Annotated in this window: 51 protein-coding genes (2 of these 51 running past the window's edge); 15 read left to right on the forward strand and 36 right to left on the reverse strand. The window is 65.3% G+C overall.

The genetic code is table 11. The features are described from left to right. The 4 genes from glpK to XH92_RS40050 form a co-directional block, all read right to left on the reverse strand. A protein-coding gene (gene glpK / locus XH92_RS40035) for a glycerol kinase GlpK (protein ID WP_194456940.1) crosses the window boundary here: on the reverse strand, positions 1–1,220 show its 5' portion. 283 nt of this gene lie to the left of the window's left edge; only the first 1,220 of its 1,503 coding nucleotides appear in the window; its start codon is at positions 1,218–1,220; its stop codon lies off the left edge, out of view. 292 nt (positions 1,221–1,512) lie between these two features. After that, positions 1,513–2,526, reverse strand: coding sequence for an SGNH/GDSL hydrolase family protein (locus XH92_RS40040; protein WP_194456941.1), 1,014 nt, complete (start codon positions 2,524–2,526; stop codon positions 1,513–1,515). Positions 2,527–2,540: 14 nt separating this feature from the next. Continuing rightward, a complete protein-coding gene (locus XH92_RS40045; protein WP_194456942.1) occupies positions 2,541–3,314 on the reverse strand; it encodes an SGNH/GDSL hydrolase family protein in 774 nt (257 codons plus the stop codon). Beyond that, positions 3,311–4,576: an OpgC domain-containing protein gene (locus tag XH92_RS40050; RefSeq protein ID WP_194456943.1), complete on the reverse strand. Its 1,266-nt coding sequence runs from the start codon at positions 4,574–4,576 to the stop codon at positions 3,311–3,313. Before XH92_RS40050 ends, XH92_RS40045 begins: the two co-directional genes overlap by 4 nt. Positions 4,577–4,849: 273 nt before the next feature. Between XH92_RS40050 and apaG the strand changes: the two genes are divergently transcribed. Then, positions 4,850–5,248, forward strand: coding sequence for a Co2+/Mg2+ efflux protein ApaG (apaG, locus tag XH92_RS40055; protein WP_194461661.1), 399 nt, complete (start codon positions 4,850–4,852; stop codon positions 5,246–5,248). Positions 5,249–5,355: 107 nt separating this feature from the next. Here the strand turns inward: apaG and XH92_RS40060 are convergent, their stop codons facing one another. The 3 genes from XH92_RS40060 to XH92_RS40070 form a co-directional block, all read right to left on the reverse strand. Then, positions 5,356–6,357 (reverse strand): Hsp33 family molecular chaperone, encoded by a 1,002-nt coding sequence (locus XH92_RS40060; RefSeq protein WP_194456944.1) that lies wholly within the window; start codon positions 6,355–6,357, stop codon positions 5,356–5,358. Positions 6,358–6,568: 211 nt separating this feature from the next. After that, complete coding sequence (argF, locus tag XH92_RS40065) at positions 6,569–7,495, reverse strand: ornithine carbamoyltransferase (RefSeq protein WP_194456945.1); 927 nt, start codon at positions 7,493–7,495, stop codon at positions 6,569–6,571. After that, positions 7,495–8,703 (reverse strand): aspartate aminotransferase family protein, encoded by a 1,209-nt coding sequence (locus XH92_RS40070; protein ID WP_194456946.1) that lies wholly within the window; start codon positions 8,701–8,703, stop codon positions 7,495–7,497. Before XH92_RS40070 ends, argF begins: the two co-directional genes overlap by 1 nt. Before the next feature lie 487 nt (positions 8,704–9,190). Here XH92_RS40070 and XH92_RS40075 point away from each other — a divergent pair, with 487 nt between their 5' ends. After that, a complete protein-coding gene (locus XH92_RS40075) occupies positions 9,191–9,703 on the forward strand; it encodes a GcrA family cell cycle regulator (protein ID WP_021076557.1) in 513 nt (170 codons plus the stop codon). Positions 9,704–9,940: 237 nt separating this feature from the next. Here the strand turns inward: XH92_RS40075 and phoB are convergent, their stop codons facing one another. The 13 genes from phoB to XH92_RS40140 all read right to left on the reverse strand — a co-directional run bounded on the left by phoB (position 9,941) and on the right by XH92_RS40140 (position 21,869). Then, on the reverse strand, positions 9,941–10,651 hold the full coding sequence (phoB, locus tag XH92_RS40080; RefSeq protein WP_016844067.1) for a phosphate regulon transcriptional regulator PhoB: 711 nt from the start codon (positions 10,649–10,651) through the stop codon (positions 9,941–9,943). 106 nt (positions 10,652–10,757) lie between these two features. After that, on the reverse strand, positions 10,758–11,474 hold the full coding sequence (gene phoU, locus XH92_RS40085) for a phosphate signaling complex protein PhoU (RefSeq protein WP_024578984.1): 717 nt from the start codon (positions 11,472–11,474) through the stop codon (positions 10,758–10,760). 11 nt (positions 11,475–11,485) lie between these two features. Beyond that, complete coding sequence (gene pstB / locus XH92_RS40090; protein ID WP_016844065.1) at positions 11,486–12,304, reverse strand: phosphate ABC transporter ATP-binding protein PstB; 819 nt, start codon at positions 12,302–12,304, stop codon at positions 11,486–11,488. Next, positions 12,301–13,146, reverse strand: a complete 846-nt coding sequence (gene pstA, locus XH92_RS40095) for a phosphate ABC transporter permease PstA (protein WP_194456947.1) — start codon at positions 13,144–13,146, stop codon at positions 12,301–12,303. Before pstA ends, pstB begins: the two co-directional genes overlap by 4 nt. A gap of 4 nt (positions 13,147–13,150) precedes the next feature. Further along, a complete protein-coding gene (gene pstC / locus XH92_RS40100) occupies positions 13,151–14,140 on the reverse strand; it encodes a phosphate ABC transporter permease subunit PstC (RefSeq protein ID WP_194456948.1) in 990 nt (329 codons plus the stop codon). A gap of 230 nt (positions 14,141–14,370) precedes the next feature. Next, positions 14,371–15,381 (reverse strand): phosphate ABC transporter substrate-binding protein PstS, encoded by a 1,011-nt coding sequence (gene pstS, locus XH92_RS40105; protein WP_194456949.1) that lies wholly within the window; start codon positions 15,379–15,381, stop codon positions 14,371–14,373. Positions 15,382–15,517: 136 nt separating this feature from the next. Beyond that, the gene (locus tag XH92_RS40110) at positions 15,518–16,831 is read right to left on the reverse strand and encodes an ATP-binding protein (protein ID WP_194456950.1); all 1,314 of its coding nucleotides are present in this window, start codon (positions 16,829–16,831) and stop codon (positions 15,518–15,520) included. A gap of 84 nt (positions 16,832–16,915) precedes the next feature. After that, positions 16,916–17,971: a lysylphosphatidylglycerol synthase domain-containing protein gene (locus XH92_RS40115; RefSeq protein ID WP_245452840.1), complete on the reverse strand. Its 1,056-nt coding sequence runs from the start codon at positions 17,969–17,971 to the stop codon at positions 16,916–16,918. A gap of 353 nt (positions 17,972–18,324) precedes the next feature. Beyond that, positions 18,325–18,552, reverse strand: coding sequence for an Rdx family protein (locus XH92_RS40120; RefSeq protein ID WP_194456951.1), 228 nt, complete (start codon positions 18,550–18,552; stop codon positions 18,325–18,327). 19 nt (positions 18,553–18,571) lie between these two features. Then, positions 18,572–19,480, reverse strand: a complete 909-nt coding sequence (locus XH92_RS40125) for a haloalkane dehalogenase (protein WP_194456952.1) — start codon at positions 19,478–19,480, stop codon at positions 18,572–18,574. Next, positions 19,477–20,067, reverse strand: a complete 591-nt coding sequence (locus tag XH92_RS40130; protein WP_194456953.1) for a TetR/AcrR family transcriptional regulator — start codon at positions 20,065–20,067, stop codon at positions 19,477–19,479. Before XH92_RS40130 ends, XH92_RS40125 begins: the two co-directional genes overlap by 4 nt. A 108-nt stretch (positions 20,068–20,175) precedes the next feature. Next, complete coding sequence (locus tag XH92_RS40135) at positions 20,176–20,472, reverse strand: hypothetical protein (RefSeq protein WP_194456954.1); 297 nt, start codon at positions 20,470–20,472, stop codon at positions 20,176–20,178. A gap of 2 nt (positions 20,473–20,474) precedes the next feature. After that, positions 20,475–21,869 carry an OmpA family protein gene (locus XH92_RS40140; protein WP_194456955.1) on the reverse strand — a complete coding sequence of 465 codons (1,395 nt, stop codon included), beginning with the start codon at positions 21,867–21,869 and terminating at the stop codon, positions 20,475–20,477. 170 nt (positions 21,870–22,039) lie between these two features. On the opposite strand from XH92_RS40140, the gene XH92_RS40145 reads away from it, so the two are divergent. Together XH92_RS40145 and XH92_RS40150 are read left to right on the forward strand one after the other, a co-directional pair. Beyond that, entirely contained in the window at positions 22,040–23,098 is a 1,059-nt protein-coding gene (locus XH92_RS40145; RefSeq protein WP_194456956.1) for a polysaccharide deacetylase family protein, read from the forward strand. A gap of 168 nt (positions 23,099–23,266) precedes the next feature. After that, positions 23,267–24,067: an SDR family oxidoreductase gene (locus XH92_RS40150; RefSeq protein ID WP_194456957.1), complete on the forward strand. Its 801-nt coding sequence runs from the start codon at positions 23,267–23,269 to the stop codon at positions 24,065–24,067. 352 nt (positions 24,068–24,419) lie between these two features. Here XH92_RS40150 and boxB read toward each other — a convergent pair whose 3' ends face one another. From boxB to XH92_RS40170, 4 genes are all read right to left on the reverse strand, one after another. Continuing rightward, a complete protein-coding gene (boxB, locus tag XH92_RS40155) occupies positions 24,420–25,871 on the reverse strand; it encodes a benzoyl-CoA 2,3-epoxidase subunit BoxB (RefSeq protein WP_194456958.1) in 1,452 nt (483 codons plus the stop codon). A 158-nt stretch (positions 25,872–26,029) separates the two neighbouring features. Continuing rightward, positions 26,030–27,718 (reverse strand): 2,3-epoxybenzoyl-CoA dihydrolase, encoded by a 1,689-nt coding sequence (gene boxC / locus XH92_RS40160; RefSeq protein ID WP_194456959.1) that lies wholly within the window; start codon positions 27,716–27,718, stop codon positions 26,030–26,032. A gap of 176 nt (positions 27,719–27,894) precedes the next feature. Continuing rightward, complete coding sequence (locus XH92_RS40165) at positions 27,895–28,701, reverse strand: alpha/beta fold hydrolase (RefSeq protein WP_194456960.1); 807 nt, start codon at positions 28,699–28,701, stop codon at positions 27,895–27,897. Between the two features lie 292 nt (positions 28,702–28,993). Further along, positions 28,994–30,547 (reverse strand): benzoate-CoA ligase family protein, encoded by a 1,554-nt coding sequence (locus XH92_RS40170; RefSeq protein ID WP_194456961.1) that lies wholly within the window; start codon positions 30,545–30,547, stop codon positions 28,994–28,996. A gap of 169 nt (positions 30,548–30,716) precedes the next feature. Between XH92_RS40170 and XH92_RS40175 the strand changes: the two genes are divergently transcribed. Further along, a complete protein-coding gene (locus tag XH92_RS40175; protein ID WP_194456962.1) occupies positions 30,717–31,625 on the forward strand; it encodes a helix-turn-helix transcriptional regulator in 909 nt (302 codons plus the stop codon). A gap of 5 nt (positions 31,626–31,630) precedes the next feature. Here the strand turns inward: XH92_RS40175 and XH92_RS40180 are convergent, their stop codons facing one another. Continuing rightward, positions 31,631–32,416 (reverse strand): IclR family transcriptional regulator C-terminal domain-containing protein, encoded by a 786-nt coding sequence (locus tag XH92_RS40180; RefSeq protein ID WP_194456963.1) that lies wholly within the window; start codon positions 32,414–32,416, stop codon positions 31,631–31,633. A 112-nt stretch (positions 32,417–32,528) separates the two neighbouring features. Here XH92_RS40180 and XH92_RS40185 point away from each other — a divergent pair, with 112 nt between their 5' ends. Beyond that, positions 32,529–33,887, forward strand: a complete 1,359-nt coding sequence (locus XH92_RS40185) for an aromatic ring-hydroxylating dioxygenase subunit alpha (protein ID WP_194456964.1) — start codon at positions 32,529–32,531, stop codon at positions 33,885–33,887. A gap of 187 nt (positions 33,888–34,074) precedes the next feature. Beyond that, the gene (locus XH92_RS40190; protein WP_194456965.1) at positions 34,075–35,511 is read left to right on the forward strand and encodes a glutamine synthetase family protein; all 1,437 of its coding nucleotides are present in this window, start codon (positions 34,075–34,077) and stop codon (positions 35,509–35,511) included. Between the two features lie 160 nt (positions 35,512–35,671). Here XH92_RS40190 and XH92_RS40195 read toward each other — a convergent pair whose 3' ends face one another. The 5 genes from XH92_RS40195 to XH92_RS40215 all read right to left on the reverse strand — a co-directional run bounded on the left by XH92_RS40195 (position 35,672) and on the right by XH92_RS40215 (position 40,438). Further along, positions 35,672–36,397: an ABC transporter ATP-binding protein gene (locus XH92_RS40195; RefSeq protein WP_194456966.1), complete on the reverse strand. Its 726-nt coding sequence runs from the start codon at positions 36,395–36,397 to the stop codon at positions 35,672–35,674. Continuing rightward, positions 36,390–37,157 (reverse strand): ABC transporter ATP-binding protein, encoded by a 768-nt coding sequence (locus XH92_RS40200; protein WP_194461662.1) that lies wholly within the window; start codon positions 37,155–37,157, stop codon positions 36,390–36,392. Before XH92_RS40200 ends, XH92_RS40195 begins: the two co-directional genes overlap by 8 nt. A gap of 4 nt (positions 37,158–37,161) precedes the next feature. Next, positions 37,162–38,109: a branched-chain amino acid ABC transporter permease gene (locus XH92_RS40205; protein WP_194456967.1), complete on the reverse strand. Its 948-nt coding sequence runs from the start codon at positions 38,107–38,109 to the stop codon at positions 37,162–37,164. Continuing rightward, positions 38,106–39,023, reverse strand: a complete 918-nt coding sequence (locus XH92_RS40210; RefSeq protein WP_194456968.1) for a branched-chain amino acid ABC transporter permease — start codon at positions 39,021–39,023, stop codon at positions 38,106–38,108. Before XH92_RS40210 ends, XH92_RS40205 begins: the two co-directional genes overlap by 4 nt. A 230-nt stretch (positions 39,024–39,253) precedes the next feature. Further along, positions 39,254–40,438, reverse strand: a complete 1,185-nt coding sequence (locus XH92_RS40215; protein WP_194456969.1) for an ABC transporter substrate-binding protein — start codon at positions 40,436–40,438, stop codon at positions 39,254–39,256. A gap of 383 nt (positions 40,439–40,821) precedes the next feature. On the opposite strand from XH92_RS40215, the gene XH92_RS40220 reads away from it, so the two are divergent. Beyond that, positions 40,822–41,370: a hypothetical protein gene (locus tag XH92_RS40220; protein ID WP_210345524.1), complete on the forward strand. Its 549-nt coding sequence runs from the start codon at positions 40,822–40,824 to the stop codon at positions 41,368–41,370. Between the two features lie 217 nt (positions 41,371–41,587). On the opposite strand, the gene XH92_RS40225 is transcribed toward XH92_RS40220, so the two are convergent. Both XH92_RS40225 and XH92_RS40230 read right to left on the reverse strand, forming a co-directional pair. Beyond that, positions 41,588–42,484: a sigma-70 family RNA polymerase sigma factor gene (locus XH92_RS40225; RefSeq protein WP_194456971.1), complete on the reverse strand. Its 897-nt coding sequence runs from the start codon at positions 42,482–42,484 to the stop codon at positions 41,588–41,590. A gap of 29 nt (positions 42,485–42,513) precedes the next feature. After that, complete coding sequence (locus tag XH92_RS40230) at positions 42,514–42,822, reverse strand: hypothetical protein (protein ID WP_194456972.1); 309 nt, start codon at positions 42,820–42,822, stop codon at positions 42,514–42,516. A gap of 192 nt (positions 42,823–43,014) precedes the next feature. On the opposite strand from XH92_RS40230, the gene XH92_RS40235 reads away from it, so the two are divergent. The 3 genes from XH92_RS40235 to XH92_RS40245 all read left to right on the forward strand — a co-directional run bounded on the left by XH92_RS40235 (position 43,015) and on the right by XH92_RS40245 (position 46,852). Further along, the gene (locus tag XH92_RS40235) at positions 43,015–44,421 is read left to right on the forward strand and encodes a DHA2 family efflux MFS transporter permease subunit (protein WP_194456973.1); all 1,407 of its coding nucleotides are present in this window, start codon (positions 43,015–43,017) and stop codon (positions 44,419–44,421) included. 115 nt (positions 44,422–44,536) lie between these two features. Beyond that, positions 44,537–45,811: an NAD(P)/FAD-dependent oxidoreductase gene (locus tag XH92_RS40240; RefSeq protein ID WP_194456974.1), complete on the forward strand. Its 1,275-nt coding sequence runs from the start codon at positions 44,537–44,539 to the stop codon at positions 45,809–45,811. Positions 45,812–46,399: 588 nt separating this feature from the next. Further along, entirely contained in the window at positions 46,400–46,852 is a 453-nt protein-coding gene (locus XH92_RS40245) for a DUF4440 domain-containing protein (protein ID WP_246788073.1), read from the forward strand. Between the two features lie 157 nt (positions 46,853–47,009). On the opposite strand, the gene XH92_RS40250 is transcribed toward XH92_RS40245, so the two are convergent. Beyond that, complete coding sequence (locus XH92_RS40250) at positions 47,010–47,960, reverse strand: helix-turn-helix domain-containing protein (RefSeq protein ID WP_194456975.1); 951 nt, start codon at positions 47,958–47,960, stop codon at positions 47,010–47,012. A gap of 148 nt (positions 47,961–48,108) precedes the next feature. Between XH92_RS40250 and XH92_RS40255 the strand changes: the two genes are divergently transcribed. Next, positions 48,109–48,768 carry an isochorismatase family protein gene (locus XH92_RS40255; RefSeq protein ID WP_194456976.1) on the forward strand — a complete coding sequence of 220 codons (660 nt, stop codon included), beginning with the start codon at positions 48,109–48,111 and terminating at the stop codon, positions 48,766–48,768. Positions 48,769–48,975: 207 nt separating this feature from the next. On the opposite strand, the gene XH92_RS40260 is transcribed toward XH92_RS40255, so the two are convergent. Together XH92_RS40260 and XH92_RS40265 are read right to left on the reverse strand one after the other, a co-directional pair. After that, a complete protein-coding gene (locus XH92_RS40260; RefSeq protein ID WP_246788075.1) occupies positions 48,976–50,202 on the reverse strand; it encodes an ABC transporter substrate-binding protein in 1,227 nt (408 codons plus the stop codon). A 43-nt stretch (positions 50,203–50,245) separates the two neighbouring features. Continuing rightward, entirely contained in the window at positions 50,246–51,448 is a 1,203-nt protein-coding gene (locus XH92_RS40265) for a cytochrome P450 (RefSeq protein ID WP_194456977.1), read from the reverse strand. A gap of 82 nt (positions 51,449–51,530) precedes the next feature. Between XH92_RS40265 and XH92_RS40270 the strand changes: the two genes are divergently transcribed. Beyond that, on the forward strand, positions 51,531–52,055 hold the full coding sequence (locus XH92_RS40270; RefSeq protein WP_246788077.1) for a MarR family winged helix-turn-helix transcriptional regulator: 525 nt from the start codon (positions 51,531–51,533) through the stop codon (positions 52,053–52,055). Between the two features lie 481 nt (positions 52,056–52,536). Here XH92_RS40270 and XH92_RS40275 read toward each other — a convergent pair whose 3' ends face one another. Continuing rightward, positions 52,537–54,393, reverse strand: coding sequence for a feruloyl-CoA synthase (locus XH92_RS40275; protein WP_194456978.1), 1,857 nt, complete (start codon positions 54,391–54,393; stop codon positions 52,537–52,539). A gap of 154 nt (positions 54,394–54,547) precedes the next feature. Between XH92_RS40275 and XH92_RS40280 the strand changes: the two genes are divergently transcribed. Beyond that, a complete protein-coding gene (locus tag XH92_RS40280; protein ID WP_194456979.1) occupies positions 54,548–55,075 on the forward strand; it encodes a MarR family winged helix-turn-helix transcriptional regulator in 528 nt (175 codons plus the stop codon). 192 nt (positions 55,076–55,267) lie between these two features. After that, a protein-coding gene (gene atzF / locus XH92_RS40285) for an allophanate hydrolase (protein ID WP_194456980.1) crosses the window boundary here: on the forward strand, positions 55,268–56,330 show its 5' portion. The gene runs 755 nt beyond the window's last position; only the first 1,063 of its 1,818 coding nucleotides appear in the window; its start codon is at positions 55,268–55,270; its stop codon lies off the right edge, out of view.

Below are 56,330 nucleotides of genomic sequence, written 5' to 3' on the forward strand. Positions count from 1 at the left end.
CGCAGCACGGTGTTGGCGGCGTTGGCCTCCGGCCAGTCGGTGCGCATCGCGGCCCACAGATCGAAGGTCTGGTAGCAAACGCTCTCCAGCGTCGCATGCGCGAGCTCGGCCGGGCCGGTGTTGCGGGTCAGGCCGAACAGTGCACCGCGCACCCGCGGATTCCAGTAGGGCGCGCCCATGCCGACGAAGGCCGGCACCAAATAGACGCTCTGCATCGAGTCGGATTTGTCGGCAAGCGGCCCGGTCTCGGCGGCGTGCTTGATGATGCCGAGCCCGTCGCGCAGCCACTGCACCGCTGAGCCGGCGACGAAGATCGAGCCTTCGAGCGCGTAAGTGCGCTGGCCATTGAGCTGGTAGGCGATCGTGGTGAGCAGCTTGTTCTTCGAGACCACCGGCGTGGTGCCGGTGTTGAGCAGTGCGAAGCAGCCGGTGCCATAGGTCGATTTCATCATGCCGGGTTCGAAGCAGGCCTGGCCGATGGTCGCGGCCTGCTGGTCGCCGGCGATGCCTGATATCGCGATCGGGCCGCCGAATAGGTCGGCGGTGCTCTCACCGAACCGGGCGGAGGAATCCTTGACCTCAGGGAGCATCGAACGCGGCACGCGCAACAGGTTGATCAGGTCGTCGTCCCACGCACCGGTATGGATGTTGAACAGCAGCGTGCGCGAGGCGTTGGTGGCGTCGGTGGCGTGCACCCGGCCGCCGGTGAGCCGCCACAGCAGATAACAGTCGACGGTGCCGAACAAGAGCTCACCGCGTTCGGCACGCTCGCGCGCGCCCGGCACGTGATCGAGGATCCAGGCGACCTTCGTGCCCGAGAAATAGGGATCGATAATGAGGCCGGTCTTGGCCGAGATCGCCGGCTCATGGCCTTCGCTCTTCAATTTGGCGCAGATGTCGGCGGTGCGGCGATCCTGCCAGACGATGGCGCGGTGCACGGCCTGTCCGGTGGCGCGGTCCCACACCACGGTGGTCTCGCGCTGGTTGGTGATGCCGATCGCGGCGATGTCCTTTGCCTTCAGCCCGGCCTTCTCCAGTGCCTCGCGGCACACCATCACGGTCGAGGTCCAGATGTCCTCCGGCTCGTGTTCGACCCAGCCGGAGGCCGGAAAATGCTGCGGAAACTCCTGCTGCGCGACTGCGGCGATGGAAATGTCGCTGCGAAACACCATGGCGCGCGACGATGTGGTGCCCTGATCGATGGCCAGCACGAAAGACATGAGCGTTTCCCTTGAGGCTTGGTAGAGGCGCCAAGGGAGCGGATTACCGCGGCGAGGTCAAGATTGCTGGTGGTGTGGCGGGGGTGGTCGAAGCAAGCCCCCGCTACGGTATCAATCCCGTCATCCTGAGGCGCGCCAACGGGTCCGCGCGAAGCGCGGCCCGATGACAGGCTCCGCGCGTCTCGAAGGATGCACGGCCACAGTCGGGCCGTCGACCCTTCGAGACGGCCGCTCCGCGGCCTCCTCAGGGTGACGGTGACAGATTAGATGCCGGGAAAGAAGCAGCCGCCGATCACATCGGCCGGTAGGTCCGCACATCCGCGGGGACGTTGACGCCGATCTTGATCGCGCCGACCGAGCGGATGATGTCGTCGCCGAGCAGCTGCGCGAAGCAGGCGTAGCCCCAGTCATTCATGTGCAGGCCGTCGGCGATGACGAAATCGTCGATCGGGATCGCCTGCTTCTCGTGCCAGTCGCGCATCACCTCGAAGCGCGGGAAGATGCCGACATGGCGCAGCGCGGCGATGCGGCCGAGCAGCTTCACCATGCCGCGCGCGCTCTCGGGGCGCTCGGTGACGCGCGGCGAGTATTGCGGATCGACCAGCACGACATCGGCGCCGTCGGCCTGAATGCGCGCGACGCCGTCCTCGACCTGTTTGGCAGTCTCCGACGGATCGAGGTTGCGCAGCACCGCGTTGGTGCCGACCTGCCAGATCACCATGTCGGGATGCACGTCGAGCACTTCGGTCTGCAGCCGCTTCACCATTTCGGGCGCATCCTCGCCGCCCTTGCCGCGATTGAGCACGGTGATGTCGGCGGACGGATACTGCCGGCGCAGCTGCGCGGCGAGCCGGCTCGGATAGGTGAATTCCGGCGCCGACGATCCATAGCCCTGGGTCGAGGACGACCCGAACGCGATGATCACGACCGGCTTGCCGGCGGCGAGCTTGGCCGCGACATGCGGCAGCGAGCCGGTGCTGTTCGGCACGCCGGTCGGCTGATGACAGGGCACGCGGTGGAAGATGTCGCTGGCGGATTTCGCCACCTGCTTCACCTTGTCGAGCGCCTTGGCAGCGACGCCCGGTTGCGGCTGCGGGTTGGCCGCGTCGGCTTCGACCCTGGCGGGCTTCGTCGCATCAGTCTTGGTTGTTTCAGTCTTTGCTCCAGCCGACAACGCCGCATGCTGGTCGGCCTGGCCCGTCTGCGCGCGCGACGGCGCGACCGAGAGTGGTGCAAGCAGCGCCAGCGCCGCAACGGCGCACAGGCTCCGCCCTGCTACGAGGCGAAAAGGGAAGGCAAAACGCATTTACTCTGCTTCCTCTAATTCTGCTGCACCGGGCCCAGATGGGCCGCATCGATCACGAATTTCGCCAGTGCGCGGCCGAGACAGGCATGAACCTTCTTGGCCAGATCGACACCGTGCGAGGTGCTGAACAGGTCAAAATATCCGGCGTCGCTCCACTGCTTCATAATCGCGAACCGGTCGAACAGCGGAACGTCGTGCTGCTGCGCCACCACCTTGATATTGTCGAGATATGGCGGCGCAGAGATCATCGTCTCCGTACGCGGGCTGTATTGCAGATTGACCAGCACCACGTCGGTCCCGGCGGCCCGCAACGCAACAACGCCGTCGTTGATGGCGGTACGGAAATCGTCGGGATCGACTGCTCGCATAGCATCGACTGTTCCGGTCTGCCAGATAACCAAAGTAGGCTTTTTTGCCTCGATAAGCTTAACAAGGGTTCCTGCGGTCTCCTCGGCGGTGCTTTTTGCCTGTAATTCTACGGAGAAATCGATCTTGGCCGCCGGAAATGCCTCCTTCAGGGCGGCCTGCATCGTGGCCGGGTAGGCGCTCGCCTCGTTACCTTGAATGGTCGAGGAGCGGCTTCCCACCACCAGCACGTTGAGCGGCTGATTGGCCTTCACCGCGTCGGTGACCTTCGGCAGCGAACTCTCGCTCGAAAGCAGATAGGCCGGCACGTCGCAGGGCGGCGCCGGTGCAGGCTGCTCGGGGGTGTCGCCGGCGCGTGCAGGCGCTGCCGCCAAACAGGCGGCCAGCAGCATCAGGCCCAGCATCGTCCGCGCGGACTTCATGCTCCCCCTCCCGCCAGATCGGCGTTGCCGGCGGCACCTTTTTTCGAGGCGCCTTTGTCGGCGGAGTGCTTGTACCACGAAATAATCCACGCCATGCCGCACATGATGAGGATGCCGCAAACGCTGATCAAAGCGTGCAGCGCAGCACCGCCCGACACTTCGGCAAGCACGAAGTGGCCGGCAAAGGCGAGGAAGACCCCGAGACAGAATATCTCAAGCGAGTGCTGGCCGCACAGGATCAATGGTCGCAGCCAGGGTGACCTCAGCCCCGGCCAGTCCCGCGGCAGGAAGCGCACCGTGAGCGCGGCGAGCGCCAGGAAATGCGCGAACCGCAACACGTCCAGGTCGGTCTTGTTGATCGGATACATCCATTGCTCGACCACCTTCGGCATGATGTGGCCGAGCTGCGGCACGTACCAGGTCAGCGTCACGAAGAACGCCGCGACCAGATAGGCGATGCAGATCCACATCGTGATGTTCGACGACAGAATCCGCGACATCCGCCGCGCGCCGCCGAGCGCGCACCAGGCGCCGAACACGAACAGCAATTGCCAGGCGAACGGATTGAACGCCCAGAAGCCGTTCGGATAGGCCGAGAGATAGAGATCGAACTGCCAAGTCAGCGCGTACAGCAGCACCGACAGGCCGAGCGTGACGTCGGGCTTCCACTTCATCAGCCACAGGATCAGCGGCAGGAACAGCATCAGCACGATGTAGAGCGGCAGCACGTCCATGTTCACGGGGCGGAAGCGCAGCAGCAGCGCCTGCACGATGGTGACGTCCGGCTGCTTGAGGAAGTCCATGATCCCCATTTCCTCGCTGTAGAGCGGGTTCTCGAACGAGGTCGCGACATAGGAGATCTCGGCGAGGAAGATCGTGAACAGGAAGACATGCGCGACATAGATCTGCCAGACCCGGCGCAGGATGCGCGCGGTCGCGATCACGAAGCCACCCTCCAGCATCGCACGGCCATAGACGAAGGCCGCGGTGTAGCCGGAGATGAAGATGAAGATCTCGGTGGCGTCGGAGAAGCCGTAATTGCGGATCGTCAGCCAGGTCAAAAGATTGGTCGGCAGGTGATCGATGAAGATCAGCCACAGCGCGAGCCCGCGGAACAGATCGAGCCTGAGCTCGCGCTCGCCGGTCGCCGGCAGCGTGATCGCGGGCGCCGCAGCTTTCGCCTTCACCTCGGCATCGGCCTTGGCGTCGGTTTTGGCGTCAGCCACCGGCGAACCGGCTATGGGATCGGCAATCGAGCTCATCAAGCACCGTGTCGGCCGCGGACGCCCCGCATCCCCAGCTGAAAAGATAATATCGGTCCACGACTTGCCGACAAAGCACAGACTGCGGCGACATGCGGCCGCGCTTTAGAGCGGAACTATGTTGAAACCGCGATGAACGGACCGCCGCAGGACCGGCTTTTCACGGCCCGGCTGGCGATTGGTTCCGGCTGGCCAATTGGCTATGATGGCGCACTGTTTGAGCGTGATCCGGTCGAAAACGGATCACGCAGCAAGACCATCGGATTGAGCCGAATGTACCGTGCCGTTACCCGCCAGATCGAAGTCACCGTCGAGCCGAACTTCATGCCGGAGCGCTCGTCGGTCGACCGGCGCGAGTATTTCTGGTCGTACAAGATCGTGATCGTCAATTCGGGCCCGGAAACGGTGCAGCTGCGGACACGGCACTGGATCATCACCGACGCCACCGGCCGCCGCCAGGAGGTGCGTGGCGAGGGCGTGGTCGGCGAGCAGCCGGTGCTCGCGCCCGGCGAGCGCTTCGAATACACCTCGGGCGTGCCGCTGCCGACCGCCTCCGGCTTCATGACCGGCAGCTACCAGATGGTCACCGAAGCCGGCGAACGCTTCGATATCGACGTGCCGACTTTTTCGCTGGATAGCCCAAGCCCGGACGGGAAAAGGGTGTTGAACTGACGCACGGCCATGCGCGTCATCGCCGGGCTCGACCCGGCGATCCATCGCTTCAGTAAACGCTTTTGCTATGATGGATGGCCGGGTCGAGCCCGGCCATGACAGACTTGTTACTCGACGCCCGCTTCCAGCGGCGTGAACTCATAGACCGACGAGCAGAACTCGCAGGTCACGACGACCTTGCCGTCCTTGACCATCTCGGCGCGATCGTTCGGCGCGAAGCTCTTCAGCATCGACGACACCGCATCGCGCGAGCAGGAGCACTGCGCGCGCAGCGGCTGCGGGTTGAAGACGCGCACGCCACGCTCGTGGAACAGGCGGTACAGCAGCCGCTCGCCGGAGAGATCGGGATCGATCAGCTCGACGTCCTCGACGGTCGAGATCAGCGACTGTCCCTCGACCCAGGCATCGTCATCCGGCACGCTGTGCGTGGCCGTGCCTTCCGGCGCATCGCCGGGATGCAGATCGGCCTGCTTGGCGCGCTCGGGCGCCTTGGGCAGGAATTGCAGCAGGATGCCGCCGGCGCGCCAGCGCAGCTTGCCGCCTTCGCCGCCGCGCATCTCCTCGCCGACCGCGAGCCGCACCCGGGTCGGGATCTGCTCGGAGCGAAGGAAATATTCGTGGGCCGCCTCTTCCAGGCCGCCGCCGTCGAGCGCGACCAGTCCCTGGTAGCGGCTGGTGTTCGAGCCCTGATCGATGGTCATCGCAAGGTGGCCCTTGCCGAGCAGCTCGCCCGAGCTCTGGCCTTCCTTGAGGCGTGCCGCATCGTAGCGCGCATAGGCACGCAGCCTGTCGGGCGCCTGGAAATCGACGATCAGCAGCGAGACCGGACCTTCGGTCCGGGTCTGCAGGATGAAGCGGCCCTCGAACTTGACCGACGAGCCGAGCAGCGTGGTCAGCACGATGGCCTCGCCGAGCAGCTTGCCGACCGCCGGCGGATAATCGTGCTTGTGCAGGATCTCGTCGAGCGCGGGGCCGAGCCGGGTCAGCCGGCCGCGCAGGTCCAGCGCGCCGACCTCGAAGGCCAGCACGGCATCGTCGACAGGAACCGAAGACGGCGCGCGAATGGGCGTCTCGGGCTGGATTTTGATGTCGGGGGATTGTGAAACCATGGCGCTCTATCTGGGGTCTCGGACGGCAAAACGAAAGGGGTTCACCGGATCGGATCTATCCGTCGTCCCTGCGAAAGCAGTGACCCATAACCACCAATGTGAGTTGCTGCATCAAGCTGGGGCCCCAGCCTTCACAACAATTGACAGCGATGGTTATGGGTCCCGGGTCGCGCTGCGCTTGCCCGGGACGACAACGCTTACTGATCTACGACTACGCGACCTCGTCAAAACACCAGGCCAGAATGCCCTTCTGCGCATGCAGGCGGTTTTCCGCCTCGTCGAACACCACGGATTGCGGCCCGTCGATCACCTCGTCGGTGACCTCCTCGCCGCGATGCGCGGGCAGGCAGTGCATGAACAGGGCGTCCGGCTTGGCGAGCGACATCAGCTTGGCATTGACCTGGTAAGGCCGCAGCACGTTGTGGCGGTGCTCGCCCTCCTTGTCGCCCATCGACACCCAGGTGTCGGTGACGACGCAGTCGGCGCCGCGCACGGCGGCTTCCGGATCGGTGCCGAGCATGATCGGCGCACCGGTCGCCTTGATCCAGTCCCGCATCGGCTTCTTCGGCGAGAGCTCCGGCGGCGTCGCGATATTGAGGTTGAACTTGAAGCGCTCGGCGGCGTGGGCCCAGGAGGCCAGCACGTTGTTGTCGTCGCCGGTCCAGGCCACCGTCTTGCCCTCGATCGAGCCGCGATTTTCCTCATAGGTCATGAGGTCGGCCATCACCTGGCAGGGATGCGAACGCCGGGTCAGGCCGTTGATGACGGGCACGGTGGCGTGCGCGGCGAGCTCGAGCAGCGCGTCATGGTTGAGGATGCGGATCATGATCGCATCGACATAGCGCGACAGCACGCGCGCGGTGTCGGCGATGGTCTCGCCGCGGCCGAGCTGCATCTCGGCGCCGGTCAGCATGATGGATTCGCCGCCGAGCTGGCGCATGCCGACGTCGAACGACACCCTTGTGCGGGTCGACGGGCGCTCGAAGATCATCGCCAGCGTCTTGCCTTCGAGCGGCTTCCTGCCCTTCTCATGCGCCTTCAGCTTCGCCTTCATGGCGGCTCCGGCCGAGAGCATGTTGCGCAGCTCGCCGAGCGGCAACTCGTTGATGTCGAGGAAGTGACGGACCGGCTTGCTCATTATCCGGCCGCCTTCTTCGGCTGCGCCGCCGATAGCACAGAGCAGGCGCGCTCGAGCGAGGTGATCGACTGGTCGATCTCGGCCTCGGTCACGATCAGGGGCGCGAGGAACCGCACCACATTGTCGCCGGCGCCGACGGTGAGCAGCTTCTCGTTGCGCAGCGCGGCGATCAGATCGCCCGACGGCACCACGGCCTTGACGCCGATCAACAGGCCCTCGCCGCGCACCTCCGACAGCACGCCCGGATAGCGGTCGACCACGGAGGCAAGCTTCTGCTTGAGCAGCAGTGACATCTTCTGCACGTGCTCGAAGAAGCCGGGCCTCAGCATGACGTCGAGCACGGCATTGGCGGCGGCGACCGCGAGCGGATTGCCGCCGAAGGTCGAGCCGTGCGAGCCCGGCGCCATGCCGGCCGCAGCCTGTGCGGTCGCCAGCACCGCGCCGATTGGGAAGCCGCCGCCGAGCGCCTTCGCCAGCGACATCACGTCCGGCGTGACGCCGGTGCGTTTGTAGGCGAACAGGTCGCCGGTGCGGCCCATGCCGGTCTGCACCTCGTCGAATGCCAGCAGCAGGCCGTGCTCGTCGCACAGCGCGCGCAGCGTCTTGAAGAACGCCTGCGGCGCGGAACGGACGCCGCCCTCGCCCTGCACCGGCTCGATCAGGATGCCGGCGGTGTGCGGGCCGATCGCCTTCTTCACCGCCTCGATGTCGCCATGCGGCACCTGATCGAAGCCATCCATCGGCGGGCCGAAGCCCTCGAGGTATTTCGCCGAGCCGGTCGCAGCCAGCGTCCCCAGCGTGCGGCCATGGAAGGCGCCTTCGAAAGTGATGATGCGATAGCGCTCGCCATGCCCCTTCGAGAAGTGATGGTGGCGGACCAGCTTGATCACGCCCTCCATCGCTTCCGCGCCGGAATTGCAGAAGAACACGAAGTCGGCAAAGCTCTGCTCGCACAGCCGCGCGGCCAGCACCTCGCCGTCCGGGCTCTTGAACAGGTTCGACATGTGCCACAGCTTGGTCGCCTGCTCCTGCAACGCCTTGACCAGATGCGGATGCGCATGTCCGAGCGCGTTCACTGCGACGCCCGAGGTGAAATCGAGATAGCGGTCGCCGTTGGTTGCGATCAGCCAGGCGCCCTCACCGCGCTCGAAGCCGAGATCGACCCGGGCGAAGACGGGGAGCAGATGCGACGAGGCGCTGTTGGTCATGGCGTTCACTGCCGGTTTCAAGCCGACAATTGCCGCGCGCCTTGACGCCAGCGCAGCAACGGCCAGCTTCGGAAAACAAAACGGCCGCCTTTGCGGGCGGCACGTGGCGGGCATTCTATGCTGCGGTCAGTCGGTGTCAATCGTCACGAACCGCCCTTCCTGCAATGCGAAACCGGCGCAATCCGGGGCATTCCGGTGCGGTGGAAAAGCCTCACAGCAATGCTTAACTGTGTGGGAACATGTGGACGCACGGCCGCGGACTCTTGCGCCTGAGTCACGCCATATTGTAGCGTTTGGCCTGTCGGGTACGACATCTCGTGCGGCAGTACTGGACCCTCTAAGTAGCCTTTGTGTCTCGCGTAAACGTTCGGGCGCAACACCGTGCCCGGCGAGGGCTAAGGGATTCTGGCCGCAGGGATATTTGTCCAGATTTGGCTCGCAGCGCCGCTCCAATGACTGGCCGGCGCCATGCGAAAGGAAGAATGCGATGACTGTATTGACCTGGTCCGACGATCGCGTCGAGCAGCTGAAGAAGCTCTGGGAGTCTGGCCTCTCGGCCAGCCAGATCGCAGCGGAACTTGGCAATGTGACGCGAAATGCCGTGATCGGCAAAGTGCATCGGCTCGGCCTCTCCGGCCGCGCCAAGGCCCCCTCCACGGCTGCTCCGCGGCAGCGCAAGGCGCGCCCCGCCCAGCATATGATGCGGGTGGCTCGCCCGGTCTCGCGCGGCAACACCGCGCTCGCCCATGCCTTCGAGGTCGAGATGGAGCCGGATCCGATCTCCTTCGACAACGTGGTGCCGATGAGCCAGCGGCTGTCGCTGCTCGAGCTCAACGAGGCCACTTGCCACTGGCCGGTCGGCGATCCCTCGAGCCCGGAATTCTTCTTCTGCGGCGGCAAGGCGCTCGCCGGCCTGCCCTATTGCGCGCATCACTCGCGCGTCGCCTACCAGCCCGCTGCCGATCGCCGCCGGCCGTCGGCAAAGCCACAAATCAAGTAGCACTCGGGAAACCAGCCTGGACTGCAAAAACAAATCCCCGCGGAAGCGGGGATTTTTTTGTGAGACGCGTAGCCCGGCTGCATCACCGGTGTCGTCCCGGCGAAGGCCGGGACGCATACGCCGCGGCCGACGCAATCGGCAAGCGGCCAGACGGCTTTCTAACAACACCCATTCGTGGTTATGGATCCCGGCTTTCGCCGGGACGACACCGGTGCGGCTTGAGATTGCCGCACAGCCTTACGGCTGCGGCTCGGCCTTCGCGAAGCGGTCGTCGAGCGCGTAGCCGGCGCCGCGCACGGTGCGGATCGGATCCTGCTCGCGGCCCGGATTGAGCAGCTTGCGCAGGCGGCCGATATGCACGTCGACGGTACGCTCATCGATATAGATGTCGCGGCCCCAGACACTGTCGAGCAGCTGCTCGCGGCTGAACACGCGGCCGGGATGCTCGAGGAAGAATTCGAGCAGCCGATACTCGGTCGGCCCGAGATCGATCGGACGGCCCGAGCGCGCCACGCGGCGCTTCTCGCGATCGAGCTCGATGTCGCCATAGGTCAAGACGGTCGCTAGCCGCTCCGGGCTCGCGCGACGCAGCAGGCCCTTCACCCGCGCCAGCAATTCCGGCACCGAGAACGGCTTGACGATGTAGTCGTCGGCGCCGGTGGCAAGCCCGCGCACGCGCTCGCTCTCCTCGCCGCGCGCGGTCAGCATGATGATCGGAAGCTGCTTGGTCTCGGGCCGTGCCCGCAGGCGGCGGCACAGCTCGATGCCGGACAGGCCCGGCAGCATCCAGTCCAGCACCACGAGGTCGGGAACGCGCTCCTTCAGGCGGGTATCGGCATCGTCGCCGCGCCCCACCGTTTCGACATCGTAGCCTTCCGCATCGAGGTTGTAGCGCAACAGCGTCGTCAGCGCTTCCTCGTCTTCGACTACCAGAATGCGTGCGCTCATCGGTCTAAGTTCTTTCTCTGTGGTGATCCGTTGCCCTGACGCAAACCGAAACGCCTACTTCCTTCAGCATAATCTCCGCGCAAGCGGCTTGTCGCGGATCGCACACCTAGTTGCCCGGCACCGTGGTGGCAAAGTTGGTCATGTCGCCCTTCGGGCGCTTGTCGGTGATCTGCTGGCCCTCGATCATGTAGAACACGGTCTCGGCGATGTTGGTGGCGTGATCGCCGATCCGCTCGATGTTCTTGGCGCAGAACATCAGATGGATGCAGAACGAGATGTTGCGCGGGTCCTCCATCATGTAGGTCAGCAGCTCGCGGAACAGCGAGGTGCAGATCGCATCGACCTCCTCGTCGCCCTTCCAGACGTTCATCGCCGCCGGCAGATCGTGCGCGGCATAGGCGTCGAGCACCGACTTGACCTGCGACAGCACGAGGTCGGTCATGTGCTCGAGGCCGCGGATCAGCTTCAGCGGCTGGAAATCGCTCTCCAGCGCCGCGACGCGCTTGCCCATGTTCTTGGCGAGGTCGCCGATCCGCTCGAGGTCGGTCGCGACGCGCATCGCGCTGACGATCTCGCGCAGGTCGATAGCCATCGGCTGGCGGCGGGCGATCGTCAGCACCGCGCGCTCTTCGATGACGCGCTGCAGATTGTCGATTTCGATGTCGGCCGCGACCACGCGCTTGCCGAGCGCGACGTCGCGCCGGATCAGCGCATCGACCGACTCGGTGATCATCCGCTCGACGAGCCCGCCCATCTCGGCGACCAGGCGGGTCAATTCCTGCAGGTCGCTGTCGAATGCCTTGGCGGTATGTTCAGAAGCCATCATCTCTCTCCTCAGCCGAACCGGCCGGTGATGTAGTCCTGGGTGCGTCGATCGCTCGGCGAGGTGAAGATCTTGTTGGTGTCGTCGAACTCGATCAGCTCGCCGAGATACATGAAGGCGGTCTTGTCGGAGACGCGCGCCGCCTGCTGCATGTTGTGGGTGACGATCGCGATCGTGTAGTCCTCGGAGAGCTCCTGGATCAGCTCCTCGACCTTGGCGGTCGAGATCGGATCGAGCGCCGAGCACGGCTCGTCGAACAGGATCACCTCGGGACGCACCGCCACGGTGCGCGCAATGCACAGGCGCTGCTGCTGGCCGCCGGAGAGCGACAGGCCGGAGGCGTTCAGCTTGTCCTTGACCTCGTTCCACAGCGCGCCGCCGCGCAGCGCCTTCTCGACCCGGTCGTCCATCTCGGACTTCGAGATCTTCTCGTAGAGGCGGATGCCGAAGGCGATGTTCTCGTAGATCGTCATCGGGAACGGCGTCGGCTTCTGGAACACCATGCCGACCCGCGCGCGCAGCAGATTGAGGTCCAGCTTGGGATCGAGAATGTTGGTCTGGTCCAGCATCAGCTGGCCGACCGCGCGCTGGCCCGGATAAAGATCATACATCCGGTTGAAGATGCGCAGCAGGGTCGACTTGCCGCAGCCCGACGGGCCGATGAACGCCGTGACGCGGTTGGTGCCGAGCGTCAGGTTGATGTTCTTCAGCGCGTGGTGCTCGCCGTAATAGAAGTTGAGGTTGCGCACCGTGACTTTCGGCGGCGCTTCCGGAAGCGGAACCTGGGGAACGTGGCCCGCGGCAGTCGTGGAGACAGAAAGCTCGGTCATTTTGCGGCCCTTTCGGCACCAAGGATACGCGCGCCGATATTCAACGCGAGCACGGTGAAGGTGATGAGCAATGCGCCGCTCCACGCCAGCTCTTTCCAGTAGGCGTAGGGGCTCTGCACGAAGTTGTTGATGGTCACCGGCAGGTTGGCCATCGTCTTGGTCAAGTCCCAGCTGAAGAACTGGTTCGACAGCGCGGTGAACAGCAGCGGCGCGGTTTCACCGGCGACGCGGGCGGTCGCCAGCAGCACGCCGGTGATCAGACCCGATCGGGCCGCACGATAAGCGATCCGCTTGATCACCAGCGAACGCGGCAGGCCAAGCGCCGAGGCCGCCTCGCGCAGCGGATTGGGCACCAGCAGCAGCATGTCCTCGGTGGTGCGCAGCACGACCGGGATCACGATCACGGCGAGCGCGAGGCTGCCTGCGATCGCCGAGAAGCCGCGCATCGGCACCACCACCGCGCCGTAGATGAACAGGCCGATGATGATCGACGGCGCGCTGAGCAGGATGTCGTTGATGAAGCGGATCACCGAGGTGAGCTTGTCGTGCTTGCCGTATTCGGCGAGGTAAGTGCCGGCGAACAGGCCGAGCGGCGCGCCGATGCCGACGCCGATCACGGTCATGATGACCGAGCCGACGATGGCGTTGAGCAGGCCGCCATCGGTCGAGCCGGGCGGCGGCGTGTTCTGGGTGAACAGTTGCACGCTGAGGCCGGCAAGGCCGTTGTAGAGCAGCGTGATCAGGATCAGCGCCAGCCAGGTGACGCCGAACAGCGCCGCACCGACGCACAATGCGCGAATGACGATGTCGCTGCGGCGGCGGGATTTGTAGATCGGGTTCATGGCGTTACTTCCCCGCCTTCTTTTCGAGCCGCATCAGCATCAGCCGCGCGCCGGCGAGCACGAAGAAGGTCAGCACGAACAGCAGGAGGCCGAGCAGGATCAGGCCGGACTGGTGCAGGCCGTCGCTCTCGGCGAATTCGCTGGCGATCGCCGCCGAGATCGTGGTGCCCGGCGCGAAGATCGACGACGAGATCCGGAACGAGTTGCCGATGATGAAGGTCACCGCCATGGTCTCGCCGAGCGCGCGGCCGAGCGCCAGCATGATGCCGCCGATCACGCCGACCCGGGTGTAGGGGATCACGACGCTGCGAACGACTTCCCAGGTGGTGCAGCCCATGCCGTAGGCGGCCTCCTTCAGGACCGGCGGCACGGTTTTGAACACGTCGACCGAGATCGCCGTGATGAAGGGCAGCACCATGATGGCAAGGATCAGCGCGGCGTTGAACAAGCTGAGATAGGACGGCGGGCCGGCGAATACCGCGCCCAGCACCGGGACGCCCTCGAACAGCCGGATCATGAAGGGCTGGAACGTGTTGGCGAGGAACGGGCCCAGCACGAAGAAGCCCCACATGCCGTAGATGATCGAGGGGATGCCGGCGAGCAGCTCGATGGCGATGCCGATCGGTCGGCGCAGCATTTGCGGGCAGAGCTCGGTGAGGAACACGGCGATGCCGATGCCGACCGGAATGGCGATCAGCATCGCGATGACGGAGGTGATCAGCGTGCCGTAGATCGGGCCGAGCGCACCGAGCACCGGCGGATCGGCCGAGGGCGCCCAGCGCTGCGTCCAGAGGAAGGCAAAACCGTATTCCTTCATCGCCGGCCAGGCGCCAACGATCAGCGACAGGATGATGCCGCCGAGGATCAACAGGACCGAGATCGCCGAGACGCGGGTGATCCAATAGAAGGTGAGATCACCAAGCTTGAAAGCGCTGAGGGCCTTGGCGCGATCATAAGGTCCGGCGGCTTCCATTACATCGCTCTGAACAGCCATGTCTGCCACGCCAATCCCCTCTTTTTTATTTGAAACCTGCACAAACCGCCACGCCCCCGGAGCGATCTTCATCTGACGCATAAGGCCGGGCGTCGTTCCGGTTGCGCCTCCCGGGGCGCGAATCCCGGGCTCCGGCCGCCCTTCTTGCGGCGGTGACGGAGCCCGGGTCTTGGTCGCTCAGCCTGTGCCGCGCTCAGGAGGCGGCACAGGCTTTGTTCGAAGCGTCGGACTTAGCTCTTGATGTCCGAGGACCAGGTCTTCTCGATCAGCTTGACGACCGAGTCCGGCATCGGGATGTAGTCGAGCTCTTCGGCCGCCTTGTCGCCCTTCTCGAAGGCGTACTTGAAGAACTTGAGCGCTTCCTGCGAGGCCGCCTTGTCGGTCGAGTCCTTGTGCATCAGGATGAAGGTCGCCGCGGTGATCGGCCAGGAGGCTTCGCCCGGCTGGTCGGTCAGGATCACGTAGTAGCCGGGGGCCTTGGCCCAGTCGGCGTTCGACGCGGCGGCCTGGAAGGCACCGATGGTCGGCTGCACGGTCTTGCCGGCCTTGTTGACCAGCGCGGTGTAGGTCAGCTTGTTCTGCTTGGCATAGGCGTATTCGACATAGCCGATCGCGTTCTTGGTCTGGCTGATGTTGCCGGCAACACCTTCGTTGCCCTTGGCGCCGACGCCGACCGGCCACTCGACCGCGGTGCCCGAACCGACCTTGGACTTCCAGTCGGCATTCGACTTGGAGAGGTAGTCGGTGAAGTTGAAGGTGGTGCCCGAACCATCCGAACGGCGCACGACGGTGATGGCGTCGCCCGGCAGGGTCAGCTTCGGATTGAGCTTGGCGATCGCGGCGTCATTCCACTTGGTGATCTTGCCGAGATAGATGTCGCCGAGCACTTCGCCCGAGAGCACGAGATCGCCCGGCTTGACGCCTTCGACGTTCACGACCGGAACGATCGCGCCCATCACCATCGGCCACTGAACCAGGCCGTCCTTTTCGAGCTGCTCGGCCTTGAGCGGCGCGTCGGTGGCGCCGAAGGTCACGGTCTTGGCCTGGATCTGCTTGATGCCGGCGCCGGAGCCGATCGACTGATAGTTCAGACCGTTGCCGGTCTCCTTCTTGTAGGCGTCAGCCCACTTCGAATAGATCGGGAACGGAAACGTCGCGCCCGCGCCGGTAATATCGGCAGCGAAGGCCGACGTCGAAGCGGCCACCATGCCGGCAGCGACGATTGCTTTGATGAAATTCATGGGGTGGTCTCCATCTTGTGAGCGAAGCGCCGAACGCGCCCGATCGCGCTCACGCCGGTCCATCTAGGAGCGGTCGGTGCTGCTTTTACGAAGGTTGGATGACAGTTGGATGACAGCTCTAAGCAGCTGAAAATACTTAGCTTTGGGTCAGCAACGGGGTCTTCGGCCGGGGAAAACAGGCGGTAAAAGTCGCGCCATTCCTCGGCACGCTCTCGATCACAAGACGCCCGCGATGACGGTTAAGAATATGTTTCACCAGCGATAATCCGAGGCCGGTTCCGCCCTGGTTACGGCTGTCGCCGACGTCGACGCGGTAGAAGCGCTCGGTCAGCCGCGGCAGGTGCTCCGGGGCGATGCCGGGGCCGAAATCCCGTACCATGACACGGATTTCGGGGCTCCCCTCACCCGATGCGCCCGAAACGGCCTGATTGAGCGACACTATGACGCGGCCGCCCGAGGCGCCGTATTTGAGGGCGTTCTCGATCAGGTTCTCGAACAGGCGCAGCAGTTCCTCGCGGTCCCCGGCGATCGTGACCGGGGCCTGCGGCAGGTCGACGTCAATCTCGACCTGGCGCTCGCTGGCCAGCGCCTCGAGCCCGTCGGCGACCTGGCGGATGATCGGCACGATATCGATCGAGGCCTCGGGCCGCACATGGGCCGACAGCTCGACCCGCGACAGCGACAGCAGGTCGTCGATCAGCCGCGCCATGCGGGTGGCCTGGGTGTGCATGATGCCGAGGAAGCGCTCGCGCGCTCGGGCGTCCTCGCGCGCCGGCCCCTGCAGCGTGTCGATGAAGCCGGACAACGCGGCGAGCGGCGTGCGCAGCTCATGGCTGGCATTGGCGACGAAGTCGGCGCGCATCTCCTCGACCCGGCGCAGCGGCGTCAGATCGTGGAAGGTCATCAGCATGCACTTCTCGGTGCCGCCGAACTGGGTCGGTACCGGCACCGGCGTGATCACCAACTCCATCCAGCGATCGACGGGAACGTGGTCGGTGTAGGTGGCGCGGCGCGGCTCGGTGGTCGCGATCGCCTCGCGCAATGCGGTGATAATCTCCGGCGAACGCAGGGCAAATTGCGCCAGTTCGTTCTTGCGCAGCGCCGGCGCAAGCTGCGACGCGGCGGCATTGAGATGGATGACGCGGCCGGCACGATCGAGCAGCACGGCCGGATCCGGCATGCCGGCGACGACGGCGCTGACGGCGGCGGCCTCGACCGGATTGCCGCCGCGGACATCCTCGCGCGAGGTTCCGGCATCGTGCAGCCGCCACGGCACCAGCGCCGCGGCCGCGATGCAGACGAACACCGCGCAGGCGCGCACCAGCGACAATTCGCCGAGCGCGACCACGACGCTCAGCGCCAGCGCGGCAGCGAGCAGGATCAGCGCGGAGTGGCGCAGGCGGTCGGGCCAGGGCGAGAAGATGGATTGCGGCGTATCGTCAATTGCCATCGCGGCGGCTTTCATCCCGTCGGTTCATGTCTCGCCCAGGCGCGGTCACGTCGACCTTCCCTCGGGAGGCATCGGGCCGCTTCATCAGACCCCGGAATCACCGCGCTTGCGGACCAGAACCGCCTCGTGATGCGGCTCGGCGCGGGGACCCGAATCAGTCTGCGGCAGCCGTTTGAGTCGGGCGCCGACGATAACCTCCCGAAACGTCAGCAAGATTACAGATATGACGAACGGCGCAATATAGTAGAGCAGGCGGAACAGCAGCATACCGCCGAGCAGGTCCTCGCGATCCATCTGCCAGAGGCCGACCAGCATGGCGGCGTCGAACACCCCGAGCCCGCCGGGGGAGTGGCTGGCGAAGCCGAGCAGGGTCGCCGAGACGAAGATGACCGCGACAACGACGAAGCCGAGATTGGGCTCGTCCGGCACCAGCACGTACATCGCCAGCGCGCAGAAACCGAGGTCGACGATGCCGATCGCGATCTGCAGCAGCGTCAGCGGGCCGCCCGGCAGGGTCACCGTCCAGGGGCCGCGGCCGACCACCCGCGGCTGGGTCCAGACCCAGACCACATAGGCGACCAGCGCGATGATGATGCCGCAGGCCAGGGTGCGGTTGAGCCAGGGCGGCAGCTGGTCGATGTTGGCGGCGGCTTCCGGATGGTAGGCGATGCCGAGCCCGAGCACCGCGGCATTGCCGAGCCAGAAGGTCAGGCCGGCGAGGAAGCAGATCTTGGCTACGTCGATCGCGTTCAGTCCCCAGGCCGAATAAATCCGGTAGCGCACCGCGCCGCCGGTGAAGACGCTGGCGCCGACATTGTGGCCGATCGAATAGGAGGTGAATGCGGCGAGCGCATTGATGCGGTAGGGCACGTGGGCGTGGCCGATCGCGCGCACCGCGAACAGATCGTAGAAGGTCAGCGTGAAGTAGCCGGCCGCGACGAACAGTCCCGCCAGCGCGATTTGTCGCGGCTCGGTGCTCTTGATGGCCTCGAGCACCTCGTTGGTGTCGATGCCGCGCAGCATATGATAGAGGACGTAGCAGGCGATGCCGATGACGGCGATGCTGATGACAACACCCAGCCGATGCAGGATTTGCTTCTGGCGCAGAAACGCCATCGCCCTGCGTATTGCTTCCAGCATCTAGACCTCGAATTGCGATCCCGCGACGACGGCTCCCGGGCGAACCCCGCCGGCGCTTCGCTGTGCCCCGACCCCTGTAGCGCGTTTTAAGCCGGAGTGGAATTCGCCAAACGACAATAAAACGCGCATCTTCAAGATATTAGGAATGATTCATGACAGCGGGTACACAAATATGCGCGTTTCCCGCCACCTTCGACAAGGCTTGACATCGACGTGCGGCAGTTAGCCGGCCGAACGGCACACAAGACCATCCGGGAAACTACGGGAGCAGGAGCGACGCCGCGGCGCCCGCGCAACGAAAATTGCCGCCGCAATGGTCATGCGACGGCGACGAAGCAAGCCTGTGTAGATTTTTATGCCCGTGCCGCAGCCACCGCGGTGACGATTTCGGCGGCATCGGGAAAATGCCCCTTCACGCGCTTGGCGATCACTTTGCCGTCAAGCTTGACCTCGAAGACGCCGCCCCTGCCGGGCACCAGCTCGGGATCGAGCCCGAGCCGTTCGTGCAGCAGCGCGGCGGCGGCCCTGGCGCGCTTCTCATAGCCGCAGGGACGGCAATAGATGATCGAAAGCTCGGTCATGGCGTCCTCTCCCATCCACTCATGCTGCGAGATGTTGCGCGTTGACGGCTTCGATCCCGGCGATCCAGCCTGCAACCGAGCGGCCGATCGCCTCCGGATGATCTTCCTGCAGGTAATGCGCACCGGCGCCGAGCTGGATGACCGCGCAATGCTGCAGCCTGGCCGCGAAATCCGCGGCGAAGGCCGGCGACACCAGCGCTCCGGGAGATCCCGTGAACAGCAGCTTCGGATAGGTCGATGCCGCGAGCGCCGCGTGCGCCGCGGTGAGCGCCTGATCGACATCGGCAGGTTCGCCCGCGATCGGCAGCTCACGCGGCAGCATCAGGGTCGGCTTGCGGCTCTCGCGGGTCGCAAACGGCGCACGGTAGGCGGCCATCTCCTCCTCGCTGAGCGAACGCAGGATCGAGCCGGGCAGCACGCGTTCGACGAACGCGTTGTTGTCGAGGATCATCGCCTCGCCCACTCCCGGCGTGCGGAATTTCCGGAACGTGTCCCGGGCGGCCTCGTGCTGGTGGAAGTCGGACCAGTCCCGCATCGGGCGGATGAACTCCATGAAGGCGAGCCCGCGCACGAGTTGCGGACGGCGCGCCGCGAGATGGAACGCGAGCGCCGTGCCCCAATCCTGCGCGATGAGATACGCCGAGCTGATGCCGAGCTCGTCGATCAGCGCATCGAGATAATCCGCATGATCGAAGAAGCGGTAGGCGATGTCGGGCTTGCCGGACTGGCCGTAGCCGATCAGGTCGGGCGCGATGCAGTGCCCGACCGGCGCCACCAGCGGCATGATGTTGCGCCAGATATAGGATGAGGTCGGATTGCCGTGCAGGAACAGCACGTGCGGCGCATCGCTGCGCCCAAGCTCGCGATGGGCCATCGTGCTCCCGAGCACGGCGCGATGATGCAGGCTGATATCGGCGGACATGGTCATGGCAACTCCTTGAACACGGTTTGGAAGGCGATCGTCTTGAAACGCTCGAGCGCGGCCGCGCTGCGCTCGACCTTCATGCGCAGCATCGCGCCCTGCCAGGATGCGAGCAGGAAATCGGCCAGCGCGTCGGCATCGAAGTCGGACGCAATCTCGCCCTTGGCCTGGGCCTCAGTGATGCAGGCCGCGAACGGCGCGCGCCATTCCCGGAAGATCTCGTCGAGCTGCGCGCGCAGCATCTCGCTCGAGCCCGACGCCTCGAGGCTGAAATCGCCGATCAGGCAGCCGCGGGTGAAGCCGTCATGCGCCAGCTTGCCGGTGATCAGATCGAGATAGCGCCGGAGCCTGTCGCGCGGCGGCAGCGTCGTGTCGCCGAGCGCTTCCGTGACGAGGCCGCGCACATAGAGGAAGTAGCGGTCGAGCACTTCCGACGCGAAGAGCTCCTTCGAGCGGAAGTGGTTGGTGAACGAGCCCTGCGGCGCGCCGGCCGCGGCAGTGACGTCGCGCACGCTGGTGCCATGATACCCGGTTCGGAACATTTCCTTCAGGCCGGCGTCGAGGATGGCATCGCGGAGAGAGGGTTTTGGCATAGGCAGCATTTAATACGTACGTACGTATTGATGTCAAGCAGCCAAATGAATGCGGCCCGCCCGCGCCGGGCGATGCCGCTCAGACCTGCCGGATCGAAGGTTAGGAGGTCAGCTCGCCCGCCTGCCGCGTGAAACCACCCAGTCGCGCAGCCAGGAGCCGATCGCGCAACCGACGAGGTAGAGTGCGAACATGACCAGGAAGAGGTCCAGCCAGTAGCCGAAGCGGCCGGGAACGACCCGCGCAAGCGACGCCGCCACCAGCGCGGCGGCGAGCAGCGCCAGCCAGATCATCCAGACCCGTGAGAGGGCCTGCGCCCGATGCACCACGGCGATCCAGCCCATGCCGAAGCCGAGCAGTGCGGCGCCGAGCAGCCAACCCCAGAAGAATGTCGCGAGCACGGTCATCGCTACTTCACCACGAATTCGATGCGGCGGTTCTGCGCCTTGCCGTCTTCACTGTCGTTGCCGGCGAGAGGCTGCGTGCTGCCATAGCCGATCGGCGTGAAGCGGTTGGCGGGTAGGCCAGCGCGCACGAGGTAATCCACCACGGCCTGCGCGCGGCGCTCCGACAATGCCTGGTTGGCGGCCTCCTCACCGTCGCTGTCGGTATGGCCGGCGATTTCGATCGTCGCATTGGGACAACGCATCGCGGTCTCGATCAGGCGGTCGAGCAGACCGGCGGAGTCGGGGACGATGTCGGCCTTGCCAGACTCGAAGCGGATCTTGCCCTTGGAGAGGATTTCGGAAAACAGCTGCTGGCACACCGTCGGATCGACCGGCGCCGCCGCCGGCTTGACGGTGACCTCGGCCTTGTACTGCCAGCCCTGCGGAAAATCCTTGCCGAGCCCATCGCGGATCTGGCCGGCCGCCGCATCGTAAAGCGCATCGCCCGATAGCTTCACCTCGCGGTCCGACACCACGAGCGTGCCGGTCGACAGCCGCGACAACGCGCCGAGCGCAGGCACCACCGCCGCCGCAAATCCGGATGGCGCACCGATGCTGGCCTTGAGATTGTCGACCACCTTCTCGCTGAAGAACTTGCGGCCGGCGGCCGCGACCAGCGCGGCATGTACGTTGTTGTCGGGAACGTAGCCGGTCAGCGTCAGCGTCACCGCGACCGGATCCTTGTAGGCCTGGAACACGTAAGGCGGCGCCTTGATGTCGTTGGCGGCGATCGAATAGCCTTCCGGCAGGTTCTTCAGCGCTGCCGCGATCGCTTCGCGACCGCCGAGTTCGCGCGCCATGCCGGCAAGCGCGACCTTGTTGTCGGTCAGCGTGATCTTGCCCTCCTTCAGCTTGCCGATCTGGTCGAGCAGCAACAGCGCCGCCGGGTCGAACCGCGACGGCGCGCCGCGGGCGAGCGCCATCTGATCCACCACCTCGACGCCGCCAAGGCTGGCCTTCGCGGCCTCGGTCAGCTTGTTCTTGCTTGCCGGCAGCGGCGCATTGCCGCCAAGCGTGACGCGCACCACGTCGCGTTCGGCGGACCACACATAGGGCTTGGCTTCGGCAACGAGCCGGGTCTCGTCGTTGACTAGCCGCACGCCCGGCACGGCTTCGACCGACGCCACGGCGCTGAGACGGCCGTCCTCGGAGAAGGCGTTGGCCGCAAACGTCACGTCGCGGCCGTCGACGCTGATGCGGCGCTTGTCGAGCACGGTGTCCTTGAGTGCGGCACTAGAGCGCGCAGCAAGGTCCGCCTCGACCGTTGCCGTTGAGGTCCAGGCCGCGATAGCCCACAGGACGACCAGTGGAATCACCCCCGGCCACCACTTGCTACTCCACTTGAAAAGTCCGTGCATTCAGCGTCCTGCGGGGTCGGGAAGCAGAGAGAAAACAAACCCTTGGCCGACTGTCAAACCCCAAAATCAAAGGCCATGGCGGGGTGCCATGTTGGACCGGGATAACAGTTTCTTCAGTGGTCTTTCGCTAAGTTTGCGGCGGAATGCAAATCGGCCAGCCCGTGCCCCTCATGAAACAACTCCGCAACACCGTGATCCGTGCCGGGATGGAGGCGTTGTATTTCTCGGGTGCGCATATCCTGCTGCGGCCGATCTTCGCCGGGGTCGGCGCCATCTTCATGCTGCATCACGTCCGCCCGCGGCGCCCCGACGCGTTCCAGCCCAACCATCATCTCGAGGTCACGCCGGACTTCCTGCGCGCGATGCTGGCGCATCTGCGCGCGCTCGACGTCGATGTCGTCAGCATGGACGAGGCGCATCGCCGCCTCACCGAACGGAATTTCGCGCGGCGCTTCGCCTGCTTCACCTGCGACGACGGCTACCGCGACAACCGCGATTTCGCGCTGCCGGTCATGCGCGAGTTCGACGCGCCGTTCACGGTCTTCGTCGCGAGCGACTTCGCCGAGGGCTGCGGCAAATTGTGGTGGATCGCGCTGGAGCGGATCATCGCGGCGGCATCGGCGATCGAGGTGCCGATCGCCGGCGTCATGACGCGGATCGACACCGCGACGCCACAGGCCAAGCGCACGGCGTTCGGCCGCATGCACGACTGGCTGCGGTCGCTGCCGGGCGAGCAGGAGATGCAGGCCGAGATCTCAGCGCTGTGCGTCCGCCACGGCGTCGACGAGGCCGGCATCGCGCGCGAGCTCTGCATGACCTGGGACGAATTGCGCGGCTTTGCCGACGATCCGCTGGTCACCGTCGGCGCACACACCATCACCCATTGCAATCTCGCCAAGCAGAGCGACACGATCGCATCGTTCGAGCTCGCGACCAGCCGGGCGCGGATCGAGGACGCGCTGCAGCGGCAAGTCGCGCATCTCGCCTATCCCTATGGCGACCGGATCGCCGCCGGGCAGCGCGAATTCGCCCTCGCCAAATCGATCGGCTTCCGGACCGCGGTGACGACGCGGCCGGGCATGCTGTTTCCTGAAAGCGCCGACCATCTCACCGCGTTGCAGCGGGTCTCGCTGAACGGCAATTACCAGGACGCGCGGCTCTTGCCGGTGCTGACCTCAGGCGCCGCCACCGCTGTGTGGAACGGTTTTCGCCGCATCGACGCGGCGTAACGTGTAAGCGTAGCCCGGATGCAGCGCAGCGTAATCCGGGACAGTCGCATCCGCGGATAGCATTTTCCCGGATTTCGCTCCGCTGCATCCGGGCTACCGATCCCTTCCCTCTTCTTGACTCGATCCCCGGCCGCGCCCAGAACCATCGGCAACGCAATGGAGGAGCGCATGTTCAAGGATCTATTCTCACTGAAGGGCCGCGTCGCACTGGTGACCGGAGGATCGCGCGGCATCGGCAAGATGATCGCGGCCGGCTTCCTCGCGCAAGGTGCCGCCAGGGTCTACATCACCGCGCGCAAGGCAGGCCCTTGCGAAGCCACCGCCCAGGAGCTCACCGCCGCCTATGACGGCGAATGCATCGCGCTTCCGATCGACATCTCGACCGTCGAGGGCTGCGACAAGCTCGCCGGCGAGATCATCAAGCGCGAGCCGAAGCTCGACATCCTCGTCAACAATGCCGGCGCGGCATGGGGCGCGGATTTCGACGAATTCCCGGAGAGCGGCTGGGACAAGGTGATGGATCTCAACGTCAAGTCGATCTTCTTCCTGACCAAGGCGCTGGCCAAGCCGCTTCGCGCGGCGGCGACGCATGAGAAGCCGGGCAAGGTGATCAACATCGCCTCGATCGACGGCATCTTCGTCAACCCGATGGAGACCTATTCCTACGCCGCCAGCAAGGCCGCGGTGATCCACCTGACCCGCCGGATGGCGACGCGGCTGATCAAGGACAACATCAACGTCACCGCGATCGCGCCCGGCGCCTTCAAGTCCGACATGAACCGCGCCGCGCGCGATCACGCCGACGAGGTCGCCAAGCGCGTGCCGGCGAAGCGCGTCGGCACCGACGAGGACATGGCGGGCACCGCGATCTATCTCGCCTCGCGCGCCGGCGACTACGTCGTGGGCAACACCATCGCGGTCGATGGCGGCGTGGTCTACGCGACGGCGGGGTTGGAGATCGCGGGGTAGCGCGCTATCGCCACGATCGACCATCGGCGCCATTCTACCGCTGTCATGCCCCGGCTCGACCGGGGCATCCAGTACGCCGCGGCCTCTCGATTCAAACACTGACTGGGATACTGGATCGCCTGGTCGAGCCGGGCGATGACGGTGTGTTGTGCGGAGAGATGTTGCCACTGCTGATTGGCAGCGCGGCTTAGACCACCGTCGTTACCGCTCCCTCAATGTCATCACCCGCGAAAGCTTTCGCCGGTGATGACGAAATGAACGCACATCTCACAAAAGAAAAGGGGCAAGCCAGGACCTTCTCGGCTCACCCCTTTTCGGCCCCTCCGGGAGGAGAGGAACTGCTAGATGGCGATCAGCTTTCGATCCTCACATATTCGAAGTCGCCCGGCTTGTTGTCGATGCCGACCTTCGGCGCCGAGATCCAGGAGGCGAACTCGCCCGGCTCGGTTACCGGCTTCATCAACGAGGCGATGAAGTCGCCGTCAGCGGTCGATGGCAGCCAGTCGTTCTTGCGCTGGGCCCAGGTGGCGTCGTCGATCAGGAGGCCATCGGGCGTCGCATGGACGTCCTTGAACTCGCCGATCTGGCGGTGGAAGGCGGTGTTCGGCACATGGAGCTTGTAGTCGATGCCTGATGTCGAGATCACCTTGTTCCAGCGCAGCATGCCCTTGACGCAATCCTGCGTGTAGTCGTCGCGCAGCCGCATGTTGAGCGCGGTCAGCGCCGGCTCGTCGACCATCTTGATCTGGCCGTCCACCATCTTCATGACCGGGTAGGTCGAGTTCTTGAGCTGGTGATCGTCATCGATCGTGGTTTCCTTGTAGCGGCCCTTGATGCCGGCGTTGAAGGCATTGGCAGCATTGGTCGACACTTCGGAGCCGAACAAATCGAGCGACAGCGAATAGTGCAGGTTCAGCTTCTTCTGGATGGTCGGAAGATCGATGACGCCGAGCGCCCGGACCCTGGCGATGTCGTTGGGATCGGTGATGCCGGCTTCCTTCATCGCATCGCAGGTGCGCTGCACGACGCGGGTGATGCCGGTCTCGCCGACGAACATGTGATGGGCTTCCTCGGTCAGCATGAAGCGGCAGGTGCGCGACAGCGGATCGAAGCCGGACTGCGCCAGCGAGTGTAGCTGCATCTTGCCGTCGCGGTCGGTGAAGTAAGTGAACATGAAGAACGACAGCCAGTCCGGCGTCGCTTCGTTGAAGGCGCCGAGCATGCGCGGTGAGTCCGCGTCACCCGAGCGGCGGCGCAACAAATCGTCGGCTTCCTCGCGGCCGTCGCGGCCGAAATACTTCTGCAGCAGGTAGACCATCGCCCAGAGATGGCGGCCTTCCTCGACATTGACCTGGAACAGGTTGCGCATGTCATAGAGCGAGGGCGCGGTCTTCCCGAGGTGGCGCTGCTGCTCGACCGAGGCCGGCTCGGTGTCGCCCTGGATCACGATCAGGCGGCGCAGCATGGCGCGGTGCTCGCCGGGGACTTCCTGCCAGGCCGGCTTGCCGTAGTCCTCGCCGAACGGGATGACGCGGTTCTCTTCCTGCGGCGCAAGCAGGATGCCCCAGCGATATTCGGGCATCCGCACGTAGTCGAACTTGGCCCAGCCGCGCGGATCGACCGAATAGGCGGTGCGCAGATAGACCAGCGATTCCTGGAAGCCGTCCGGCCCCATGTCCTTCCACCAGTCCATGTAGCCGGGGTGCCAGCCCTCCAGCGCCTTGAGCACCTGGCGGTCTTCGGCGAGATTCACGTTGTTTGGAATCTTGGTCGAGTAATCGACGTTCATGATGTTCATGTTCATGGCGTGCTCCTTTTCATCCTGGCTCGCATCGCATCTTGCTCTGCCGTCATCCTGAGGAGCGCGCAGCGCGTCTCGAAGGATGCTGTTCGGCGTTCTTGCCCTCCGATCATCCTTCGAGGCTCGCTTGCGCTCGCACCTCAGGATGACGGCGAAATCTCCTAGACCCGGGTCATATCGAATTGCGCCTTCTGGCCGGTGCCGTAGCGGCGCAGCGCACCGTCTTCACCGACCGCGTTCGGCCGCTGGAAGATCCAGTTCTGCCACGCGGTGAGGCGCGAGAAGATCTTCGATTCCATGGTCTCCGGGCCGACGAAGCGCAGATTGGCTTCCATGCCGGTGAGGCCGTCGGGCGAGAACGAGGTGCGTTCCTCGAAGAACACGCGGACCTCGTCGTCCCAGTCGATGTCGTCGAGCGCGAAGGTGACGAGGCCGAGCTCCTCGGCCTCCTCCGCGTCGAGCGCCTTGCCGATCGCGCCTTGCGCGCGCTCGAGATCCGACGGGTCGGCCTGGAAGCGCGATTGCAGCCGGGTCAGGCCGTGGCTCATCGGATAGGGCCCGAAATTCATCGCCGTCAGTTCGATCGCCGGCGGCGGACGGTTGTCGCCCTGCTTCTGGCCGATCAGCATGTAGGAGCGGTCGGCGGCGAACACGAGCTCGGCCAGCGTGCCGACAAAGCAGGAGCCGGGCTCGACCAGCGTCACCAGCGTGCGCGAGGTGACGTCGATGCGCTTGAGCACGCGCTTCCAGTAGTGCCTGACCTCGTTGACCAGCCAGTGCGCCTTGTTGGCCTCCAGGAACGTGTCGTAGGACACGACGTTGACGCGATCGCCATGGCTCTTGAACACCAGCATCGCGATCTCGAGCTCGTTGATGCGCAGATGCAGGATCGCATCGTCGAGCTCGCGGGCGACCTGCAGCGGCCAGAACGAAGCGCCCTGCCCGATCATGCCGTCGATGTCGGCGGGCGCGGCGGCTTCCGGCGCCTTGATCGAGATGGTGGCGATGCGGGCGGCGCGATCGATGTCGACGCTGACGAAGCCGTAGCGGATGGCGCTGTCGTCGATGGTGCGCGTGAGCGGCGCCAGCGCGATGCCTCTGCCCGCGCCGTTGCGCTTCGACTTGGCGGCGAATTCCTTGACGCGCTCGGCGAGCTTGCCCTCGAGCTTGGAGTTCGGCGCGATCTCATCGACCAGCCGCCACTGCACCGCGCGCTTGCCCTTGATGCCTTCCTCGATGGTGCAGAAGAAGTCGGCGTGGTCGCGGCGCACCTTGCGCTTGTCGACGACGCGCGTGAGCCCGCCGGTGCCCGGCAGCACCGCGAGCAGCGGCACTTCCGGCAGCGCGACGGCGGCGGCGCCGTCATCGGCCATCATGATGTGGTCAGTCGCGAGCGCCAGCTCATAGCCGCCGCCGGCCGCGGTGCCGTTGACGACGGTGATGAAGCTCTGGCCTGAATTCTCGCTGGAATCTTCCAGGCCGTTGCGCGTCTCGTTGGTGAACTTGCAGAAGTTGACCTTGTGAGCATGGGTCGAGCCCGCCAGCATGCGGATATTGGCGCCGGCGCAGAACACCCGGTTCTTGCCCGAGCGCATCACCACGACCTTCACCGCGGGATGCTCGAAGCGCAGCCGCTGCACGGCGTCCGCAAGCTCGATGTCGACGCCGAGATCGTAGGAGTTGAGCTTGAGCTGGTAGCCCTCGAACAGGCCGCCGTTCTCGTCGACGTCCATGGTCAGCGTCGCGACGTCGCCGGCGATGTCGAGCTTCCAGTGCCGGTAGCGCGACGGCTCGGTCTGGAAGTCGATGTACTTCGCCCCGCCTGCAAGGACGCGATCGTCACCAGCCATGGACCACCCTTATCTGTTGTCTTGCTGTTGTTCGTTTGTAGGTTCGTCGTCGAGGTCTTCATGCACAATAATGCATGTTTTTGACCTCGTCTAGTTCAAAACGCAAAAACATGCATTTTGTTTCATGTTACCGAAATTCGCTCGCCGGGCCAATGGCCTGGCATCGGCACCAAAAGTCAGGCCGCCAGGGCCGGGTCGTCGCGCAGCGCCGCTCTGGCGAATTCAGTGACTGCTTCCAGCGTCACAACGGGCGCCTCGCGATGCGGCGAGTGGCCGGCGCCGTCGATGGCCACGACATCGACCGGGCAGTAGCACTCGTCCTGGGCGATTTCGACCTGACGCATGGTGCCGTATTGATCGTCCGCGCCCTGCACGATCAGCACGGGCACGCGGATGTAAGCGAGATAATCGGAGATATCCCAGTCACGGAATGACGGATCGAGCCAGGCGTCGTTCCAGCCACGGAAGGCATTGTCGACATCCTTGTGCCAGCGCGCGAGCTTCTCTTTCAGATTGGTGGTCTCATACGCCGTCTTGATCTCGGCGATCGACTGCACCGAGATGTCCTCGACGATGAAGTGCGGCGCGATCAGAGCAAGACCTTGCAGGCGATGATCCTGATGCGCGCCGGCATAGATCGCCGCGATCGAGGCGCCGTCGGAGTGGCCGACCAGAAGGCCGCGGCGGAAGCCGATCCGATCGAGAACCTTCGGCAGCACGTCGAGCGCCTCGCGGTGCATGTAGTCGACCCGGCGCGGCAGCTTCGCCGGTGACGAGGCGCCGTAGCCCGCGCGCGAATAGGCGAACACGCCGGCGCCGGTCGCCGCCTGCAGCTTCTCGGGGAGATCACCCCACAGCCCGACGCTGCCGAGGCCTTCATGCAGCATCACGAGGGTCGGCGCCGTTTCGGGTGACGGACCGATCATGCGGTATTCGAGATCGGCGCCGTCGATGCTGAGGAAGCCTGCGGGGACAATGGTCATGTGAAGCTCCGTTCCCGGTTTGCTAGTGAGGCGGCCTCAGCTCTCTCATTCCCTCCCCCCTTGCGGGGGAGGGGCAGGGAGAGGGGTGCCGCTTGCTCCGCTGTATGACGGATAGCGACACGCCTAGTGACGGCATTGCAATGTTCGTTGATATGGCGCCGCTCGATCTTTGACGTCAGCGCTTGGGGCTTACCCCTCTCCCCAACCCTCCCCCGCAAGGGGGGAGGGAGCCCCACCGGAGTGCTCACCTCACCGGAACGCACGTCACCGAGGCTCTCTTGCATGCGACCACTCACCGGCTCCCCCAGTGCTTCACGCCTTCACCGTCGCGCAACTTGAATCGCTGTATCTTCCCGGTCGCGGTCTTCGGTAGATCGTCAACCACCTCGATCCAGCGCGGATATTTCCACGGGCCGATCTTCTGCTTGACGTGCTCCTTGAGCGCCTCGAAGAGATTGTCGGTCGCACTGCCTGCACGCAGCACCACATAGGCCTTCGGCTTCAAGAGCCCTTCCGGATCGGCCTCCGGCACGACCGCGGCTTCCAGCACCGCGGGATGGGTGATCAGCGCGCTCTCGACCTCGAACGGCGAGACCCAGATGCCCGAGACCTTGAACATGTCGTCGGCGCGGCCGCAGAAGGTGTAGCGGCCGTCTTCGTTGCGGACATATTTGTCGCCGGTGCGGGTCCAATGCCCCTGAAAGGTGTTCTTGCTCTTGTTGCGCTGGTTCCAATAGCCCTCGCCGGCCGATGGCGCCTCGACCAGGAGCTCACCGACTTCGCCGTCCGGCACATCGTCACCGGCATCGCTGACCAGACGAACCTTGTAGCCGGGAACGGGACGGCCGGACGTGCCGTATTTGATGTCGCCGGGCGCGTTCGAAAGGAAGACGTGCAGCAGCTCGGTCGAGCCGATGCCGTCGAGGATGTCGACGCCGAACCGCGACTTCCAGCTATGGCCGACGGATTCCGGCAGCGCCTCGCCGGCGGACGCACAGATCCGCAACCGTGTCCCGGCGCGCGCGCCCTTTGACGCCTCGTCGTTGAGCATCGCGGCAAACAGCGTCGGCGCGCCGTAGAAGATGGTCGGATTGTATGTGTTCATCAGCTCGAACATCAGCGCCGGCGTTGGCCGCGCGGAATTGAGCACCGTGCTGGCACCAACCGACATCGGGAACGTCAGCGAGTTGCCGAGCCCATAGGCGAAGAACAGCTTTGCCGCCGAGAGGCAGACGTCGTCCTCCCTGACCGCGAGCACCTGCTTGCCGTAAGTGTCGGCGGTCGCCTGCAGGCTGGCTTGCAGATGCCGGACGCCTTTGGGCATGCCGGTCGACCCCGACGAATAGAGCCAGAATGCAGGCTCTTCAGGATGAGTCGGCGCGGTCGTGAATTTGTCGCTCTCGCGTGCCAGCTCGTCCGCAAGCAATTTGTGACCCTGCGCATCCTTGCCGGAGACCACGACATGTTCGAGATCAGGCAGCAGGGGGATTGCATCCTTCAGCACCGGCAGCAAGGCCTCGGACACGAACAGCACGCGCGAACGGCAATCGCCGAGGATGTACGCGAACTGCTCCGATGTCAGCAGCGTGTTGAGCGGCACCGGCACCACGCCGGCGCGGATCGCGCCGAGGAACACGATCGGGAAATCGACCGTGTCCAGCATGATCATGGCGACCCGCTCCTCGCGGCGGACGCCGAGCCGGCGCAGCATGTTGCCGACCCGCCGGGTCTGCTGCTGCAACTGGCCATAGGTGATTTGCGACACCGTGTCGTCGAACACGACCTTGTCGCCGCGGCCTTCATCGACATTGCGGTCGAGCAGCCAGGAGACTGCGTTGTAAGTCATGGCCCGCTCCTCAGGCACAGGCACATCGCGCCTGCCCTCTCCCCGTCAATTTAAGAATTATAATTCATACAAAGCCACCAGATCGGCTTGCTGTCAATCCTCATCGGCACTATGTTTCCTAGACCATCGGACCTGATTCAGCCAGGACCACGCGCGTCGCACGGGGATCATGACCGCAGCCAACGATCCGGAAACCGACTTCCTCGAACAGCTCGGCCAGCGCGTGCGCACCATGCGCGCGCTCCGTGGCATGTCGCGCAAGGTGCTCGCCAAGGTCTCCGGCATTTCCGAACGCTACATCGCCCAGCTCGAGAGCGGCAAAGGCAATGTCTCGATCGTGCTGCTGCGCCGTGTCGCAGGCGCGATGGGCGCGCATCTCGAAGACCTGATCCCCTCCAGCGAGCCGGTTCCGGACTGGGCCGTGATGCGCGATCTCCTGCGCAAGGCCACGCCGAACCAGATCGCGCAGGCCAAGGACATGCTCGCCGGCAGCAGCCCGCTTGCACCGCGCGGCGCCTCGTTCTCCGGCATCGCGCTAATCGGCCTGCGCGGCGCCGGCAAGACCACGCTCGGGCGGATGCTGGCGAAGAAGATCGGCTGGAGCTTCGTCGAGCTCAACAAGGAGATCGAGGCGCAGAATGGTCTCTCGGTCGCCGAGATCATCGCATTGTACGGCCAAGAAGGCTTTCGCCGCATGGAGCAGGCCGCGCTGACGCAACTGCTCGCGCGGAAGGAATTGATGGTGCTGGCGACCGGCGGCGGCATCGTCTCCGAGGCGCTGACCTTCGACCTGATCCTGTCGTCGTTCTACACGATCTGGCTGAAAGCCGAGCCGGAAGAGCACATGGCCCGCGTCCGCCGCCAGGGCGATCTGCGCCCGATGGCCGACGATCGCTCGGCGATGGCGGAATTGCGCAACATCCTGGTCAGCCGCGAGCCGCTCTATGCCCGCGCCTCGGCCGTGGTCGACACCGCCGGCCTCTCTGTCGACGCCGCCGCCGCGCGGCTGATCGATTCGGTGCGGCCTGTGCTGCAGAACGAGGCGCGCAGTTTTGGTCTGCGCAGCGTGGCGCTGTAGCCCCGCTAAAGAAGCCGGCTCTTCACATCATCGGCGCCGTCGCGCAGCAGCGGCAGGAAGCGATCGATCAATTCCCTGGCTGGCACCCGATCGACGTGCGCGCCCATGTTGATGGCGGCGACGATGGTGCCGTCGTAGCGGCGCACCGGCACCGAGATCGAGCGGAAATGCGGCTCGGCCTCGCGGTCGACCAGCGAGTAGCCCTGCGCGCGATCGGCGATGATGGTGGCGAGCAGTTTCTTCGGATCGGTGACCGTCTGCGGCGTCACCGGATCGCGGCGCATCGCCTTCAGCCGTGCCGCCAGTTCTTCATCATCGAGCCGGCCGAGCATGGCGCGGCCGACCGAGGTGCAGAACGCCGGCAGCCGGTAGCCGATGTCGAGGCCGGCGGAGAACACCCGCGTCGGGCTCGAGCGCGCGACGAACACGACGTCGTCACCGTCGAGCAGGGCCAGCGAGGCGATCTCCTGTGCTGCGGTCGCGATGCGGTCGAGCACCGGCTGCAGCACCGTCACCACCTGGTTGGATTGCAGGAACGAGCCCGCCAGCGTCAGCACATGCGGCGTCAGCGTGAACAGCTTGCCGTCAGTCGCAACGAAGCCGCCATGCGCCAGCGTGAACAGGATGCGGCGCGCGGTGGCGCGCGGCAAATCGGCGGCGCGCGCCAGGTCGCTCAAGGTCGCAGGACCCGTAACGGTGCCGAACACCTGCAACAGCCGCAGGCCGCGATCGAGCGCCTCGACGAAGTCGGTGGCGCGCTCGTCCTGATCGGTCCGCTTCAGCTTGGGCATGGGGGCTCGGCTTTGAACGGTTCAAAAATTGCGCTTGCTGTCCAAAACAGACATGGCATAATTCGCACATTCGTTCAATAGGCGAACAAATCCAAATTCGGGAGACGCCGCCATGATGAGCCAGGAAGCGAACGATCTGATCACCCGCACCAACCGCAAGGACCCCTGCGGAAAGCTGATGCGGATGTACTGGCAGCCGGCGGCGCTGGTCGACGAGCTGGAAGGGCCGCGCCCGGTCCGGCCGGTGCGGCTGCTCGGCGAAAACCTGGTGCTGTTCCGCGGCGAGGACGGAAGCTACGGGCTGATCGATCGGCACTGCGCACATCGCGGCGCCGACCTCGCCTTCGGCCGGCTCGAGAATGGCGGGCTGCGCTGCGCCTTCCACGGCTGGCTGTTCGACACGTCAGGCCAGTGCATCGAGATCCCGGCCGAGCCCGCCGGCTCGCAGCTCTGCAAGGGCATCAAGCAGCGCTCCTATCCGGTGGTGGAGAAGAGCGGCATCCTGTGGGCCTATCTCGGCGAAGGCGCGCCACCGGCATTTCCGGAACTCGACTGCTTCGTCGCGCCCGGCAGTCACACGTTCGCGTTCAAGGGCCACATGAACTGCAACTGGCTGCAGGCGCTCGAGGTCGGCATCGATCCGGCGCACGCCTCCTTCCTGCATCGTTTCTTCGAGGACGAGGACACCTCGGCGGCCTACGGCAAGCAATTCCGCGGCGCCTCCGCCGGCAGCGACATGCCGATGACCAAGATCCTGCGCGAATACGATCGCCCGATCATCAATGTCGAGCACACCGAATACGGCCTGCGCCTGATCGCGCTGCGCCAGCTCGACGACGAGCGCACCCATGTCCGCGTCACCAACCAGCTGTTCCCGCACGGCTTCGTGATTCCGATGTCGACCGAGATGACGATCACGCAATGGCACGTGCCGGTCGATGACGAGAACTGCTACTGGTACGCGATCTTCACCAGCTACGCGGCGCCGGTCGACAAGCAGAAGATGCGCGACCAGCGGCTCGAGCTCTATACCCTGCCCGACTACAAGTCGCGCAAGAACAAGAGCAACGATTACGGCTTCGATCCGCACGAGCAGGCGACCGAGACCTATACCGGCATGGGCACCGACATCAACGTTCACGACCAGTGGGCCGTGGAATCGATGGGGGCGATCCAGGATCGCACCAGCGAGCATCTCGGCCAGAGCGACAAGGCGATCGTGCAGTATCGCCGCCTGCTGCGGCAAGAGATCGAGAAAGTGGAGGGCGGGCAGACACCGATGCTGTTCCTCGACGGCGCTTCGGCGCGCAGCATCCAGGGCCCGGCGACGATGGATGGCATCGGGCCGACGCTGGGTTGGGAGCTCTACTGGATGGAGGTCGACGTCAAGCGCCGCCGCGGCGCACCGTGGGCCGCTCCAGTGCCGCGCGAGATCGCCGGCAAGGTGCACCATCTGACGGCGGCGGAGTGATGATGGCCTCGGTCGCGCAGCTCAGCATCCTGCACCTCGCCCCGCCTGCGGGGAGAGGTCGGATCGCGTCAGCGATCCGGGTGAGGGGGTACAGGTCCATCGATAAATCGAATCGACGGAGAGAGCCCCTCACCCCGACCCTCTCCCCGCGAAGAGCGGGGCGAGGGAGAAGCGAAGGAGTGACGCAGTGAGCTTCGTCGATCGTCACGGCCTGTGGTCGGATGAGCAGAAAGAGGCCGCGCAACGCCTCCGCCGCATCGTCGAGGAGAAGAACCTCGAAGTCATCCGCCTGTCATTCCCCGACCAGCACGGCATCCTGCGCGGCAAGACCTTGATCGCAAGCGAGGCGGTGCGCTCGCTGGAGGGCGGCTGCTCGATCACCACGACGATGCTCGCCAAGGACACCTCGCACAAGACGGTGTTTCCGGTGTTCACAGCAGGCGGCGGCTTCGGCATGAAGGAGATGGAAGGCGCGGCCGACGTGCTGATGGTCGCCGATCCCACTACGTTCCGCGTGCTGCCCTGGGCGGAGAATACCGGCTGGCTGCTCTGCGATCTCTATTTCAGCGACGGACGGCCGGTGCCGTTCGCGACCCGCAACCTCTATCGCAAGGTGCTCGATCAGCTCGGAAGCCGCGGCTACGATTTCGTCGCCGGCCTCGAGGTCGAATTCCATCTGTTCAAGCTCGACGACGCCCACATGGCACCGGAAGATGCCGGCCAGCCCGGACGGCCGCCGTCGGTCAGCCTGCTGTCGCACGGCTATCAATACCTTACCGAGCAGCGCTACGACCTGATGGAGCCGGCGCTCGAGATCATCCGCCGCGACATCATCGCGCTCGATCTGCCCCTGCGCACCGTCGAGGTCGAGTTCGGCCCAAGCCAGTGCGAGTTCACCTTCGCCCCGACCACCGGGCTTGCGCCGGCCGACACCATGGTGCTGTTCCGCTCCGCGGTGAAGCAGATCGCGCGCCGCCACGGCTATCACGCGACCTTCATGTGCCGGCCGAAGCTGCCGAACGTGTTCGCGAGCGGCTGGCACCTGCACCAGTCGCTGGTGTCGCGTGCCAATGGCGAGAACGCCTTCATGGCCAAGGAGACCGGCGAGCCCTTGAGCGCGCTCGGCCGCGCGTGGCTGGCCGGACTGATCGAGCACGCACGCGCCTCGACCGTGTTCACGACGCCGACCATCAACGGCTACAAGCGCTACCGCTCCTATTCGCTGGCGCCGGACCGCGCGATCTGGGGCCGCGACAACCGCGGCGTGATGATCCGCGTGCTCGGGGCGACCAATGATCCGGCAACCCGGCTGGAAAACCGGATCGGCGAGCCGGCGGCTAATCCCTATCTCTACATGGCCTCGCAAATTCTTTCCGGCCTCGACGGCGTCGACCGCAAGCTCGATCCCGGCCCCTCCGCCGACACACCCTACGAGACCAAGGCCGCGCTCTTGCCGAAATCGCTTCGCGAAGCGGTGTTCGCGCTTCAAGACGATCCGTTCTTCCGCCAGGCGCTGGGGCCTGAGTTCGTCGACTATTACGTCTTCATCAAGAACGCGGAGATCGAGCGTTTCCAGGCCGAGGTGTCGGACTGGGAGCAGCGCGAATATTTCGAGATGTTCTGACCTCGGTCGCAGCGGCCCAACCCTTGGACCCGTCACCCTGAGGAGCGCGAAGCGCGTCTCGAAGGGTCGACGGCCCCCGGCCGGGCCGTGCATCCTTCGAGACGCGCGAAGACGCGCTCCTCAGGATGACGGGGATGGAGCGAGCGCACCTGCTCCCGCCTCAAATCCCGAGATACTTGTGCTGCAATTCCGGCTCCGCGATCAGCTGCTCGCTGGTGCCGCTCCACACCGTCTTGCCGCGCTCGATGATGTAGTGGCGGTCGGCGATGCGGGCGAGGTTGCCGACGTTCTTGTCGATGACCAGCACCGATTGTCCGCGCCCCTTCAGCATCGACAGGCAGCTCCATATCTCGTCGCGTATCAAAGGCGCGAGGCCTTCGGTCGCCTCGTCCAGGATCAGCAGCTTCGGGTTAGTCATCAGCGCGCGGCCGATCGCGAGCATCTGCTGCTCGCCGCCGGACAGCGTGACGCCCATATTGCTGGTGCGTTCGGCGAGCCGCGGAAACAGTGCGTGGATCTTGTCGATCGTCCATGGATCGGAGGCATTCAGCCGATTGCCCGATGCGGCGACGAGGTTTTCGCGCACTGTCAGGTTCGGAAAGATCTGGCGGCCTTCCGGGACAAGGCCGATGCCGAGCTTGGCGATCTTGTAGGACGGCAGGCCCCGCACCGCCTCGCCGGCGAAGCGGATCGCGCCCGATCGCGCCGGCGTCAGGCCCATGATCGAGCGGATCGTGGTGGTCTTGCCCATGCCGTTGCGGCCCATCAGCGCGACCATCTCGCCCGACTTGATCTGCAGCGACAGGCCGAACAGCACCTGGCTCAACCCGTAGCAGGTCTCGATCGCGTCGACGTCGAGCAGGGTTTCAGTGGTGGCATTAGCCATGGCGCGTCACCGCATGCTGTTCGCCGAGATAGGCGCGCTTGACCTCTTCGTGCTTGCGGATCGCATCCGGCACATCGCAGGCGATGACCCGGCCATAGACCAGCACCGTGATGCGGTCAGCGAGCGCGAACACCGCCTCCATGTCGTGCTCGACCAGAACGATGGTCACTTCCTTGCGCAGCTCCTTGAGCAGCGCGACCATCCGCGCCGACTCCGTCACGCCGAGCCCGGCCATCGGCTCGTCGAGCAGCAGAAGCTGCGGCTTGGTGGCGAGTGCGACCGCGAGCTCGAGCTCGCGCTGCTCGCCATGGCTCAATTGCGACACCACGATATCGGCGCGCTTGCCGAGACCGACGCGCTCCAGCGCCGCACGGGCGGTGTCGCGCAGATGTCGCTCCTTGCGCGCATTGCCCCAGAAGCGGAACGAGTGGCCGTCATGCGCCTGGGCGGCGAGCGCGACATTGTCGATCGCCGAAAAATCCTTGAGGAGCGACGTGATCTGGAACGAGCGCGCCAGCCCGAGCCTGGAGCGCTTGTAGGACGGCAGGCTCGTGACGTCGCGGCCGGCGAAGCGGATGGTGCCGGAATTCGGCATCACCTGCCCGGTGAGCTGGCTGATCAGCGTGGTCTTGCCGGCGCCGTTGGGGCCGATGATGGCGTGCAGCTCGCCGGGGACGACCTCCATCGAGAGATTGTCGGTCGCGGTGATGCCGCCATAACGGCGCACCAGATTGTCGACGCGCAGCAAGGGATTTGGCAAGGGATCAGCCACGGCTCATCCTCCCGAGCAGGCCCATGATGCCGCCGCGTGCGAACAGCACGATCAACAGCAGTACCGGGCCGAGGATCAGTCCCGAATATTCGGTGAACTGCGACAGCAACTCCTCGAGCAGCAGATAGACGATCGCGCCGATGACGGGGCCGAACAGCGAGCCCATGCCGCCGAGGATCACCATCACCATCAGGTCGCCGGAGCGGGTCCAGTACATCACCGCGGGGCTGACGAAATCGGTGTTGTTGGCAAGCAGCGCGCCGGCCAGGCCGCAGATCGTGCCTGATATGACGAAGCAGACCAGGCGGTAGCGATTGGCATGGAAGCCGATCGCCTGCATGCGCTGCTCATTGGAGCGGACGCCCTGCACCACGAGGCCGAAACGCGAATTGACGATGCGCCAGATCAGATAGAGGCCGCCGAACAGGCAGGCCAGGCACAGATAGTAGAACTGGTTGCGATCCGACAGATTGATCAGGCCGGCGAAATCGCTCCGCTTGTAGACGGTGAGTCCGTCATCGCCGCCGTAGCGCGACAAAGCGGAGGCGACGTAATAGGCCATCTGTGCAAAGGCCAGCGTGATCATGATGAAATAGACGCCGCGGGTGCGCAGGCTGAGCGCGCCGATCAAGAGCGCAAACAGCGCCGAGACCGCGAGCGCCACCGGCCACTGGATGAAGCCGGAGCCGATGCCCTCGGCAGCCAAGATGCCGACCGCATAGCCGCCGATGCCGAGATAGGCGGCGTGGCCGAAGCTCATCATGCCGCCATAGCCCATGATCAGATTGAGGCTCGCGGCCGCCAGCGCAAAAATCGCGATGCGGGTGAACAGCGTGAGGATGAAGATATTGCCCGTCGCCGCCGAATAGAGCGGCAGCAGGATCAGCGCGGCGCACAGCAGCGCCGCGACCGCATTGGAGGCGTTGAGCTTTCCCATCATCGTTTGGCCGCCGGAAACAGCCCCTCGGGCCGCAGCACTAGGATGATCGCCATCAGGAGGTAGATCAGCATCGAGGACAGCGCCGGCGCCGCGGTCGAGGCGGCCGCCCCGCTCAAGACCTTGCGCAACAGGTCGGGCAGGAAGGCCCGGCCCATGGTGTCGATGATGCCGACGAAGAGCGCCGCCATGAAGGCACCGCGGATCGAGCCGATGCCGCCGATCACGATGATGACGAAGGCCAGGATCAGGATGTTCTCGCCCATGCCGATCTGCACGGTGAGGATCGGCGCCTGCATCAGCCCGGCGAGGCCGGCGAGTGCGGCGCCAAGGCCGAACACCAGCGTGAACAGCAGCTTGATGTTGATGCCGAGCGCCCCGATCATCTCGCGGTTGGAGGCGCCGGCGCGGATCAGCATGCCGACGCGGGTGCGCATCACGACGAGATAGAGCATCGCGGCCACCGCCAGCGCGACCAGAATGATCATCAGCCGGTAGGCCGGATAGTACACGCCGGGGATGATCTGCACCGGCACGGTGAGCCAGGCCGGCAGCGGCAGCGCGAGGCCGGCCGGGCCCCAGATCAGCCGGACGGCGTCGTTGAAGAACAGGATCAGGCCGAAGGTCGCCAGCACCTGGTCGAGATGGTCGCGGCCATAGAGATGCCTGAGCGCGACATATTCGAGCACGATGCCGAGCAGCAGCGTCGCCCCCAGCGCCATCAGCGCGCCGAGCACGAAACTGCCGGTCCAGGCCACGAAGGTCGCGGCGAAATAGGCGCCCATCATATAGAGCGAGCCGTGCGCCAGATTGACGAAATCCATGATGCCGAACACCAGCGTCAGTCCGGCCGCCAGCAGGAACAGCAGCAGGCCGAATTGCAGGCCGTTCAGCAGTTGTTCGACGACGAGATACATCGTGAGGCTACATCACCTTGAGCGAAGCGGGGATGGGCGCACGCCGACGCATTGCACGCAGCGCGTTCTCCCTCGCCCCGCTCTTGCGGGGAGAGGGTTGGGGTGAGGGGCTGCCTCCGCAGACCGGACTCGTGGAGAGTCCCCCTCACCCGATTGCTTCGCAATCGACCTCTCCCCGCAGGCGGGGCGAAGTGAAGAGAAGCAAGCTGTGCGCCAAGATGGCGCAAAAATCACTTCATCGGACACTTGTCGTGGAATTTGTCCTGGTCGTCCTTCACGATGGTCGCGACCGTCTTCAGCGAGAGCTGGCCGTCGGCGTCCTTGACCACGTCCTGCAGATAGAAGTTCTGGATCGGGATGTGGTTGTTGCCATACTTGAACGGGCCGCGCAGCGACTTGAAGTTTGCCTTCTCCATCTCCGCCTTCATGGCGTCCTTCTTGGTGAGGTCGCCCTTGACCGCTACGACGGCGCTGTTGATCAGCTGGGCGGCGTCATAGGCCTGGGCGCCGTAATAGGTCGGACGGAGACCGGGATACTTCTTGCGATAGTCCTCGACGAATTTCTTGTTCTCGGCGTTCGGCAGGTCGTTGACCCATTCCTGCGCGCCGGGAATGCCAATCGCGTTGTCCTTCTGCAGCGGCAGCGACAATTCGTCGACGGTGAAGGCGGTATAGAGCGGGATCTGCGCCTTGATGCCGGCCTGGGCGTACTGGTTCAGGAACTGGACGCCGGCCGCACCCGGATAGAACACGAAGATCGACTCGGCCTTGGAGTTGCGCGCCTTGGTCAGCTCGGCGGAGAAGTCGAGCTGGCTCGGCCACACCGTATATTCCTCGCCGACCACCTCGCCCTTGAAGGTGCTCTTCACGCCCGCGAGCATGTCCTTGCCGGCGGCATAGTTCGGGCCGATCAGGAACACCGACTTGACGCCCTTCTGGTTCATGTAGAGGCCCATCGCGGCGGGCGTCTGGTCGTTCTGCCAGGAGGTCGAGAACACGTAAGGCGAGCACAGTTCGCCGGCGAGCTGCGACGGACCGGCATTGGCCGAGATCAGGAAGGTCTTCGAATCGACCGCGGTCTTCAGCGACGCCAGCAGCACGTTCGACCAGATGTAGCCGACAATGAAGTCGACCTTGTCCGACTGCACCAGCTTCTCGGTCTTCTGCTTGCCCACATCGGGCTTCTGCTGGTCGTCCTCGTAGATCACCTCGACCGGCTTGCCGTCGATCTTGCGGCCGAGATGGTCGAGTGCGAGTTCGAACGAGTTGCGCATGTCGTTGCCGATCACGGCGGTCGGACCGCTGAAGGTCGAGACAAAGCCGATCTTGACGCTGTCAGCCGCCGTCGCGGGCTGCGCCAGCGCCAGAGCCGAAATCACGGCCATGGCGCCTGCCAGCCAGAATGCCTTTTTCATATTCACTCCCCTCCTCAACCAAAGATCCCGCCTGGCCCGAGCACGAGGCCGGGGGTCACGCTTTTCGCGCGTCGTTCTGTGACGTGTTTTGTGCGCGATATCGCAAGTGTGCAGCAAGCACGAACCGACGGCTCCCGATTAGAACCTTCGGTGCATACCCCAGCACCGTGCATCATAATTCGTCCAAATCCGCGATGGCAAGAAATATAATGCCGGTTGCGTAGGCAACGATTGTCGCAGGGCCGCCTGCCCCCGGGGGCGCGCTGCGGCAGGCTTTAGCGAATCCGTAAAGCGCCCGGAAACCACAGGCGGGCAATCGCTCGCACCCTTCATGGTCCGGAAAGCATCGCCGCGCGACGCTGCCGCCCAAAGGGGTGCGTCACATGCTGAACTACATCTTCGGCTTCAATGCCCGGATGGGCCGATTGGCCTTCTTCTTCTGCAGCTTCGTGACCGGCATTGGCTTCCTGTTGCTGGTCTACGGCATCACGGGCAATGCGCCGGCGAGCGGCCGGACGGACGTGCTGCTGGCGCAGGCAGCGAGCAACCCCGCCTTGATCTTTTCCTTCTACGGCATGCTCGTCGTCTGCTTCATGCTGCAGTCTATGCGGGTGCGCGACATCGGATGGGATCCGGTCTGCGTGATGGCGGCATGGATCGCCCTCATGGTGCTGGACAGAGCGGTTGCCGGACGGTTTCCCGAATATGCGCTGACCTATCAGCACACCGCAACGGTGGTCGGCACGGCGGTCAATGGCGTGATGAACCTGGTGCTGATGTTCTGGCCGGGCGGCGGCCGTGTCGATGAAGCCTCGCCATCGCCGCGCGAGGGCGGCGGCGATGGCATGTTTGAACGAAGCAGCGCACCGGCCGCAGCCAGCAGCCGCGTGGCGCGGATTGCCAGCGGCGAATTCGGCGGCAAAACGCGGTAGACGCGCGTTCTCTCAGTCGTCGTCCCTGCCTAGTGCGCAATTGCGCACGGGAGCAGGGACCCATAACCACAGGATTAGATTGTTAGAGAGGGCTGGGGCCCCAGCGTGCAAGAACAATTCCCATTCGTGGTTATGGGTCCCGGAACGCGCTTCGCTTGTCCGGGACGACACTGAGTTTGTGGCGTGGTCACCGAGCCGCAGCCCAAGCAGCAATCGATCACCCCTTATCCACTGCCCATTCCGCGCCGTCGATCGCATAGGATGCGTGGCGGAAATCCCGGATCGTCGCGACCTTGTCGGCCGACCAGTCGAGCAGCATGAACGACCGCGGCGCTGCGTCCAAGGCGTCGGGATCGAACACCAGGATCGCGGGACGTCCCTCGACCTGTCCGGTGACCAGGTGCCAGTCGTCGATCTTGGCGTAATTGCCGAAGTAGCGCGACACCTCGGCCTTGCCGTTCAGCCGCGCCCGGTTGACGAGCTCGAGCCTGATGTCGTCGGCGATCATGGCGCGGATGGCGTCGAAGTCGCGGGCGTTGAAGCGGCCGACATAGGCGTTGAGCCTGTTGCGGTCGGCCGGCGACAGGCTGGGCCGCGGCGCATCGTCCGGCTCGCTCGCGAACGTGCGCAGCTGCGTCCGTCCACGATGCAGCGCGGCCTTCACCGCGGGCAGGCTGAAATCCATGATGCCGCAGACCTCCTGCAACGAGCAGCCGAGCACGTCCATCAGGATCACGCTGGAGCGCTGCGCCACCGGCAGCCGCATGAAGGTGCGCAGGCTGCTCGCTGCGATCTCGCGGCGGCTGACGTCGTCAAGCTCTGCGGCCATCATGTCCACCTCCTCCGGCGCGTGCAGCGCTTCCTGACGGTTGCGCCGCCTGAGGAAATCGAGCGCGGTGTTGTGCGCGATCCGGAACAGCCAGGCTTGCGGATTCTGGATCGGGGCTGCGGACGCGAAGGCTTCCATCGCCTTGATCAAGGCGTCCTGCAGCACATCCTCGCCGTCGATGACCGATCCGACCATGCGGGCGCAGTAGCGATGCAGCCTCGGCCGCATCGCCGCCAGCAGCGCGTCGACATCGGTCGCGGCCGGCGGCTGGGGTGATGACGTCATGATGGCTCCGCCAGATCGGTTCACTCGGTTCACGGCTCATCCAGCATACGATAATTGCCGACAATCACAGCACTGCGAACCAGCGGCGGCTCGGCGCAGCGATCGCGGATGCCGTCCTGGAAGGCCTGGAACGCGGCCAGCTTCGGGATCGGGCTCGAGCCGTCGTCGGCTGTGGTCTCGACCATGTGGATGAAGGTGTCGTCCTCCAGCCGCAGGGTCATGTAGCGCACGCCGTCCGGGCTGGCCGCCTTCAGCTCGGCGAACACAGCCGCAACCAGCGCTGCATTCTTCTCTGCCATGTCCGGCTTGGTCTTGTACCTGATCAGGGTCCGTCTCATCGCATCCTCCTTCGCTTGGCTGGCCTCGGTTTTTCGGCCCGAACCGGCCGCGTCAGACCCAAGGACGTTTGCAGGCAGCCAAAGGATGCGGTCCGGCAAAAATAATTTGAGGGCCGCATCCTTTGCCCCTCCCGGTTCGTCCTGGCCTGCAAAGCACGCCGCAAGCCTGCGGCGGGCCAACGGAGAACCACCATGCAGACTCCTGAACAGCGCGCCGAGCAGCGCTGGGTGCTCGGCCTCACCGCACTGGCATCCTTCATGATGGCGCTGGACGCCATGATCATGACCACGGCCTTCGCCACCATCCGCGCCGATTTCGGCAGCCCGGTGGAGACGCTGCAATGGACCGTCAATGCCTTCAATCTGACCTTCGCGGTGCTGCTGCTGACCGGCGCGGCGCTCGGCGACCGTTTCGGGCGGCGCAGGATGTTCGCGGCAGGGATCGGCCTGTTCGTTGTGGCATCGGCGGCCTGCGCGCTCGCGGTCAACGCCGCGGCATTGATCGCGGCGCGCGCCCTGCAGGGCGCCGGCGCGGCGCTGGTGATGCCGCTGGCGATGGCGATCCTGAGCGGCGCGTTCGGCCGCGAGGAGCGCGCCCGCGCGCTCGGCATCTTCAGCGGCATCACTGGATGCGCGCTGATCATCGGCCCGGCGATCGGCGGCTTCATCACCGAGCATCTCGGCTGGCGCTGGATCTTCTGGATCAACCTGCCGATCGGCCTCGTCGCGATCGCCCTCGTGATGGCGCGCCTGCGCGAAAGTTTTGGACCGGCTGCGCCGCTCGACATCACCGGACTGTCGCTGGTCGCGCTCGCCGCGCTGGCATTGGTCTGGGGCCTGTTGCGCGGTAACAGCGTCGGATGGGCCAGTGCGGAGATCGCGGGCGCGCTGATCGCCGGCGTCGCGTTGGCCGTGACGTTCGTGCTGTGGGAGCTGCGTGCGACACACCCGATGGTGCCGATGCGGCTGTTCGCGGCCAGACCGTTCGCGTCCGGCATGACCGCGAGCGTGCTGTTCTATGCCGCGATGTATGGCGTGCTGTTCCTGCTGCCGCAGTTCCTGCAGATCGCGCTCGGCTTCAACGCCTTCGGCGCCGGACTGCGGCTGTTGCCGTGGACGGCGACATTGTTCGTCACGGCCCCGATCGCCGGCGCCGTCGTCAACCGGTTCGGCGAGCGCACGCTGGTCGTCGCCGGACTTCTGATGCAGGCGATCGGGCTCGGCTGGATCAGCGAGATCGTGAGCCCTACGGTGCCCTATTCCGCCCTCGTCGCGCCGCTGGTGCTCGCCGGCGTCGGTGTCTCGATGGCGATGCCGGCCGCGCAGAACGCGGTGCTGAGCGCGGTCGCGGTCAGCGAGATGGGCAAGGCGTCGGGTGTCTTCAACATGGGCCGCTTCCTCGGCGGCATGTTCGGCATCGCCTCGCTGGTGGCGAGCTTCACCGCCAATGGTGCCGCCGATTCGTCCGGACATTTCAGCAGCGGATTCGCATCGGCGATCAGCCTTGCCGCGATACTGTCGCTCGCCGGCGCGGTCGCGGGACTGTTCCTGCCGATGCGACGACAGGTCGTCGCCGCGGCCGCGCCGCAGGATGCGTGAGACGCGCAGCGATTGGGTTTCGCTATCGGGCGATCGAGCAATTCGTATTGGAATGAGGCCGCGAATGACTACATAATCAGACGACGAAGCCGTTCGAAACCGAGGGCGACATCAGATGACGCAAGCGCCGGCCAAACCTCATCGCGTGGTGATCGTCGGCGCCGGCTTCGGCGGACTGGAAGCCGCCTTCGGTCTCGCGGGCACGCCGGTCGAGATCACGCTGATCGACCGCCGCAACCACCATCTGTTCCAGCCGCTGCTCTACCAGGTCGCGACCGCTTCCCTTGCCACCAGCGAGATCGCCTGGCCGATCCGCTACCTGCTGCGCGACCGGCCCGAGGTGACGACGCTGTTCGCCAATGTCTGCGGCGTCGACGCGGCGGCAAAGCAAGTGCAGCTCGACGACGGCGGCAGCATTCCCTACGACACGCTGATCCTCGCCACTGGCGCGCGCCACGCCTATTTCGGCCATGACGAATGGGAGCCGTTCGCGCCCGGCCTGAAGACGCTGGAGGACGCCACCACGCTCAGGCGGCGCATCCTGGTCGCCTTCGAGCGCGCCGAGCGCGAGACCGATCCCGACAAGCGCGCGGCGCTGCTGACCTTCGTCATCATCGGCGCCGGGCCGACCGGCGTCGAGATGGCCGGCACGATCGCCGACCTCGCCAAGGACACGCTGCCGCAGGACTTCCGCCACATCGACACGCGCAAGGCGCGCGTGGTGCTGATCGAGGCCGGACCGCGCGTGCTGGCCGGCTTCCCGGACGATCTCTCGGCCTATGCGCAAGCGTCGCTGGAAAAGCTTGGCGTCGAGGTGATGCTGGGCGAGCCGGTCACTGAATGCTCGGCCGACGGCGTGGTGTTCGGCGGCAAAAGGCTGGAGGCGCGCACCATCGTGTGGGCCGCCGGCGTACGCGCCTCGCGCGCCGCCGAGTGGCTGAACGCGCCGGCCGACCGCGCCCATCGGCTGCAGGTCGAGCCTGATCTCACCGTGCCGGGCCATCCCGACATTTTCGCGGTCGGCGACACCGTCACGATCAAGGGTCCCGACGGCAGTCCGGTGCCCGGCATCGCACCGGCCGCCAAGCAGGAAGGGCGCTACGTCGCCGCGCTGATCAAGGCCCGGCTCGACGGCAAGACGCTGCCGCCGTTCCGCTACAAGCATGCCGGCAGCCTCGCCCAGATCGGCAAGAAGAAGGCGGTGATCGATTTCGGCTGGCTCAAGCTGCGCGGCTCGCTGGCGTGGTGGATCTGGGGTCTCGCCCACATCTACTTCCTGATCGGCGTGCGCCACCGGATTGCGGTAGCGATGAACTGGCTCTGGATCCACACCCGCGACCAGCGCGCCGCACGGCTGATCACGCAGGGCAGCAGCAAGGTGGCGCAGTAGGCGCGCTTCCTTCCGCGCGCGCAACCTCAGTCCCGTCATCCTGAGGAGCGCGGCACGCGCGTCTCGAAGGATGCACGGCCCGGGTGGTACCACACATGATCGTCGCGCGGCGCCACGCGGACCGTCGATCCTTCGAGACGCGCGCAAGAGCGCGCTCCTCAGAACGACGGAACTGCGGCCGGTATTCGCGACTACTCACTCATTGTGTATTCACAACTCGCGTGAAATACTTGCCATGGCAATAATCTTTGCCGAGAGGACACCGTGCGGATCGATGCGCGCGCATGGGCGTTTGCAAGCTCACTCGTCGCGTTGACGTCATCAGCGTCGGCGAGCTTTGCTTGCGCACCATGAGGTGAGATTCATCACACCTTCGGATCGTCGCTCTGCCGGTGCGGAGCGAGCGCAGCGGCGCATGCGGCGACCGTCGGGACCCGCGGCTCCGCCGGCGGGACTACCCCCTCTTAGCCAGCGGCATTGCCGTATCGCGGCGCGCGGGCAGCTCTCATCGATGGTTGATGTGCTACACCATCGCGGTCCCGGCTGGCCGAGACGGATCCTCAACAATGATTTTAAGGAGGGAATGCAATGCGAATGTCTTCCGCCTTATATCTGTTCATTGCGTTGCTCGCGATGCCTGCGGCCGCGCCCGCTGGCGACGAAAGCCTGAAGCAACAGTTCGAGAAGGTCGCGGCGGTCTACGCCGACAACTTCAACAAGCAGAATGGTGCCGGGATCGCCGCGCTCTATGCGCCCGGCGGGATGGTCGTCAACGCGACCGGGTCGCACACCGATATCGCCCAGACCTATGAGGGCATCTTCAAGGCCGGGTTCAACCACAATGAAATAACGGTGGACGAGGCCCTGCCGCTGGGAACCGATACGGCGATCGCGACTGGCGAATACCACATCACCGGCAAGAACCAGAGTGGCGAGCCGCTTGATGTGGTTGGCCGCTGGACCGGGGCGTATGTCAACCAGGGCGGAAATTGGAAGATCCGGATGGTGTCGGCCTTCCCGAAGGCGCCTCCGGCGAAATAGTGTCTTCAGTGATCCAGGCAGCAACGTAGGCTGCTCATCTCGGTTCGCCTCGCGCCGTGCGCGCGAGGCGAGCCGCATGAAGCGAGGCGGAATGCGGACCGGTCGACGGGTTTGCGATCGCTCGGTGCCGCCGTGCAGCCGCACTGATGGATAAGCGTCAGCCCATCACCTGATGCGGCGAGCGGCCGAACGCCGCCTTGAAGGCGCGGCTGAAATGCGAGACGTCGCTGAAGCCGAAGCTGAGTGCGACGTCGGTGACATGGGTGAAGCGTCGCTCCGCCAGCGCCTGGTAGGCACCCGCGAGGCGCTGCTGCCAGAGCCAGCGGATCGGCGTCGTGCCTTCGCGCGCGAACAGGCGATTAAGCGTGCGTGGCGCCATGTTCTGCGCCGTGGCGATCGCATCGAGATCGAGCTCGACGTCGTCGAGATTGGCCAGCATGTAAGCCTTGACCCGCGCCAGCCGCTCGCCGCCGTGTTGCGGCAGATCGTCGGTCAGTTCGGTCTGCAGCGTGGTCGCGAAAATATCGAGCACCGAGGCGCCGAGCCTTGTCGCAGCAGGCCCGGCCTCGTCATCGAGGCGCGTCAGCCGGCGGATCAGCGATCCCGCCAGCGCGCCCACTTTCGATGCGTTGCCGACCCGCCGTGCCGTCAGGCGATGCGCATCCGGCAGGCGCGCGAGCAGCAGCGGCCGCGGGATCGACACCATGATCGAACGCGCGCTCGGGGCGAATTCCAGCGTGAACGGCTGCGCCTGGTCATGCAGCATGAGATCGCCGCGGCGCATCCGCACCTCGCGGCCGCCCTGCGCGAAGCTGACCTCGCCGCGCAAGGTGAGCCACAGCATGAAATAGTCGCGCGGGTCGCGGCGGACGTCGCTCGCGCTGCGCATCACCCGGATCCGCTCGGCGGCCGGCGTCGACGACCAGATGTCGTTGATGGCAAGCGGGCCGAAATGGCGGATCGAGATCGACGCGGCAAACGCCTCGTCAGCGACGCGGCGGCATTCGGTCAACGAGAATTCGCGGCAGGTGACGTGATGCCAGCGGTCAAAACTGTCACCCGGCGCAACCAGCGTTTGCGCGACGACTGTGTGATCTGAGGTCTGCATCGGACCTTGCTCCCGCCCAACCCGGCAACGGGATACTCTGCGTCTGCCGCCGTTCTGGCAAGCAGAGTCCAGCGATTGGCCCGCACAGCCAAGAACGACGGTAGGAACCGGCGTAGAAAATGTCTCTCACCAGGAGAGGAGACACCAGATGGGCTACCAATGCGACATCATCGACCCGGCGCGAACCGTCATGATCGTGGTCGACATGCAGAACGACTTCGTGGCCGAGGGCGCCAAGCTGCGGTCGGCGCAGGCCGCCGCCATGGTGCCGCTTCTGGCGCAGACCCTGAAGGCCTGCCGCGACAAAGGCATCCGCGTGATCTACACCGCGCATGTGCATCGCCGCGACGGCAGCGACATGGGGCTCTATGACGATCTCTATGCGCCGATCGCCGACCGCTCGTCGCTGGTCGACGGCACCGCGGGTGTCGAGATCTTCAACGACCTCGCGCCGGCACCGGGCGAGCACGTCATCAAGAAGCATCGCTACAGCGCCTTCTTCGCCACCGACCTCGACCTCATCCTGCGCGAATGGGGCATCACGACGGTGATCATCTCGGGCACGACCACCGAGAACTGCTGCCACGCCACCGCGCGCGACGCCATGTTCCACAATTACAAGGTCGTCTTCCTGTCGGATGCGACCGGTACGTTCGACTATCCCGATGTCGGCCAGGGCGCCCTGTCCGCCGAACAGGTGCACCGCGCCACGCTGACGATCCTCGCCTTCTCGACGGCGCATGTGATGACAGCGGCCGAGATGCTGGGGCGAGTGAAGGTAGCCGACGGGGCGGCGAAGGCTGCGTAGCGGGTGGTGAGGAGCGAACTCTCGCACAACACACTCGGTTCGCCTCTCCCCTTGTGGGAGGGGCCGGAGCGCATGAAGCAAAGCGGAATGCGCTCCGGGTGAGGGGTTGCGGTCTATCCAAGCTGCATGCCGTATGGAGAGATACCCCTCACCCTAGCCCTCTCCCACAAGGGGAGAGGGGACGCAGTTGAGCACGCGGCGACGAGCTCACTTCACCAGCGCGCAGCCACCATCCGCCAGCGGGCGGAACGCCTGCTCGGCCGGAATGGTCGCGATCAGCTTGTAGTAGTCGTAGGGGTACTTCGACTCCTCCGGCTTCTTCACCTCGAACAGATACATCGGATGGATGACGCGGCCGTCCTGGCGGATCGTGGTGTCGCCGAACAGTCTGTCCTTGCCCTTGAAGGTCTTCATCTGCGGCACCACGACCTTGGCGTCGTCGCTGCCGGTCGCGGCGACGGCGTTGAGGTAGGCGAGCGTCGCGGCGTAGACGCCGGCCTGGTTGCCGCTCGGCATCTTGCCGTTCATGCCGGGACGCGCGGCGAAGCGCTTTGCGAACGCGCGGGTGTCGTCGTTCATGTCCCAGTAGAAGGCCTCGAGCAGTTGCAGACCCTGCGCGACTTTCAGGCCCATGCCGTGGATGTCGTTCACGAACAGCAGGAACGCGACCATGGTCTGGCCGCCCTCCTGAATGCCGAACTCGGCCGCCTGCTTCACCGCGTTGATGGTGTCGCCGCCGGCATTGGCGAGGCCGATTACCTTTGCCTTCGAGTTCTGCGCCTGCAGCAGGAAGGAGGCGAAGTCCGAGGTGCCGAGCGGATGCTTGCTCGATCCCAGCACCTTGCCGCCGTGCTTTTCGATGTAGTTGGTCGCCTCGGCTTCAATGCCTTTGCCGAGTGCGTAGTCGACGGTCACGAAGTACCAGTCCTTGCCGCCACGCTGCATCATCGCCGCCGCGGTGGTGTTGCCGGTCGCCCAGGCGTCGTTGACCCATTGAATGGTGTTCGGCGAGCAGGCCTTGCCGGTGAGGTCTGAACTTGCGGTTGACGAGGCCAGGAACGTCATCTTGGAGTCGCGCAGCACGGAGTTGATGGCGAGGCCAACGGCCGAGTTCGGCACGTCGACGATGGCATCGACGCCTTCGACATCGAGCCATTTGCGCGCGATCGCGGATCCGACGTCAGCCTTGTTCTGATGATCGGCATAGACGATCTCGACCTTGATGCCCTTGCCGCCGCCATTGAAATCCTCCGCGGCCATCCGCGCGGCTTCCACCGAGCCCATGCCGTTGGTGTCCTGGAAGATGCCGGAAATGTCGTTGAGCACACCGACCCGCACGACGTTGTCGGATATTTCCGCGCGTGCGCTGCCCGCGGCGCAGGCCAATGCGAGCGCAAGTCCAATCCGAAATCGCCCAACCCCGAAGCCCCTCATCGCATCCCCTCCCATGTTTCCTTTGCCGGTACTAAACGTCTCGTCAGGCCGGCGTGATCTCGACCGGCAGGCTGCTCAGCCCGCGCAGCGTGTTGTTGAACAGGCGCTTCGGTTCGCCGGTGATTTCGATCCTGGCGACACGGCGCGCCAGCGCCGCCATCATCACTTCGCCTTCGAGGCGGGCCACGAGCTGGCCGACGCACATGTGGATGCCCGAACCGTAGCCGACATGGCCCGACGTCCGGCGCGTGATGTCGTAGCTGTCGGGCGCTTCCCAGCGGCGCGGATCGCGATTGGCCGCAGCCAGGAACATCAGCACCTTCTCGCCTTCGCCGATGCTCGCCCCGCCGAGCTCGACCTCGCGGGTCGTGGTGCGGAAGAAGGTCTGGACCGGACTTTCGAACCGCACCGCTTCCTCGAAGGCGTTGCGCGCCAGGGTCGGATCGCCGCGCAGCTTCTGGAACTGGTCGGGGAAGCGGGCGAGGCAGTAGACGGCGGCACCGATGCCGTTGACGGTGGTGTCGAGACCGGCCGAAAGCAGCGAGCGCACCAGCAGCGGCGCTTCGGTCGCGGTAATGGCCCCGCTATCGACATGGGCGTGGATGCAGGCGCCGATGCCGGCCGGGGTGAGATTGTCGCGCTGACACTGCTCGGCGATATAGGCCTGGTGCGGCGCGGAGCGCTCGATCGCCTGCTTGCGCAGCTCGTTCGGCGGCCCGAAGGCGTTGAACACCAGGCTGGCGTAAGGCAGCAGATGCTCGCGGCCCTCCGGTCGCAAGCCCAGCGCATCCGGGAAGATCGACAGCGGATAGGCTTCCGCCAGATCCTCGATCGCGTCGAACCGGCGCTTCTCCAGCAGAGCATCGACGCAGGCTTCCGCCGCGGCGGCAAATCGTCCGCGCAGCTGCTTCATCACGGTCGCCGACAGCACCGTGCTCAGCACGGTGCGGGTGCGGGTATGCGCCGGCGGGTCGGCCTCCAGGATCAGGCTCGGCGGCCGCCACGGCTTCTCCTTGGAGAAGTCGCTGAGGCCGACGCCGCGGCTGGAGCAGAACGTCGCGGGATCGTTCAGCACCGCATGGACCTCGGCGTAGCGCGCCACGCCATAGACATTCCACTTGTCGAGATAGACCACGGGCCCGGCCTCGCGCAGCCGCTGATGGGTCGGGAAGGGATCGGCGAAGAATTCGAGCGCGAACGGATCGACGTCGAGATGCGGGACGGATGTCACGGCTGTTGCAGTCATCGGGACCTCCCGAGGTTTGATCTTGTCGACATCGGCAGCATGTCACTTGCTCCCGAACAGTTTCGCAGCGATGATTTGGGAAATGAGCAGCCAGCCCCTCCCCCGAAAGCCCCGCCGGCCCAAACCGGCCGATCCCGCAGATGCCACCGATGGCCCGCTGCTGGACCTCAATCGCTATGTGCCGGCGTTCATCACCTTCATCGGCAACAAGCTGTCGAACAGCGCCACCGCATTTTACCAGAAGAATTTCGGTGTCAACGTCACCGAGTGGCGAATCATCTCGCAACTGGCGATCGAGCCGGGGATTCCCGCCTCCCGGATCTGCCAGGTGATCGGCTTCGACAAGGGGCCGGTCAGCCGCAACCTCGCGGCACTGCAAAGGCGCGGCCTGCTGACGATCCGCACCGCGCCCGACGACGGCCGCACCCATTCGATCACGCTGACCGCCCGTGGCCGCGCCATCCACGACAAGGTCATCGTCGCGGCGCTGGAGCGCGAGCGGCGGCTGCTGTCGTGCCTGAAAAAGGACGAGCGCGAGGTGCTGATCGACCTGCTGCGCCGGCTGCACGAAAATCTCGGCGCCGTGACCGGGCAAGGCACGACCTGACCGCGCAGCCGGGCCACGGGCGGCGCGCTGCGCCCCCACGGTATTCGCCCGATTGTCCATGCGTGCCGCTGGCGCCGTGCTGCGCAACATTCTCCTCCAAAACGCGTGACCGTTGACCGGCCCTGTCCCTATGGGTGCGGAAACTCGCACAGCTTAGTTGCTATGGCAACTAAAAATCCGTGATGCACTGCGTCGTCGGGTCGCAAGCGGAGGGACGTGACGCCGCCATCAGGTCAGGCGAGTACACTCCTCAGGCTCCCTCCCCCCTTGCGGGGGAGGGCTGGGGAGAGGGGTGGCCCCGGGCTCAACTCGAGCCGTTGCGCAACGCCACATCAACGACTTGGCTCACCGACGAACGCGTGTCCTCGTGTTCAATCGGCAGCGGAGCAAGCGGTGCCCCTCTCCCTAACCCTCCCCCGCAAGGGGGGAGGGAACCCTACCGCTGGTGCCTTCCTTACGTCCGCCTTTTCTACCCCCAATCTCAGCTCGCGCAGGCGATCGGCTCGGACGACGCCTTGTCCTCCAATACCGCCACTGCTGCGGCACGGCGGGTCAGCACGGCGCGCTGGTTGATGTAGCCCTTGTCGGTGATCTCCCCGCCGTCGACCGAGGCGGGCTCGGCGAGCAGCAGCGCACGGGTGGCATGGCCGGAGGAATGACCGCCTTGCGCCTTCAGCCGTGCCAGCCCCTGCCCGATCGCGGACCGGACCGCCGGATGGCTGATCGCCTCTTGCGCGCCGGCGCTTTCGGGCAAGCCGGCCAGCGAACGGCAGGCGGCAAGGTTCGGAAACACCAGAAAGCGCACCTCGTCGCGGCCGTGGCCGGTGACGACGATATCCTGCGCGAGCGGCGCGAGTGCCGCGATGCCGGCGACGCGCAGGGTGCCGACGCTGACCCAGGTGCCGGAATTGAGCTTGAAATCCTCCGCCACGCGGCCGTCGAAGAACAGGCCGAGATCAGGCCGGGCGGAATCGGCAAAGGTGACGGCGTCGCCGATCCTGTAGAAGCCCTCGTCATCGAAAGCCTCTCGGGTGAGCTCGGGTGCCTTCCAGTACCCCGGCGTGACATTGGGGCCGCGTACGCGGACCTCGAGCTTGTCGCCCGACGGCACCAGCTTGAGCTCGGTGCCTGATATCGGCACGCCGATATTGCCGGAGCGCTTGGCGAGGAAGTGGCAATCGGTCGCCAGCGGCGAGGTCTCGGTCGAGCCCCAAGCCGAGACCATCGGCAGCCTGCGGCCGACCGTTTGCAGCGACAATTCCTCCAGCGCGTCCCACAAATTCTGCGGCAGCGCCGCGCCGGCATAGAAGGCGAATTTGGTGCCCGCGAAGAATTTGCGGCGCAGTTCCTCGTCGGCGCGGAGCGCTGTGATCAGCATGTCGAAGCCGCGCGGCACGTTGAAATAGACCGTCGGCACCACGCTGCGCAGGTTGGCGAGCGAGGTCGCGAACAGGCCGGGCGCCGGCTTGCCGCCGTCGATATAGAGCGTGCCGCCGTTGCGCAGCACCAGGTTGAAATTGTGGTTGGCGCCGAAGGTGTGGCTCCAGGGCAGCCAGTCCAGAATGATCAGTTCCTCGCCGGCCCGCTCCAGGAACGTCCAGGTCTGCGCCTTGGCCTGCTGGCTCGAGGTCAGCATGCGCTGGGTGTTGATCACGGCTTTCGGCGTGCCTGTCGAGCCCGAGGTGAACAGGAATTTGGCGATTGTGTCCGACGACACCTTCGCGAACGCCGCGGCGACCTCCGGCGATTCCGACGTCGCTGCGATGGTGCTGAACGCCAATGCATCGGCATCACCGGGATTGCCGCTGACGATGGTCGCCCGGTGCAGCGGCCTGATCGCAGCAAGCGCTGCGGCGAACGGCTTTGTGCTGGCGACATAGATCGCGCCGGGCTCAAGCAGGCTGATCATGCTCTTCAGCTTGTCGAAGTCTTTCGACATCAGCGAATAGGCCGGCGAGATCGCGGCCGAAGGCACGCCGACATGCTGGGCGGCGAGCGCGAACAGCGCGTGGTCGATGCCGTTGTCGGAGAGGATGACGAGCGGCCGCTCGGTGCTCAGCCCTTGCGCCAGGATCCACGATGCGGCCCGCCGCACGATGCCGAGCGCGTCGCGATAGCTGACGGTGCTCCAGGGCGCCTCGGCGGTGGCGCGCTCGCCAAGGAAGATGCGATCCGGCGCCTGCTGTGCCCAATGCTCCAGCCAGTCGCCGACGCAGCGGGCGCTATCTTTCAGCGGCGTGGTGGATCGAACCAGGATGCTGCCGTCATCGCGCCTGATGGCAACGATCGCGGGCGTTGCGAACAGGCTGTTCGGATTGTCACCGCTGGCGGCCGTCATGGTTTCCTCCTCGCCCGTGTCTTTTCAGGATCGCGCCGCAACATGGTGCGGCGTCGCGATCCCGGCCGGGCTCTTTGCCATAATGTTGCGGATATCAATTGTTGTCGTCAACAACAATCTTCCTCTCGTAGCGCTGGCGCGCTAGCCTATGCTCATGGCGGGCCAGCAAAAGACATCGCGCAAGGCGGCAGGAACGGCAGCGGCAATCCGCCGCCCCCAGGCGCGCGCCACGAATGGCCGGGGACCCAGCGGCGATGCCGGAGAGATCGGCCTCGATGCGCTGGTCGGCCACGCCGGCTATGCGGTGCGGCGCTTCCAGCTCTGGATCTTCCAAGACTTCATCAAGACGCTGGCGACGGTCGACATCCGCCCGACGCAGTATTCGGTCATGACCGTGATCGGGGCCAATCCGGGCCTGAGCCAGATGGCGGTCGCCAAGCGGCTCGGGATCGAGCGCGCGCGCCTCGTGCATCTGCTCGACAGCCTGGAAGAGCGCGACTTCGTCAGCCGCATCCCTTCCGCCACCGACCGCCGCTCCCACGCGCTGCATCTGACCGGGCGCGGCAAGACCGCGCTGGCCCAGTTCAAGCGGCTCGCCGCCGAGCACGAGCGGCATGTCGCCGACAAGATCGGCAGGGAAAACCGCGAGCAATTGCTGAAGATCCTCGCCTGCTTCACCTGATCGATCGACCGGTCACGCTTGCCTTAAAATTGAGCAGATGCGCGGTCAGTCCGGCTTGCCTCAGGTGCCAGCGATCATTTCAAGCAACTGATATTGTGCAATAATCCGCCGCTCCGCGAGCGCAGGCGCATTGTACACAATGGCACATTGCTTGCTTCGATCCGGCTGCAATTCCCTCGCGGAAGGCATCCGATGCCTCACCGCGCCAGAGACGAGGCCAACCACGTGACTGAAACTGTCGCCGCGATCGTTGCCGCACACCGCGCCGGGACCCTGACGCCGGCGCAAACGGTGGCGCGCAGCTACCAGCGCATCCGCGAGCACAACGATCCCGCCATCTTCATCAGCCTGCGCGACGAACGGGAGGCGCTCGCCGAAGCCGCGCGGCTCACCGATCCGACGCTGCCGCTCTACGGCGTGCCGGTCGCCGTGAAGGACAATATCGACGTCGCGGGGCTGCCGACCACCGCCGCCTGCCCGGCATTCTCTTACATGCCGGCGAAGGACTCCACGGCGGTGGCAAAACTGCGCGCGGCCGGTGCCATCATCATCGGCAAGACCAACCTCGACCAGTTCGCCACCGGCCTGGTCGGCGTGCGCTCGCCCTACGGCATTCCCAAAAATCCGGTGCGGGATGATCTGGTGCCGGGTGGATCGAGTTCGGGCTCCGCGGTCGCGGTGTCGGCGGGCCTCGTGCCGCTGTCGCTCGGCACCGACACCGCGGGCAGCGGCCGTGTGCCAGCGATGCTCAACAACATCGTCGGGCTCAAGCCGAGCCTCGGATTGATCTCGAACGCGGGGCTGGTGCCGGCCTGCCGCACGCTCGACTGCATCTCGGTGTTCTCGCTCACCGTCGACGACGCGCTGGCGGTGCTTGCCGTGATGGCCGGGCCGGATGACGCCGATCCGTTCTCCCGCGAGCGGCCGCTGGCACCGCTCGCGGCGTTTCCGGCCAAGCTGAAGCTCGGCATTCCCAAGAGCGGCCAGTTGATCTTCTTCGGCGATCGCGAAGCTGAGAAGGCCTATGGCGAAGCCTGCAAGCGTTGGCAGGCGCTCGGCGCCGAACTCGTCGAATTCGATCTCGAGCCGTTCTACGAGACGGCGCGGCTGCTCTACGAAGGCCCATGGGTCGCCGAGCGCTATCTCGTGATCCGCGACCTCCTGGCGTCGTCGCCGGATGCGATACACCCGGTGACGCGCGAGATCACGATCGGCGGCGCGCGGCCCACCGCGGCCGATACATTCTCCGCGCTGT

The sequence above is a fragment of the Bradyrhizobium sp. CCBAU 53421 genome (assembly GCF_015291625.1).
GTDB lineage: Bacteria > Pseudomonadota > Alphaproteobacteria > Rhizobiales > Xanthobacteraceae > Bradyrhizobium.

What these genes read in the sequence shown, in the direction of transcription:
- XH92_RS40040 (WP_194456941.1), bottom strand. Translation starts at nt 2,526, where the DNA reads ATGCGTTTTGCCTTCCCTTTTCGCCTCGTAGCAGGGCGGAGCCTGTGC.
- XH92_RS40045 (WP_194456942.1), bottom strand. Translation starts at nt 3,314, where the DNA reads ATGAAGTCCGCGCGGACGATGCTGGGCCTGATGCTGCTGGCCGCCTGT.
- XH92_RS40050 (WP_194456943.1), bottom strand. Translation starts at nt 4,576, where the DNA reads ATGAGCTCGATTGCCGATCCCATAGCCGGTTCGCCGGTGGCTGACGCC.
- apaG (WP_194461661.1), top strand. Translation starts at nt 4,850, where the DNA reads ATGTACCGTGCCGTTACCCGCCAGATCGAAGTCACCGTCGAGCCGAAC.
- XH92_RS40060 (WP_194456944.1), bottom strand. Translation starts at nt 6,357, where the DNA reads ATGGTTTCACAATCCCCCGACATCAAAATCCAGCCCGAGACGCCCATT.
- argF (WP_194456945.1), bottom strand. Translation starts at nt 7,495, where the DNA reads ATGAGCAAGCCGGTCCGTCACTTCCTCGACATCAACGAGTTGCCGCTC.
- XH92_RS40070 (WP_194456946.1), bottom strand. Translation starts at nt 8,703, where the DNA reads ATGACCAACAGCGCCTCGTCGCATCTGCTCCCCGTCTTCGCCCGGGTC.
- XH92_RS40075 (WP_021076557.1), top strand. Translation starts at nt 9,191, where the DNA reads ATGACTGTATTGACCTGGTCCGACGATCGCGTCGAGCAGCTGAAGAAG.
- phoB (WP_016844067.1), bottom strand. Translation starts at nt 10,651, where the DNA reads ATGAGCGCACGCATTCTGGTAGTCGAAGACGAGGAAGCGCTGACGACG.
- phoU (WP_024578984.1), bottom strand. Translation starts at nt 11,474, where the DNA reads ATGGCTTCTGAACATACCGCCAAGGCATTCGACAGCGACCTGCAGGAA.
- pstB (WP_016844065.1), bottom strand. Translation starts at nt 12,304, where the DNA reads ATGACCGAGCTTTCTGTCTCCACGACTGCCGCGGGCCACGTTCCCCAG.
- pstA (WP_194456947.1), bottom strand. Translation starts at nt 13,146, where the DNA reads ATGAACCCGATCTACAAATCCCGCCGCCGCAGCGACATCGTCATTCGC.
- pstC (WP_194456948.1), bottom strand. Translation starts at nt 14,140, where the DNA reads ATGGCTGTTCAGAGCGATGTAATGGAAGCCGCCGGACCTTATGATCGC.
- pstS (WP_194456949.1), bottom strand. Translation starts at nt 15,381, where the DNA reads ATGAATTTCATCAAAGCAATCGTCGCTGCCGGCATGGTGGCCGCTTCG.
- XH92_RS40110 (WP_194456950.1), bottom strand. Translation starts at nt 16,831, where the DNA reads ATGGCAATTGACGATACGCCGCAATCCATCTTCTCGCCCTGGCCCGAC.
- XH92_RS40115 (WP_245452840.1), bottom strand. Translation starts at nt 17,971, where the DNA reads ATGCTGGAAGCAATACGCAGGGCGATGGCGTTTCTGCGCCAGAAGCAA.
- XH92_RS40120 (WP_194456951.1), bottom strand. Translation starts at nt 18,552, where the DNA reads ATGACCGAGCTTTCGATCATCTATTGCCGTCCCTGCGGCTATGAGAAG.
- XH92_RS40125 (WP_194456952.1), bottom strand. Translation starts at nt 19,480, where the DNA reads ATGACCATGTCCGCCGATATCAGCCTGCATCATCGCGCCGTGCTCGGG.
- XH92_RS40130 (WP_194456953.1), bottom strand. Translation starts at nt 20,067, where the DNA reads ATGCCAAAACCCTCTCTCCGCGATGCCATCCTCGACGCCGGCCTGAAG.
- XH92_RS40135 (WP_194456954.1), bottom strand. Translation starts at nt 20,472, where the DNA reads ATGACCGTGCTCGCGACATTCTTCTGGGGTTGGCTGCTCGGCGCCGCA.
- XH92_RS40140 (WP_194456955.1), bottom strand. Translation starts at nt 21,869, where the DNA reads ATGCACGGACTTTTCAAGTGGAGTAGCAAGTGGTGGCCGGGGGTGATT.
- XH92_RS40145 (WP_194456956.1), top strand. Translation starts at nt 22,040, where the DNA reads ATGAAACAACTCCGCAACACCGTGATCCGTGCCGGGATGGAGGCGTTG.
- XH92_RS40150 (WP_194456957.1), top strand. Translation starts at nt 23,267, where the DNA reads ATGTTCAAGGATCTATTCTCACTGAAGGGCCGCGTCGCACTGGTGACC.
- boxB (WP_194456958.1), bottom strand. Translation starts at nt 25,871, where the DNA reads ATGAACATGAACATCATGAACGTCGATTACTCGACCAAGATTCCAAAC.
- boxC (WP_194456959.1), bottom strand. Translation starts at nt 27,718, where the DNA reads ATGGCTGGTGACGATCGCGTCCTTGCAGGCGGGGCGAAGTACATCGAC.
- XH92_RS40165 (WP_194456960.1), bottom strand. Translation starts at nt 28,701, where the DNA reads ATGACCATTGTCCCCGCAGGCTTCCTCAGCATCGACGGCGCCGATCTC.
- XH92_RS40170 (WP_194456961.1), bottom strand. Translation starts at nt 30,547, where the DNA reads ATGACTTACAACGCAGTCTCCTGGCTGCTCGACCGCAATGTCGATGAA.
- XH92_RS40175 (WP_194456962.1), top strand. Translation starts at nt 30,717, where the DNA reads ATGACCGCAGCCAACGATCCGGAAACCGACTTCCTCGAACAGCTCGGC.
- XH92_RS40180 (WP_194456963.1), bottom strand. Translation starts at nt 32,416, where the DNA reads ATGCCCAAGCTGAAGCGGACCGATCAGGACGAGCGCGCCACCGACTTC.
- XH92_RS40185 (WP_194456964.1), top strand. Translation starts at nt 32,529, where the DNA reads ATGATGAGCCAGGAAGCGAACGATCTGATCACCCGCACCAACCGCAAG.
- XH92_RS40195 (WP_194456966.1), bottom strand. Translation starts at nt 36,397, where the DNA reads ATGGCTAATGCCACCACTGAAACCCTGCTCGACGTCGACGCGATCGAG.
- XH92_RS40205 (WP_194456967.1), bottom strand. Translation starts at nt 38,109, where the DNA reads ATGATGGGAAAGCTCAACGCCTCCAATGCGGTCGCGGCGCTGCTGTGC.
- XH92_RS40210 (WP_194456968.1), bottom strand. Translation starts at nt 39,023, where the DNA reads ATGTATCTCGTCGTCGAACAACTGCTGAACGGCCTGCAATTCGGCCTG.
- XH92_RS40215 (WP_194456969.1), bottom strand. Translation starts at nt 40,438, where the DNA reads ATGAAAAAGGCATTCTGGCTGGCAGGCGCCATGGCCGTGATTTCGGCT.
- XH92_RS40220 (WP_210345524.1), top strand. Translation starts at nt 40,822, where the DNA reads ATGCTGAACTACATCTTCGGCTTCAATGCCCGGATGGGCCGATTGGCC.
- XH92_RS40225 (WP_194456971.1), bottom strand. Translation starts at nt 42,484, where the DNA reads ATGACGTCATCACCCCAGCCGCCGGCCGCGACCGATGTCGACGCGCTG.
- XH92_RS40230 (WP_194456972.1), bottom strand. Translation starts at nt 42,822, where the DNA reads ATGAGACGGACCCTGATCAGGTACAAGACCAAGCCGGACATGGCAGAG.
- XH92_RS40235 (WP_194456973.1), top strand. Translation starts at nt 43,015, where the DNA reads ATGCAGACTCCTGAACAGCGCGCCGAGCAGCGCTGGGTGCTCGGCCTC.
- XH92_RS40240 (WP_194456974.1), top strand. Translation starts at nt 44,537, where the DNA reads ATGACGCAAGCGCCGGCCAAACCTCATCGCGTGGTGATCGTCGGCGCC.
- XH92_RS40245 (WP_246788073.1), top strand. Translation starts at nt 46,400, where the DNA reads ATGCGAATGTCTTCCGCCTTATATCTGTTCATTGCGTTGCTCGCGATG.
- XH92_RS40250 (WP_194456975.1), bottom strand. Translation starts at nt 47,960, where the DNA reads ATGCAGACCTCAGATCACACAGTCGTCGCGCAAACGCTGGTTGCGCCG.
- XH92_RS40255 (WP_194456976.1), top strand. Translation starts at nt 48,109, where the DNA reads ATGGGCTACCAATGCGACATCATCGACCCGGCGCGAACCGTCATGATC.
- XH92_RS40260 (WP_246788075.1), bottom strand. Translation starts at nt 50,202, where the DNA reads ATGAGGGGCTTCGGGGTTGGGCGATTTCGGATTGGACTTGCGCTCGCA.
- XH92_RS40265 (WP_194456977.1), bottom strand. Translation starts at nt 51,448, where the DNA reads ATGACTGCAACAGCCGTGACATCCGTCCCGCATCTCGACGTCGATCCG.
- XH92_RS40270 (WP_246788077.1), top strand. Translation starts at nt 51,531, where the DNA reads ATGAGCAGCCAGCCCCTCCCCCGAAAGCCCCGCCGGCCCAAACCGGCC.
- XH92_RS40275 (WP_194456978.1), bottom strand. Translation starts at nt 54,393, where the DNA reads ATGACGGCCGCCAGCGGTGACAATCCGAACAGCCTGTTCGCAACGCCC.
- XH92_RS40280 (WP_194456979.1), top strand. Translation starts at nt 54,548, where the DNA reads ATGGCGGGCCAGCAAAAGACATCGCGCAAGGCGGCAGGAACGGCAGCG.